Source organism: Acinetobacter sp. TGL-Y2, assembly GCF_001612555.1.
GTDB lineage: Bacteria > Pseudomonadota > Gammaproteobacteria > Pseudomonadales > Moraxellaceae > Acinetobacter.
This window is the reverse complement of record NZ_CP015111.1, coordinates 57672-115342: the sequence shown is the minus strand read 5'-3', so window position 1 is coordinate 115342 and position 57671 is coordinate 57672. Positions and strand designations below refer to the sequence as shown.

Genomic DNA, 57671 nt, shown 5'->3' with positions numbered 1-57671 from the left:
CGTTTAGGACTGCAGCGAAGCATAGAAAAATCATCATTATCTTGAATTTCATGAATTATTTCATGAGGAATAGGTTTATCAAAATCAAGTGTGTCTAGTGAAGTCATAATTATCCAAGCATAAATTGTTTTAGAAAAAATATACTAAAAATAACTAAAATAAAAGTGGTATATGATTATAATATAATGTAAACTAATTGTATTCAATTGATTCATGTTTATCAATTGGTTAGCTGTTCTTATCTATGAATAATTACAGTGTTAATTGGGTTCCTTAATCTTTATCTAATTAGCTAAAGGTACGTTTTTATAATGTTTTTAATATTTATTAAAATATTGAAAATATTAATTTAATATTTTATAATAATTGAATAGGTTTTATTTTTAATGAAAAACGAATTATTTATTGAGAAATCAAATAGTTGTTCATCTTGTGTTAAGTTATCTAGTGAAAGACTAGAATTAATTCAAGGCATTAAAGATTTATACCACAAAGATTTGGATGCTTTTTTAAGTATCAAAAAGAAATGCTAATCGGACTCTCACTCAGCTCCGATTTTCATAAGCTTTAACACTGAATTCATTCATGCTGCTAAAGCTCAACCTGCTAGGCGCACTGTCCTCACAGTGCGCCTTTTTAATGTCTGCAGAAAAGACTTTAATAAGTTGTAAAAATAATTCACATAGAATGGGATTATTATTGATACCAGTAATGAATTTTGAGTAAGTAAAAATAACACAATGATTTCAAAAATATTTGATTTTATATTCATTGGTAAATTCAAAAAGAGTTAACCTTACTTAAAGTTACATTTAAAAATAGGGATTATTTCTGATAATCAATGACGCTGTAAATTATTTTTCATTTACTCGACTGGTCAATTATTGAAATTTGTATTCAATCTATTATTAATTGAATATTATATTAAATAATAAATCATTAGACAAATAATTATTATATTAAATAATAAATCATTAGATAAATAATTATTATATTAAATAATAAATCATTAGATAAATAATTATTATATTAATAATAAATGAATTTTTTATAGTATCAAAAATAGGGTTATTTCTGATAGAATTTTTATTCTGAAATTTTTAAAATCGGAATTGGTTTTTCTAATACAACATATTTGAATTTAAAAGCATAGGGAGTCATGTAACTAATTGGTTTTAATCACTAATCACTATCCATTTCACACATCAAAACAATCATTTCACACTGGAATGTATCCATTTCACACATCAAAACTATCATTTCACACATCAAAACTATCATTTCACACATCAAAACTTGCTTCACACATAAAAACTATAATTACCCACAACCTTATCCACAATCAGATTGTTTATTGTATATTTTAAATTAATATTGCCGTTTATAGATGGAACAGATAAAAATTTGATTAAAAAATGTTTAAAAAATTAGGCCAAATTATTTAAAATTATTTTTTGGTTCTTAATCATACATTATTTTATTAAAAATGATTTCAGAATATGGTGAAAGTTTAAAATCTGCTGCTTATCTATTAACTTTTATAATTGCACTTATTTTTCAGAGTATTTAAAAGCGATTTTCAGCTTAAAAAGTATATTTTATATAAATTATAATTATATTGGGTGATCAAAATCACAAGATTTGGTTATATAGGCAGCATTTCACACATGAAAACTATATATATAGTTGATTGAAAGGCGCTTCACACATCAAAACTAAAAAACTCAACTTCCAGACGGTCATTTCACACATCAAAACTAAAAAAACGAGCTTTTAGGGGGACATTTCACACATCAAAACTAAAAAACTGAGCTTCAAGAGGATCATTTCACACATCAAAACTAAAAAACTGAGCTTCTGGAGGGTCATTTCACACATCAAAACTAAAAAACTCAACTTCCAGACGGTCATTTCACACATCAAAACTAAAAAACTCAACTTCCAGACGGTCATTTCACACATCAAAACTAAAAAAACGAGCTTTTAGGGGGGCATTTCACACATCAAAACTAAAAAACTGAGCTTTTATAAAATCATTTCACACATCAAAACTAAAAAACTGAGCTTCTGGAGGGTCATTTCACACATCAAAACTAAAAAAACGAGCTTTTAGGGGGGCATTTCACACATCAAAACTAAAAAAAAACTTTTGTGATGAATATCTTAATTATAAGTCATTGATTATATTATTTATTTTTAATGATGAGTTGATTTCTGCATTAAATCTAATAGAAAACTCAATAAAAACAATTAAATACCTATTTTTTGATCAATTCATCAATAATTACGAATATTATTTGTAATATTTATATTAAAGGTATATTTTAATACCACACATTTGAAACTTAGTTTAAATCATGGCTCAAAAATCAACAGACTCAGGAAGTAAAAAAATATTAAAAAAAGTTGTTCACGCACATGATGAAGTTGCAACTTTAAACACAATGACTTACTCAAGCTATAACTTAGAATTAAGCCTTGAAAAGTTAATGTTCTGCGCAATGACGGTTATACATAAATTTGAAATGGATAAAAATACCGCGTTCAGTCCGACTGACAAAATTGAAATCACTGCAGATAACTTTTTTAATTTAGTGTACGGCGGTGAGTTTGAAGGTGCTCTTACAAAGGAGCAGTTGAAAGATAAAGCTTCAAAAATGTTATCACTTAGAAGAACTATGCTGAATGCCTATAATCGCTTTGAGGCCAGCCCTATTATGTTGGTGCATAAAGCAGATAGTGACTTTCCTGTAAAAGTTCCAATGATTAATAGTCTTCACTATGACAATGGGAAAAAAATATTTAGTATTGAATTTCATGCAGCGTTTTATGATTTTTTTTACAAGTTAAATGAACAGGATAAGAAAGCATCCTTTAATAAGCATGAGTTAAAACAGATTCTTAGAATGAATAGTTATTACTCACTTCGATTGTATCGTATCTTTAATAGTGAATGTTGGAGAACAAACGAATTAACAATGACTTATGATTCCTTGAGGAAGATTTTTCAGAAGGAGAATCAATATAAGCAACATGCTCATTTAAAAGATCGTTTGATTATTCCTGCTATAGAAGAAATTAATACTTTGACAGACCTTCACGTTGAATATGAATTTGTGAAAACTAATGGTCTTATTTATGACGCTGTTACTTTTAAACTTAAACGTAATAGAAAGTATATAAGTCATAAAATGGTGAAAGCATTAGAGAAGATGAAGATATCTTATTTGAGTGAGGGTAAAAGTTGGTCTGATGATCTCTCACACTTTAAAGTTGAGGATAGAGAGAAGCATTTTACGGCCCCAACGAAATTATCCACTAAGCAAATTGGATTTCTTATATCATCACCTGTTTTTATGAATGATTACGGTCATTTTTTAGGGAACTTCGACCTTGCGACTGGTAAGGTTATTATGAAAGCGCTATTAGAAAATAGCCTTGATAAAATAAATGAATTTAGAAAGTTGGATTTGGATTGGTATTTTGCATTGTCACACGCAAATCAGAATGGAAATGAAGAAGATTTGGAGGAAGATGACAATCTTGAAAACACTGATTGAGGACGATTCGGATAATTTCGCTATAAAATTAAAAGGCCCATAAATAATTTATGGGCCTTTTAACTTGAAGACTTAAAATTTTAAATCTGGGGTAACATCTTGCTTAATAACTTCGCCTGTAACAAGGTTCTCAATCTTTTTACTTCTGCAGCCAACAGCTTTTAGAAAAGGCCAGTATTCAATTACTGTTAGCTTATCCATTAACTTCTTTTCAACCCTGATCATAAAGTCTTTATTTAATTCATTCTCTTTTATGTAAATAGAGCGAAAACCAACATGATCAGTCAATAACTTTGAAAATTTCTTTCTTTGTTGCGCTGTCAATAATGGTCGTTCACTTTTTTTCTTTGAAACAGCATAGGCAAAGTCTAAATCACGTTCAGGGAATTCACATATAAAACGATACTTTGTGATCTCCTTCCCTTCCTTAATTCCTTGTAGCGTAACTTTAAGCTGAGTATGCTTTTCAATTAACTTAAGAGACGGTAATAAAACTTTATTTTTAAAATCTATGTTTCGTTCATAGCCGTTGATTATACCAAATAATTTTCGAAGTTTAGAATTACCAAAGATGATGATCTTTTTCCCATCTTCAATCGGGGCAAAGTTTTTTTCTTTTTGTAGATTCTCGTAAAGTGTCACAGCATAAGAGCTGATGGCATACTGCTTAGAGTCACTACCAAGCTTAATAATATTTTCCAGATAGTACCAAGTGAACTTATCCATTTTTTTTAGGTACTGAATGAAAGGTTTTGGAAATCCAAATTTTATTGTTTTATTACCATATTCGATATAAGCGAAGTAACTTGATTGAACTGGTGCATTTGATTCTAGATCAAGGTAACGGAAGATTCTGCTTTGGAGCCGGCTAAGAGAATTTTTTATGTTGTGATAGATTAGTCCTAACTTTTTATCATCATCACTAATTTCGATTTTCCAGAGTTTGCAAAACTTATCAAGATCAATTTTAAAGACTGTCTCTGCATCATAATGGACTCTACTTTCATTGAGTTCATGAGCCATTAAGAAAGTAGTTGTCAAAATCTGAGTATCAGTAGAGCTTAAAGGCCCAATTATATTTTTTTCATCTTCCCTGAATTCTTCAATGGATACGAATAGATTGTTTTTAATCATGAAATCGGTGCTTTGATCACCCAATAAGTATTCTGTTATAGCTGGTTCGACAATTCGTGTTTCGTCCTTCACTTGAGCCTGTCCTTTTTACTGAATGAGTTTTCCACTGTTAAGCACTTTACTGGTTACTGAATTAGTTTTCCACTTATTAACATTGTATTATCGAATTTTGATTAAAATATTTACAAAAAAGATTATAAAAATTGGTTTTACTGAATCAGTTTTCCACTCATTAGACATTTTCATTTTTTTACTGAATTAGTTTTCCACTTATTAACTCAAAATATATGAAAAAATTCCTATTGATTTCAAGATTGGAGCGAAAAGTCTACTATTTAGCACATTTTCTGTGGATAAGTGTGTGTATAACCATTAGGAAATCAATGTTTTTACTGAAATAGATTCCACTCGAAGATGTTTTCTACTGAAATAGATTCCACTCGTTACTGAAATAGATTCCACTCGTACTGAAATAGATTCCACTCGAAAGTGCTCTGTACTGAAATAGATTCCACTCGTACAAATCCAATCACCGCTTGTATCCCTTTATTTTCAAAGGTTTCAAGATTTCTATAAGTTCGTCTAACTAACTTATTTAATCCGTTAACTGAGTAAACTTGTTATTAGTAATGTTTTTTTTGTGTATAAATCTTATTGATTCTTCTTTTGAATTTAAAAACATTCTTTGTTTTTCATTGGCAGTGCTTTGTGTAACTCTTTAACAAGTCATATTTTAAAAAATTTTATCTTATTCGTTAATTTAAAATGATTTATATAAGTAAATTTATTAATAATTTATATTTATCAATTCAGAATGATATTTGTACATATTTATTATTTGAATAAATACAAACCAGACAAATAAGATAATAAGTTAGTGAAAAATTTATTCTAAACTTGCCACGTATTTCAAGACAATTGTGAGAATTATCTTTCCATTGTGGCGCGGTTAACACCGCTAATCTCTGCGGCAATTTACCCGTTAATGACTCCAAACTCCCAAAGCAAGCCCTAGCCTACGGCTACACTCGTTTAAAAATAAAAGTATGCAAAATTTGATATATATTGTTCTTAATACATAACTTTACGCACTTTTTGCGGTATATGGTTATAATAAAAATATGAGATAAATTTTATCAGGTGATTCATGAACGATATAAGTAAGGATGTAATCCAAATTGCTGGTGGTAAGCGAAATAAAGCAGCTACTTAATTACTTGTCCTAAATGTCTAAAAATGGTCAATTTAATCTAACTTTTAAAAATAAAGGTGCATTCAATATGTCAGAACTTAAAGAAATAACTCAAACTTCAAACCTTGCGGAACCATTATGGCTTGGTCATTCTTACATGTGCGAACTTGATAATGGCAATGGCCTAAAAGAGTTCGGTGTGATCGCTGTACAGGGCAATACAGGATTGACGGACGATTTAGTATTCACAAATAATCACGGCGTTAAACTGGAATCTATTGAAGGCTTAAAAATTAAGTCTTGCATTGATTTAACCGAACTAATGGCATCATCACCGGAACTTAATGGAATTGGTTGGATTGACTTGCCAGCTGTAAAAAATCAGGCAGAGAACATTGGTATTTGCTGGATTAAAATCGAAATCCAAGAATTGAGTGATACAGATGCACTTACTGAAAGTTTTTATACCGGTGATACCAAACAGCATGTAGTGTTAGGCCAATTAGCATATATAGACGTCCAAGGTGAGTATAAGGCGCAGGCACACTATTATGAAGAAGGTGCGCATGGGTTAAGCAGTCGTATCAGACCGACTGATTTTGATGCAGTGGTTTTGGCAATGATGCCTTACAACGAAGTAGAATAAGGAACTTTTATGAAAAATAAGATATCAAGTTGTTTATTGGGTTTTGGGGCATTATTGGTCTTTGGTGGATTGGTCATTGCTGCATTGGTCATTAGTTTATGTTCAAATAATAATGGAATGGCAAGTACGAAACCTAAAGTAAGTACGGAACCTAAAGCTGGTGTGGTGGTTAAAGATGAGTTTAATACCGCTAATTTAGATAAAACTGAGTACATTGCAGATACCAAAATTTCATATATTGGACGTTACGTTGATTGCAAAGCAGGAATGACAATTTATACACATAGCAATAGTATTGCTGTAGTGTCTAATAGCCAGATCAATCAGGATTTGATTAAAGAAAAGTGTAAGTAATATTCAAAGGGACTCCCCTGCTCAGGATAGCCTGAGTAAATTTGCCAAAAAGCCCCATTGAATCGGGCTTTTTTTACGGCGTTACAAAAAGATCATAATTATTTTTTCAGTTTAGAAACGTATTTTTGAGATTATTTTTAAATAAAAATCGCCGTATCTAAGTTTTGTTTTACTCAAAATGATCATTTTTGTTCTCAAGATATTAAAAAGTGCATTTATTTGGAATATTTGAATTTCTTATGTAATTTTAGCCTGTTTGACTGTTAATTTATTATATGTTTTCATTGGCTTATCAACTACAGAGTGTTTTGAAATGACTGATTTGCTTACTGAAATTAAAGAGAATTTTGAAGAAAAATTGGCTACTTTGGTTGATGCCTTTGATGAATATGATTATGAATCTGCAGAAGGCGTTACCCAAGATGATTTTAATGATATAGAAAAATTCATCTTATTTATTGTGATTAATGGAAAGGATATTAGTTATAGTAAATTTGAGAAGAAAATTCGTAATGGTTTATTTAGTAATGATGGAGCCGATCTTAAAGACTTTGATTGGGATATTCTAGAAAACTGTTATTCTGATTGTATAGATGCCTATACTGAATACAGTAGTATTTGTGAGCAAGTTACAGACAATCTAACTGGTGATCAAACATTAACAACAGTACAAATTCTTAGTGAAGATGAAATTAAACAAAAATTATTAGACTATTTTATAGAAAACGACAGGTTATACGAAATTAATACTGGAAGTGGTACAGGCTACTTGCTGAATGATTCATACAAGAATATTTTACAAGAATAATAATGGATAGGGCCTAAACAGCCCTTTTTCGTTCCAATCTAAAATCGCATGTGCGATAGATCACTTTGGCACTAATGCTTTCTATTGCAGGGTATTGCCTATAAACCGCGTGTGCGATGTGCTACTTCGAAAGTGTTGCTAAAACACTGGCTTTATGTCTACAAACCGCGTGTGCGGTGTACCACGGAGACTGCTTTTGGACAGCAGATACTTAAAATCTATAAATCGCGTGTGCGATGTAACTCAACTCAATTCGCTTAATTTTTTATTTAGTGTCCTACAAACCGCGTGTGCGATGTATCACTAAAGACGAATTAGATCAATTGCTTGATTATTCCTAAAAACCGCGTGTGCGATGTAAGACGAAATACTTGGATTAGGTGTAAAAGATATCGACCTAAAAACCGCGTGTGCGATGTACCACAGTTAAATCTGAAGGTAAATTGTCAGATGTATCTACAAATCGCGTGTGCGATGTACCACATGATTTTTGGGCTTAACGTACTTTTTCTACTATCTACAAATCGCGTGTGCGATGTACCACAGTTGCTATTTTAGCATAAAGTACTAAATAACTAGAATTTTTTGACTAAGATTGATATATACCCAATAATATTATTAATTTTTAAGTTTATGTATTTTATTGTTATTTTTAATGGTTGGTGAAATTTGGTGTTTTTTAACATCAAATGCTTATTAAAACTTTTGAGAGATTATTTAGGCCAGAAAGCCCTTTTTTAATGTAAGTTATTTTTTGTAATAAGTGTTTTAGTACACTCAAAGGTGTACTAAAATAACCTCAGATGAATTAAGGCATTATGGAAATGAACAGCAATAATAATATGATGGTCAGTGCTGCAGTTGAGGAACCAAAAGTTGAAAGACTTGGAAATGAAGTCTTTATTCAATCTGGTAATTTTTGCCGTGCGCTTGAGCAAATTGATGCCGGTAAAATTGGCGACCATGGGATTATACCTAAAGGCGAACTGCTTCTAATTTCAAAATTAAAATATGCACATGACTTGATTCACTCAGTCGTGATTCGTCCACACCCGCGTTGGTACTTGGACTATGGAAAAATTACCCAGTACAATTTTTTAGTTGAAGATTTTCTTGATAAATTTGAACTGATATCACGAGAAGAAGGCAATAAAATCCGTGCGCAAGAAATGGCACAGATTCAGGCACAAATCCAAGAGAACCAATCTGAATTTTTTAACATACAAGCCAATCCAGAAAAATTAATGAATATAGCGCTTGAAATTTATTCGCGCCGTATTGAGTCCAAAGACAATAAGATCGATATTCCGCGTAATGGTGAGTTAGATGCGATTGCTGTGATCGAAGCTGGCCTCACACCTGAAATGGTTGAGAACTTAAAAGATTCTTTAAAGAAACCACAAGACTTGATTCTTATTCAGGCAAATTGGCTCAAAGAAGAAAGCCAAAAAATTCAAAAAATGTATGGTCGTATCCTCCCCTTCATGACTGAACAAGCTCAAGCACAGAATTCATCCTTGGATGATGTGACAAGTGATATTAAGCAGCGCTTATCCGGACTAGAAACATTAGAACTGTATTTGGGTAAAGATATTGTTGTGCATACGATTAAAGAAGGAGACGGCGCTGCAGATGATGTAAAACTGTCGTTGGTACAAGAAGTACTTTATGCCGATGTTGAATTGTCGCTCTACAAAGATTCAGCTGTTCATTTTGATGCTGGTCGTAAAGACGAACTATGGGATGAGTTTAAAGAAAATCAAAAATTTGTAGATCAGATATTCCCGACTGAGCGTTGTATCGTTTTAATGCGCTGTAATTATGAGGAAAAGGAATATCACGATGCATGGGAAAATGCAAAACAAAATCAGAAGAACATGAAGGTCTTTGTATTGGTGCGTAATGGCCAAAATATATATGCCCTATTCTCACCAATATCATCACATTTGAGTGCTTCACGTTTATTCCCTGCCAAAGATGAAGTAGAACGCTATCTATTTCGCGGAAATGAGAAGATTCAGATCAATGTGGACGATTTAGCCTATTCAGACAAACTAAGCCATGTAGAGCGCGAAATACTGCATTACAAGCGCTTTATGTTGATGATCGCTGGACTTGATCATCGTGATAATTTATTTGGAGACTTTTACCCGAAGCAAGAATTCATGTCGATGTTCTATCCGGAGTTTCAGAATAAGTACTTTAACTTTATTCATGATGGGGATGGCGAAGGTATGCTCCCTACATTGGAAGAACACCGTCCATCACTTTACCAGTACTTTAGAAATGCAAATAAGCGTTTAACTGTAGGTAGTCGTGTAATCGTTGATTTAAACAGGGTAATAACATCAGATTCAGCACCGTCATGTTATGTGGGGCGTAACAACGATAGACCTGAACAAAAATATAGGTCTCTAAGCCGTTTTATGGTCTTACGTGTTAAATCTGATAAACATGGTTTTCACATCAAAGTGCCTGTTGAAAGTCGATGGGGTATGGATACACGAAGTTTTGAGGCAAGAGTGGACTTATCATGTGATCTAAGCATAAACGATCTCATCTGTCTTGATCTGGTAACGCCACAGGATTTAGAGTTCTATATCACATCTCGTTTACACCGCAGAAGTTTTGTTGGCTATATCGAGATGTTCAAGTATGCAAAATCGTTTATAGACAAACAGTATGAATGCTATGAACCAGCTATTACCTATTTGAATAAAGCCCTATCTGGAATTCCTGATTGCCAACTAAGTGACTTTGATAAAAACAGCGCCGTGCTGCAGTCTATCAATGCATGGTTTGTACAGAATGACGGCCTTAAATTATTGGATACTGAATCTGAAAAACATCGTGTGGCCATTGAGGGTGTTCTAAAGCAGTTATACTTCCGAGCTTCCCCCGCCGTGATCAATCAACATAAAGCATTTGTTGAAGAATACGCGCTTAAAAACTCAATTACACCGTTAAAACTAACAGTGGATGTAAACGGAACGCTTTGGCTTTACAGTGAATTACCAATTAATGAGCAATTCGAACAACTTGAACCAAATCGTTTTGTGAATCGCAGCAATTTTAATGTGACCAAAACAGGTAAAACATCAGTTAAATCTACTTCACCTGTATTGATCAATCAATATGAGCCAGATGAACATAATATCGTGATGTGGGAAGGTGCAGACCATTATGAGAAAGTCTGCCAACAGTATAGCTTTGAAAGAAATGGGAAAAAGTCTTACTTTAAGTTTATCAACTATCAAAGCAAAAAAGAGCTAATCCAATATTTAGATCAGGGTAAAGATTTAATTACAGCTTTATTTAACCAATTGGAGTTTGGTCTAGATGTTGCTGAGCAGCTGGTGGATGCTTATCTTGAGCAAAAAGAAGTCTACAGAAAAAAGAAGTATTTCAGAGAAAAAGTTCGCTATCACTTCCCTATCGCATTAATAGATAGTGACTTGTACTCAGTACAGATTGAGAATTCAAACGAGTTATTTGAAGCTCTAAAATGTAAGTACTCGATTGGTGAATACGAGGATATCAATACAAATAATATGGAATCATTTAACCCTGTTTTTACAGTGACAAAAATTGGGTTAAGTGGTGATTCTGTATCGAACATCATTAGGAGTTACAAACAGAACTTTACAACACACAAATTATTGACAGGATTTGGTGTGTATCAGAGTGAAGTCAGTCAAATGAGTAATTCTTGTGGTGGGAAATTATATAGCCGTCTATTGCTCAGCCTATATGTTAAATCGATAATTAAAGATACACGATATAGCTACCAATACGGTAAAGAGCCAACGGCTAAAGGTTTTGAGTCTTCTGTTGATTTCTATTCATGTTTCAGTATTGATGACTTTTTTGATATTGAGAATATGGCATTAGATAAAATTGTAAATAATCCTAACTGTACTCCAGAATGTAAAGTACGCAAGACTTCTGTTCTTATATGGGGCCGTAAACATAAAAACAGAGACACCGTTGTAAATGCCAAAATGGTTGTTAGCGTAGGTACAGCTTCTCAAATCACAGATTATGAAAAGACCATTCCAGAATGGGAACATAAAGAAGATATGGATTTTGATATCATTAAACGTAGTTTCTCCCATTCAGGTTTAGCTGTATTTACTGATGTGGAAACATGGTTTACTAATTTTATAGAAAAAAGTCTAGAAGGTTTCTTCTCCTATGAGGCTCAGACAAAAAATTGCTTACTCTCAATGAATGTACGCGAACTCAACCAACTTGAGCTTATTCGAGAGCAAGAGGACTTACTTGTTTTTCAGGTGGAGTCTTAAATGAAAAATATGGATAGATTTGAGTTTATTGTTTCTGGACAGTTGCTATTTGGCCAATCTTGGAAAAATGATATTGCTCGAATGCTTGGGTTTAGTGTGACAGGTAAAATGGTCGCAAAAATCAGTACTGGTGAACGCGCCGTGACTGAATATGTGAAATCAGAAATTGCTATGTCACTACGCATACAGGCGGAAAGAATAGAACAGGCAGCAGAGTTTATTGAACGTCCGTATAAAATTGATTTACACAACACTGCAGGCATGTATCTCTATATAGACAAACATGGTATTTCTGGTGAAATAGGCTTGGTTCAAGACTTAGTTGATCAAGGTGCAATTGTTCTAAGTAATGTATCAATAAAGCCGGCCATTTTTTTTGAATCTGGCAATCCAGAAATGACAAGAACAATTGTCGATGCAGAATACAAATTTCAAGATATGGTCTTAAGGGAATGTTTTAAATCATGCGTAACCGAGAATGATTTCAAACCAATGATAGATGTTATAAAGACTTATTTTGAGTTATCCGAGTGCTCAGTTATAGAACTTGAACACCAGTTGAGTTGACAAAAATCAAGTAAATAGAGCTAATAAGACCAAACATTGCTTTTAGTGTTTTAGCATATTTGGTCAGATTAATATTTCACTCTTAAATGTGTAAGAAAATTATATGTATACTTTCATTATAAACTCTCCCCTTGTTTCAGGATTAATAATTGGATTATCAATCCTTTTACTTCGTATATTCATTTTGCCTCTATTTTTAAAGCATAATGATTTTTTAAGTGAGCGTTTATACTTTAAAAATTTGATTGATATCTTGAATTTGGGCCATAGTCTTGTACTGTATGATGTTTCTTCGGATGGAAAGAATCTACAAGAAAGAGACAGTACAGCGATTAAAAATCCGCTGCGTATTGAAGATGATATCATCGCAAAAAAAACAATTCCCTTCATATTTTTTGACCCAAAAACATTGAAGGTCAAGGGCCATTTTCATGCGTTAAGTCCTGATTCTTTTAAAAATAAATATGCAGAGACGATATATGAAGGTCATCTTGTTCTAGTGGCAAGTGGTGAGGATGAAAAAAAATGATTGAGATATTCTTAAATATTTTGGCTTTCACATTGGTTGTCTACATCATTAATTTTCCAGTTTACGCACTTATAAAAAGAAAAATTATGAATAAGCAGGCCTCTGATTCTATGGGCATGTTGAAACCTTTTAGAGAACATGTAGAAAAATATAAGTTAAATGCGGCATTCGTTAAAAATGGTATTCCTGAATCTTATGGAAGTAATCCAAAACTTTTAAAGGCTTTAAATCTAACGGATGACTTACATTTTTATTTAAAGATGCATAGTTTTTACTTATCAAATGAAAACTGCAATTTAGTATTTGGAAACTGTATTATAGTGATGAAGAATGATACTGGTGATGCAGTTCAGATTTATAAAATCGAACTTAGACCGGTTAAGAAATAAATCCCTTTTATAACTTTGGGATTTAATGAATTATTTTAATCCTTAGCAGAAACGATAGGCCTGATTGATATAATTAGGCTTTTTTATGTCCTGTAGCTCCACATCCTGCCCTCGCTTACGCTACGGCATACAGCTTACGCCGTATGCTTTTTTGTAGTGCGCTTATGCTTAAGCATCCTGCTGACGCAAGAATGCTCTTGTTATTCAAATAAGGGGGTTATGAATTTTTTATTCTAGGTTTGAATTGTAGGTGTGTATTTATGTAAGATTTTGAAAAGCATTTTTTATTATAAAATTAATGGTTATTTATTTAATGTTTTGTTATTATTTTTTAAATTATTTATCTAATGTTTGGTATTGCCTATGAACTTCTTTAAAATGGCATTTTGTACAGTGATTATCATTCCTGTGCTAAATGGCTGCGTAAAGAAAGAACCGCCAGTACAAGAAAATAGCCAAGGTAGTGAAGCGCCTGTACAAATGAGCAATGAAGTTGCATCATTAAATGCAAATATTAAACAAGGGTTAGGTAAATTATCGGAGCTAAAAGACCCGAATATTAACCAGATTTATGAAGCTATTAATGGTTTAAATGCGGATTCCTCAATAGAAGAATTAAGTAAAATAAATGCTATGATTTACCAACACATTGAAATTCTTCAAAATCAGATTGTTGCGCCGTCAGATCAAGAACCAGCTTCTGATACAAACAAAATGTTAATCGTCAATTCTATTTCAAATGGGATGAAACGACTACAAGAACTGCAGGACCCACAGTTAGCAGAAATTCAAAAAACATTTAGTGGATTGGATGAACAAAAAGCAACATCAGCGCAACTAGCCCAAATAAACAATATCATCAATAACCGCATTGCTGAAATAGAAGGCATTAATAAACAGCATTAAAAAATTAAAGAAATATTTTAATAATCCCATTTTAAACTGGGATTTTTTATATTTAAAGATACATAAAGCGACAAATATTGTCGCAAAGAGTTTTAATTTAAGTGCTTTATTTGCGGTATATGGTTATAATATCATTATCAGCAACGGAGCTTTAAAAATGAATCTTAATATTGATTTTAATAGAGAAAATGAAAATAGATTTAGTCAAGTATCAAAGTTTGAATCAAACATTTTAGCAATTAAATTATTAAAAGAAATTGAAGTATCGAATGAATTGCCTAGCATTGAACAAATTGAAATTTTAAAAAGTTATGTTGGTTGGGGTGGCATCTCAAGTGCTTTCCCTAACTCAAAAAAAGAGTTTATTAACCCTGCATGGCAAGAGCGAAATAAAGAATTAAAAAGTATTTTGACAGAAGAAGAATACAAGACGGCCAATGAATCTATTTTAGATGCTTTTTTTACACCTAAGACCATCATTAACGCAATGTGGAAAGCTGTTGATCGTTTAGGCGTTAAGGGCGGTATTGCGATTGAACCCAGTTGTGGTACTGGGCGTTTTATCTATGAAAATGATAATGCAGATAATTTTAAATTTGTGGCAATTGAAAAAGATTCAATCACAGCCCGACTTGCTAAGTATTTAACCAAAGATAAGGCTTATGTTTTTGCAACAGGCTTTGAAAAATTATCTATCCCTTATGGTTTCGATTTAGCAATTGGGAACCCTCCATACGGTGATATTAGCATTGATTTTAAAGAATCAGGCTATGCCGAAAATTGCTCTATTCATAATCAATTTATTTTACACACGCTGAATAAGCTCAAAAATGATGGCGTTGCTATTTTTGTTGTATCTCGTTATGTGATGGATGCAGAAAACAGTTACACACGCTATGAAGCTTCAAAATTAGCATCATTAGTAAGTGCTATCCGCTTGCCATCATCGGCTTTTAAGTCAGAAGCTGGAACAGACGTTATTACTGATATTCTTGTATTTAAGCGCCATAGCTCATCTACTGAATATAGCATCAACCAAAGTTTAGGAAACCTAACCTATGAAGCACCCTACTGGGTAAAAGATTTATCTAATATTGCTGATGAAAATGGTAATAGCGTTAAATTCAATTCATATTTTTTAGATCATAAAAATATTGCTGGTCGCTTAAAAGTAAAAAGCAGTCAATTTGGGTTTACTTTAGATGTAGCAGAAACGGCCCCACTTATTGAACACTTGAATCGTTGGACGTTGACTATTCCAGAGTTTGCGGAAGTTGAATATAACCCACAGGAAACGAATGCAAATTTTGAAGCAATTGTTGCACATCTATATATTGAAATGTCAGGAAAGCAAATAGGTGTAGTTGATCGTAACGAAAAAGGCGAATTATATAGAATTATTGAACAAGATTATAATGACCGCATCTTATATAAAAGCCAAATATTAAGCACTTTAACAGTTTGGTCTCCACGTTATGCTTTTGATAGTATTCATGGTTATTATGAAAATTTACCTATGTTGGACAAACTAGGAAACAAAGTTTACTGTTTAGACGAATCAGGTTTACCTACAAGCCGTTTAGAATATACAAAAAACTTTGTTGATGAATCAGAAATCAGCTCTCGTTCTAAATTAGGTCTAGTCCGACTTAAAAAGCTTGATTTATTAATAGATATTCGTGATTTGCTATTGCTGCAAATTGAAGCTGAATCTAACGATTATCCAGATTCAAAAATTGAAGAAAATCGGGTAAATCTTAAAAAAGCATACGATAAATTTGTTAAAAGAAATGGTTATATAAACAACCCGTCTACTGTTTCATTGATTAATGAATTACCAGATGCAGGCCTGTTACTTTCGCTTGAATACGAATATCGTAAGCCAGTCAAAGAGTTTGTAAGAACAACAGATGACGGCAAGAAAGTATATAAAACGATTAGCCCTGAACATGCAGAGCAATCCGCTATTTTAAATCAGCGCGTTATTTATAAGTCTAAAATGCCTGATTCTGCTGAATCTTGCGAACATGGCCTTTTATTATCGTTAACTCACCGTGGTTTTGTTGATTTAGAATTTATTGCTAGTTTATGCGATTGTTCTGTCGAAAGTGTAGTTGAGGCTTTGTATTCAGAGACAGCTAAACCGCAAATTTTTTATGATCATGATGTTGGTGCATGGGTGCATCATTCACAATTTTTATCTGGAAATGTTGTAAAAAAATATCGTTTAGCATCATTAAGTAGTGATGATATTGCGGTTAAGGCATTAGATGAGGTAATGCCAGAACGTATTAGTATTGAAAACATTGGTATTTCATTTGGTATGAAATGGATTCCAGATACTATTTATCAATCGTTCGTACAGTATTTAACGGACGATGAGAAGGCCAGCGTTAAGTATCATTTAATTGCCAATACTTATGACATTGTGCTTAATCCATCAATCGGAAAAGAAAGTATTTATGGTACTGAGCAATATAGCCTATTTAAAATTCTAGACAAATTAATTAACTCAATCACAATTCGCGTAAATAAGACGGTTTTAGATCATTTAGGCCATGAAAAAAGAGTCTTGGATGAAACAGCAACCGAAGCCGCTATTGAACAATCTGAAATAATTAAAGCTGAATTTTTAGAATGGATTTATGCGCAACAGGAAAGCTTAGAAGATTTAGAAAATATCTATAACGAAAAATTTAATGCTTTTGTGGTTCCTAAATTTGATGGAACTCATCTAGTTATTCCTGATAAAGTGCCTGATGCTGTTTTTAAACTTCGTCAACATCAACTAGACGGGATTTATCGAGGTATTGTAAGCCCCTTTATGTGCGCTGCACATTCAGTAGGTGCTGGCAAAACTGCGTTAATGATTTGTATTGCAATGATGCGAAAAAAATTAGGTTTGTCTCAAAAACCGGCAATGGTTGTACCCAATCACTTAATACATCAAATGGCATCTGACATTTATAGACTATTCCCTTCTGCAAATGTTTTAGCGGCAACAGCTAAAGATTTCGAAAAGAAAAGTCGTAGACGTTTAATTAGTCGTATTGCTACGGGTGACTATGATCTAATTTTAATTCCTCATACTTCATTTGAATTTATGAAGTTGAGCGATGGTGTAAGAAATTCATTTTTAGAAGAAGAAATTAAAATTGTTCAAGATGCTTTAGCAGAAAGCGAAGATCGAAACGGCAATAGCCGTAGTGCTAAATCAATGATGAACTCGCTACAACGTTTAGAAAAGAACCTGATTAAACGTATCAATGAAAAGAGAAATGATAATTTAATTGCCTTTGAAGATTTAGGTATTACTTACATAGCCGTGGACGAATCGGACATTTTTAAGAATCTTCCTTATGTAACTCAAATGCGCGATATTGTAGGCCTTGGGAACCCTGCAGGTTCTAACCGTGCGCTTGATCTATTTTTAAAAGTAAAGTGGTTACACCGTTCTGGTGGTGGAGCCAGCTATTATACAGGTACGCCAATTTCAAACTCAGGCAGTGAAATGTATAGCATTTTGCGTAGCCTTTGTCCTGATGTGCTCGATGACTTGAACATTTTATCTTTTGATAACTGGGCCAGTACTTACGCCGAAAATATTACCAAGTTTGAAGCGACTGAAAGCGGAAAATTAAAACAAGTGACTCGTTTTGCGCGTGAGTGGCGAAATTTAAGGTCTTTAATGGGAATTTGGGCGCAAGTTGTAGATACCATTACGAATGATGATATTAAGCGCGTCTATTTGGAGCAAACAGGCAAAGAGTATCCACTGCCACGTATTAAGGGCGGTGTACGCCAACCTTTCGTTACAGAGCCTACCAAAGAGCAAGAAACTGTATTAGATAGCATATTAGCGCGTTATGCAGAATTAGAAAGCATTCAGGACTTAAAAGATCGTAACGCTGAGCGTTTGCGTTTGATGGACTTAGCAAAAAAAGTATCATTATCTGCCCGTTGTGTGGACCCTATCATTTATGCCAATGAAAAAGGGGGGAAATTAGAGTTAATGGCAGATGAAATTTTTAAAACACATCAAGAATGGGATTATTTAAAAGGTACGCAATTAGTTTTTCTTGATCGGTCAGTACCTAAGACTAAATCAGATTTAGCCGTGATCAAGGTTTATGACTCATTAACAGCTCGATTAGATCAAGCGATTATTGAAGAAAATGAAGGATTGATACAGTCATTAGAAAATCGTTTAGAGCATTTTAATACGGACGAAATAGAAAACTTGCGATTGGCTCAAAGTACGAATTGGAGTGCATACCAAGAAATAAAAGACCTTCTTGTATTACGAGGGGTGGCTCCTGATCAAGTGAGGTTTATTCAAGAAGCCAACACGGATATCAAAAAAAAAGAACTTTTTGATTTGGTCAATGCTGGTGAGGTTCGTGTATTGATTGGCTCAACTCAACGTATGGGCGCTGGCAGTAATATTCAAAAACGCCTTGTTAGATTGCATCATGGGGATGTAACGTGGAGACCACGCGATTTAGAGCAACGAGAGGGGCGCATTATTAGACAAGGAAATATGATATATGAACTTTTAGGGCATGAAAATTTTGAAGTAGAAATAAGCTGTTACTTAACGGAGCGCTCTTGTGACGCTAAGTATTGGGAAGTAAATAGCGCTAAGTTAAAAATGATTTTGGCTATCCGAAATTATCAAGGTGAGCATTCGATAGATTTTGGTGAGGACGTAGACGCGGTAAGCATGGCTGAAATTGCAGCTTTAGCAACTGGCAACCCTCTTATGCTAGAACGTTGTGAGTTAGATGTAGAAATTCAGCAGCTTATGCGCTTGAATGGCACACATTCAAGAAAGCAATCAAGTATTACAATGCAGTACAAACGGGCAGAAGCTAAAGTAATTAGCTTGCCTGAAAAAATGCAAAGCTATCAAAATTCATTTGAAAAAGTGTTTAAAAATTCTTATATGGTTGCTTTGGAGAAAGCAAATAACCTAGAAATTATGGTTAATGGCATCAAGTTTAAAGATGAAAAATTCACTATCGAATATTTGGAAAAAATGAAGTCTGAGAAGAAGCCTATTAAGTTGGCTGGTGCTGTACTCTCATTCACAAAAGCGAAAGATTTAGTAAAAAATTATTTTAAAAAATCTGTACCTTATTCATTTACAGATAATGAAGGAAATCATAGCGATTCATGCTTGGATATGGGCGTTGATGTTTACAAAAAAGCGCTAAAAGTAAGTAATGATTGTATTCAAATCGGTTCATTGTTTGGTTTGCCAGTATTTACTGAAAAAGGACTTTATGACTCTGTATATACCCTATTTGTTACTGGTTTAGATGAAGCAACAGTTCTTGCAAGTCGCCAAACTCGGAGTATTTCTTTTAATCAAACAGAACTCTCAGGCCTGTTGTTAAGACTTTCTCAAGATTTGGAATTAGAGTTAAGAACTGGGCCAAAATATTTACAGTTAGAGCTTGATAGAGCGATCAGTACAGCAAAGCAGTTAAAGCCATTACTAAACTTAGAGTTTAATAAGGCTGCAGAACTCAAATATAAGCGGTTAAGGTTAAAGCTGGTACAAGAAGCGCTTACAAGTGATGATTCAGAAACTCATTTTCATTCATTAATTGAAGAAAATAAGGCTGTAATTGATGATTTGATGCTGTGTATGTCTAAAGCTCAGACTAAAAATTCTGTTGATGCGGTGCTTGGCTGTAATGAAGTGAAAAGTGAAATTCAGGAAATTGCGATTCAATGTACGACTGCGCCAGAAGTGTCAGAGCCAGAAAGAATTACTATAGATGCTATTACGCTTGAAAAAAGCATAGAGGACTATGTGAAGCAAAGTAAAACAGAGGTAATTAAGATTAAGAAAAATAAACAAATAGTTTGTAATGTTGTTGTTGATGGAAAGATGGTAAAAGCTGTTCAGATGGATTTATTCTAATAAAAAAAGGGAGGAGAATTCCTCCCTTTTTTTATTATTGGAAGAAAATTTTTAAGATTGCATAGACTAAATATAGGAATAAGAGAAAAGCCCCTACCCCATTGAAACTACGATGCATTTTTGAGTAAGAGTCACTATTTACAGGATTGAATATTTTATTTATACGGCCCTTAATAGTAAAAATAGACAAAGCACATGCTAGAGTTAGCATCATCCCACCAATTCCGTACAAGTAGTAAATAAAAGGCCAGTATGAATTTAGTTGTACTGATGCAAATACAATAAATACAGTGCATAAGCATACGGTACTTAACCATGGCTTAGAAAGTTTCTGCTGATCATATTTTTGATAGCTTAACTGTTGAATGTTGGTAAGAGCACTATAAAAGAAAAATGGAATTGCAAGGCCATAAAAAAAAGCTGGATTCTTAATTCCTAAATTTTTTAAAAAACCTCCCGTTAAAATTATGATAAAGATAACAAAGGCTGTAAGGATGGGGTAAGTAAATTTTGTTCTATAATCTGTCCAGTTAGTCATTTTTAAATCAGCATATATATTTATTGTTATTGTATCATTTATTAATATTCATTAAATATTAATTCAATTTGTTTGTGTATCGTTATATAATAATTTAGTTTTTAAGTCTCGCATATCTAATGCAAAAATCCGCTTCGCTTGCGCTACGAACATTTGCTCACGCCAATGTTTTAAAATGAGCTGGCGCAACTAAAAACTCTGCTTACGCAGAGATTTATGTTTTTCAGATTAGTGATGCACGAATAATTTCTTATAAGTTAGGCCTTAAATACAGTCATTATTATCAATCATTATTTCTTAAAAGCAAATTCTATGGAGCTATCAAGATGCACTCAATTTGGGATTACATAGCCTATGGAGCATTAATTCTAGTCAATATAGGGGTTGCTGTAGCTGCTATCGTAGGTCTCTTAATTTACCTCAAAAACTGCATTGTTAAGTTTTTAACAAAAAAGGCAAAAGCATCGAAAACGGTAGTAGACGGAAGCAAGTGAATTAATATGAAAAATTAGCTCACCGAATGTCTGGGATAAATTTTTTATTAATTACAATTTTAAATGTTAATGAAACATTTATAATGATGTTTATTATAATTATAAAATGTATATTTAATTAATTGGTTGTTGTTTGAGACATCTTTGATGGCTGTGTATGCAGGATTGTCATTACCATTCTTTTTTGCACTCTATATCCTCTATAAAGTAGCTAAGAATTCTGATTCAAAATTTGAAATATATTTTGTTTTTTTTAATTGTTTAGGAATTATAAGCAGCCTAATATTTATTTCTAGATTTTAATATTAAATCGAATAATAATCTTTGCATAATAAATATATTATATATAAAATAATGTATTATTAACAAAAGTGAGATTTAAGCTTGCTTGCTTATTATATGTTTTGGGTCTATGTCTTCGCTATTATCTGTATTGCTATCATAGCTTTATTGATTGGGTTCTCTGAATCCCGAACCAGAAAAAACCTGTGTGTGGGGATGTTTGGTTTGGCTGGCGTGTGCTCTATTGTTCTAGCATTTAATTCAAATAATTTTCACCTCTCCAATACCGAATTCAATGAAATTGTTACTTTCACTGAGAATCATCCAGAATCTGAAATTAGTGCCTATGTTAAAACGCTAACAAATAAGGGCTTTATCACTAAAGCCGATGTTTCGCTTATTAGAGATCAGATTGAAATGCGGAAAGGTGCTGCTTATCGAAATGAAATCGAAAAGGTAAAAACGAATATTAAGTTTTTAATTGAGGCAAAAAAGTGAAAAAATTATTTATATCATTTTTTATGGTTGCAACATTGAGTAGTCAGGCATCAGCAAGTGCTGTGTTTATGATAATGATGGGTGATGTAAATGGAGCCGATGAGATTTCACTTAAAAAATATAAGTTAGTTGAAAATACTATTAAAATTCATAAAAATAAGCCTAAAGTTATTGAGGCAATTCGTGCGGCTATGGCTAATGACGTTATTACTAATGATGAATTTCAGTATTTGCAGAAATTCCTAAAATCTGTAAATGAGAAATAGGCTTACAAGAGTTTTTTTGAGGTCATATTTGTGCATACATTTTATGTTTTTGTTTTTTGGTTTTGTTTAATTAGTCTAGTTTTATGGACGGTGATCGGTGTTTTATACTTCAATGGAAAACTAGATTTACAGAGGCTCACAAGTAAAAAATGGTTTAAAGAACATGGTGAGTGATTTAGTAATCAATTAAACTAAGCAAATCTGATTGAAATTAAAGAAAAACTTTATAAGGGTTACACATGTTAAATATGTTTTTAACACTAATATACAGTAATACAATTGTCTTGATTTTATTGGCCGTATTTACGTCTTATTTAATAACATTGTTAATAAATTCTCGTTTTAAACTAAAATCGCCATATAGTCCTATTTTTCCACTTAGCATTTTTATTTACTTCGCGGTTCAGTTCGCCCCACTCCCCCCACCATTACAAGCAAATATAATTCAAATGATGAATAGTCTTGCAGTAAATAAGACGCAATCATACGGGACCATAAATTCAGTTCTTTTCTCTTGTATGGATAAAAATAAAGGCTCAGTACGTGGATATCAGTATGAAGATGTATTAGATGCTTACTGGCGTGATGTAGATAACCATTTCAATAAAAACAGTAGTGGTTTTGATTTGCAAAAAAGAGATACAGGGCTTCTGGTAAAAGAGAAAGACCTTTGTGAAGCTGCATATAAATACAATGAATTGAATGCATCAGATCATTTAGATCAGACAGTAGAAAGTAAAGAGCTTTAATGAAACTAATTTATATTTTACTGATTGGAGCCGTGGCTATCCATACAATGAAGTTTTTTGCAAATCGTGCAGACTATGCAGAGGTTTATTTAAAGGATTGTACGGAGATTAGTGACTATTGCACGGTGCTTAAGGGGAAGTTGAGAACTGATTATTTTACAAGGGAATACATCATTAGTTCTCCAAATGGTACAGCATATCTTGTAAATGAAAGAGCAATTGCTAGAATCAAATATCCAGATCATGAATTAATTCTAGATATTAAGGCTATTTCGGGTATTGATAATGAAAAAAAAGTACCACACTATGTTGAAAAAGAAACCGAGAAAACAGTTATTGCTGACAGCGATTTGTAAATTCAAGTGAGATAAGCCATTAATGTAAAAAGCCCATCTTTTTGATGGGCTTTTTACATTAATGGATATTTAGCCTCTATTGAAATTTCTAAGCAATGTTACTTTTTTTGTTGATAGGTATCCAAGGGGCAAAGAAATTTAGACTCTAAAATTGATATCTGAAATAGCTTTTTTAATTGTTAATTAATATATTGTATTGCACAATACAATATATTAAAAATTAGAGAAATCTGCAGTTATGGAAATCGATAACCTAAAAATTTCAAGTACTGGGAAAAGCCCCTCTTTAGAAACCTATAAAGAATTAGAGCTGGCATACGCATTTTTTAATGAGCGTTTATTTGATGGAAAACTTCCATCTTGTTTGATTACGTTGCAAAGAGAAAAAAGAACACTTGGCTATCTGTCGCATGGAAGATTTGTTAACTCCAGCGGAGAGCAAATTGATGAACTGGCGATGAATCCAAGTTATTTTGGTGTACGGAGTATTAAGCAAACATTAAGCACCCTTGTACATGAACAATCTCACAAATATCAAAGGTTTATAGGTAAAAGGCATCGCGCTGGCTATCATGATAAAGTTTTCTCTGAAATTATGGAGGAAAGAGGTTTATTTACATCAAATACAGGTAAATTTGGTGGAAAGCGTACTGGTCAACAGATGACGCATTACATTATTAAGGATGGGCCTTTTGATAAAGCATGTGATGAACTTATTGATAGTGAGTTTTCGCTATCTTGGTTTGATCGCTTCCCTCCTTGTTCACCGATGGACTTAGATGCACCACTTCCAAGTAATTTTCTTGTCACTACTGTAGCAATTCAGAAAAAAGAGCCAATTAAACCAATTATTTTTGTTAATGATGATGAAGACGATTTTGTGGATGAATTGGGGGCAAGTCGTGTTGATTTGATTTTTGGAGGCGCATTAGGCAGTCAGGTATCTACTAATTCCGCAAATGATGACGATGATCTTGTTGCTGTATGTGCTGCAGATGCGAGTATTCGTTTTCCTACACTTACATCTGGTGTAGCAACTCCTAACGATACAGGCGGCCTTACAGCAGCAGTTAAAGGTACTGTAGTAGAAGATAATGATGATGTGACAATTATTGAAATAGATGAAGGTCCAATATGTACAAATCCGATTGATGCGGGGCTTTTGTCTAAACCGCCTATCGACAATCATTCAAACCGTGTGAAGTACCGTTGCCCTACGTGTCTTGCACAAGTTTGGGGTAGCCCCAAGCGAAAACTTAAGTGCGGTGAAGATAAGTGCAATTTGGCTGATCTTACAGTAGTTGATTAACTAGAAATTGAGTCATTACGTTAATACCAAATTAACTTGGTATTTCCATTATCTAGCATAGTTTTAAAATACACAGCACAGTTGAGCGCTAATTCAAAATCAAATTTCACTCCTATCTTTTCCAGAAGCTTAAGTTCAGATTTGAAGGTACGGATGTTAACTGAGTCCATAGAGGTTGATGAGTAATATGCATATTGGCCACATAAGTATGTTGTTGTCAGTAAAGGATGTCGATCTATTGCACCCTTGTTAAGAAACTCTTTCAAGTCATCAAACTTGTGGAATCCTACATATATTTTTGAGCTTAAAATATATTCTGTTTTCAAAGTGTAAACTGCCTGTAAAGCACTAAGCTTAAAAGGACTTTACCCTTAATTTTAATTTCATTCAAACCTGTTAATAATGGGCGCATTCAAAAAAAATAATGAAATATAGATTTAGAAAAGATTAGAGCTAATGGCATTATTTAATTTGCTTAATTTTAAAAAAGTGTATTGCGTATTTGTGGTATATGGATTATCATAACAACTATAGCGAGAACGAAAGTTCGCACGATTTTTAAAGCAAGACTATACAGTTTGCTAAAGTCATGCTTCCAATACTGTTGATATGCAAAAAACATTGGAAGCTCTTTATAAGGTAGTTTACTACCAAGTGTTATCCCCCTCTTTATCCGTTGCTGATAATTCGAGACCTAAGAGGGGTTTTTTTCCAACTCCACTGAGCTTATAGCTGGTGGAGTTTTTTTTGATTAGAATTTTATAGCGGTAGTTACAATTCAAAAACAAGTTATAAGGCGGTATATGGTTATAATGAATCATCAACAATAGAGTTACCATCATGATGATTTTTATAGAGGTTGCTGCAGAAGTATCAATAAAGATAGAAGACAGCAATTGTGATTTGGATGTATTATACTTGCCCAAAGATGCTATCAGTGACAAAGCATTCATAGATAAAAAGATTATTAGTGTGAAGATAAACAACATTCCAATTAATCAAAATTTAATAGGAAATGAGTTTGGTAATTTGATTGAGATCATTAAATTTCTTAACTTTCATGCAAATGATGTGATTAATGCAATACATCTATTGAATACTGCCAACGATATCAGTGAAATTTCTGATCAAAATGGTAAAAGAGAACATTAGTTAATGAAAAAGTTGGGTGAGATTAATTTCGCAAAGGAAGTAGATTACTGTAGTGAGGGGGTCTACTTCATTCCAAAGACAAAAAAAACTACTGTTTTTTATTTATTAATGGGGTTTTCTGTTTATGCAGTAATTTGCTGGCTTTCATTCTTTGGAGATTACCCAGACTATGTTTTAAGCATATTAAGCTTAATTCGCACAGTTGTATTCTTTGGGATAATTTTTTTTGTATTTAATAAAATTAGAACGTTATCAGTAGAATACAGTGGAATACCAAATTATGATTTACTAAGTGTAGACGAACTTGAAAAAGTTTTGTTTCATACAGCTAAAGATAAAAATTTAGTTTATATAAAAAAAACATTAGCGCTCATTGTGCTAAATGATGAAACGCTAGAAGATGTCTATGTGGATTATCCTGTTAATTTGCAGAAATCAATCTATACCCCTACCCCGATTGGTCTTCTAAAAAAAGAATTAATTAATGTTAAAATAAGCAAGGAAGAAAAAAACAGGATTGTTTGTACACTAGCTCATTTTGCAGTAAATGAATATTCAAATAAAAATATGAAGCTAATATATTCAATAATTAAACATTAATAAAACATTTATAATATGTTATATTTTTTCCATTATATTTTTGTGGTTATTTGAGATGCAAACACATAATCTAGTTCAAGTTCAAGGACGTTTAGGAGCAGACATTCAAATTATTAAATTTGATAATGGGATGAAGGGAGTTCTTTCTGTTGCGACACAGAAAGGGTTCGGAGAGAAGCAAAAAACACATTGGCATACTGTTATTTTATATAACAAAGCAGCACATATAGCGTCTAAGCTTGTTAAGGGTAATACTGTTTTTTGTCAAGGTGAGCTTGAGTATAGACAGTGGAGGGATTCAAATGATAATCAGCGTATGACCGCTGAAATTATTAGTGATAAATTGATTATTATTGTTGGTGAAGTTTGTTCACTCGCAGACTATCCATTTGAAAATTCTAAAAAAAGTATAAATTCAGGTCCTGAGTTAGGTGGGTCTTATGCAAAAAAACCACCTGAGCAACCAAAGGCTGAAATATTAAATCCTGACGATTCATCCGTAATTGTTCCACCTTACTAACGGACCACTATCAGTACATAGTAGTCAATTTTATTTTGAGAACATAACACCTTTGTAATTGTGTCTTAACTTTTTTCATGAGTTGAGGCGCAATTTTTTTTCATATAAATTTGAGTATTTTTTATATTTAGTTTCAGCTTTAGTTATAGAAAAATTTATAAATAATTGTTAAATATTATTTTTAGTTAAATAAACAATGTGTTGAAAAACATATTATTTTTATTATTCAACACCATTTATAAAATTACAATTTTACACATTGCACTATTGCGGTATATGGTTATAATTAAGACCTATCAACAGTAGAGACATAACTCATGATTAAATCAGAATCTTTTTCAAAACCAATTGTCGATTTCAAAGTAACAACATGGGGGGCGACCAATTTTTTAACTGGCGTTTTGCTGGCCAAAGTTGTGTCTTATTCAGTATTTCATGACAGCAAATCAGCTACTATTAGTAAGCTTGGTGGTGATATTTTTTCTTTTCTAATCCCTGTATTTTTATTTATAGGGTTGATCGCTTTTTTTAGTTATTTACGTCTAAATAAGCTGGAGAAAGATTTCGATGGTAAGTTGATATCAAAAAAAGAATTCGATATTTTTTCATTAATTTTAAACACTATAAAAAATGGTATTTTTTTCATCCTATATGGCGGCATTAGCTATTCAGTCCTTTTAATGTTTTTGACTTACTATGTGGTTTCTCCGATTCAATTTGGAATATTCCTAAATGCTGTCCTTCCCTTCCAATGGTCCATTTCTATATTTATGTGTTTAGTCTGGGGGAATATTGTAAAGCTAGATACTCATTATAATCTTCGATAGATTTTTTCTATTTTTCTATTTTTGTACTAGAGCTTTACAAAAACCCATTAATAAATCGTATTGTGTATTTGTGGTATATGGTTTATATTCTTATTCATACCGGATATCAGCAACGGAGTTAGTTCATGAATTCTCAAGTTATTTTAAATAATGATTCTCATAATAAAATCAATTACAAGTATATTGGTAATGTTGCTAATGCCCTTTATATTTTATCGCAAAACGCGCTTTCACAAAAAATGAAAGCCATTGAAATGACGAATGATCTTGAAATTGGTGATATTCCTGATAGTGAAATTGATGTGCATCAACAAAGAATAAAATCGATTTTAAAGGAGCAACAATTTTTTCATGCTGAACGTCAGGTAATCATTCGTCATTTGATTAACTCAAAACAGGCTAAATTATTGGGATACGTGGAAGTAAAAAATATAAATTATGGTTTGGTTAAAATTGATTGCCATAAATTTTATTGCATTATTACTAAAAAATTAATTCATAAATTCAAATTAAAAAAGTTAAGTGACAAGTTTGAAAAGTTTGATGTTAAGAGTGACGATGAACTCAAAACCATTATGACGTTGAGTGAGGCTAAACGTGTTTTTAACCTTTTCCACAATTTAATTTTGCAGAAAAACCAACAGAAGTTAACGGGGTCACAAGCTAAAGTAAAACAATCAATTGCTACGATTGTGTTGAGTAATACAGTTTCAGAAAAAGGTAGCATTATTGTAGTGAAGAAAAAACCTAAGAAAATTTAACAATTTTGTTTAAGAACCACCTTTAAAGTTAAGGGTGGTTTTTTTATATCTAATTAAAAGTTTAATGCCCTCCAGTTTCTAATTATTGCGACTTTAAAAGCTTGATGCGCATCAAGGTTAGATCAGCAAGTATAATTTAAATCAATTGAATGTAACGACTGGTGCAGCTTCATATCTGCAGTAAAAAATGTGTCAGGTACATTCAGGCTTGATGCACATCAAGACAGGGCTGAGATCAGTGAAGGATGCCTATATTTAAAAGAGTATCTAGGTTCCAGAGATCAGTCCAAATGCCAATTATTGCGACTTTAAAAGCTTGATGCGCATCAAGGTTAGATCAGCAAGTATAATTTAAATCAATTGAATGTAACGACTGGTGCAGTTTCATATCTGCAGTAAAAAATATGTCAGGTACATTTAGACTTGATGCACATCAAGACATGGCTGAGATCAGTGAAGGATGCCTATATTTAAAAGAGTATCTAGGTTCTAGAGATCAGTCCAAATGCCAATTATTACGACTTTAAAAGCTTGATGCGCATCAAGGTTAGATCAGCAAGTATAATTTAAATCAATTGAATGTAACGACTGGTGCAGCTTCATATCTGCAGTAAAAAATGTGTCAGGTACATTCAGGCTTGATGCACATCAAGACATGGCTGAGATCAGTGAAGGATGCCTATATTTAAAAGAGTATCTAGGTTCTAGAGATCAGTCCAAATGCCAATTATTACGACTTTAAAAGCTTGATGCGCATCAAGGTTAGATCAGCAAGTATAATTTAAATCAATTGAATGTAACGACTGGTGCAGCTTCATATCTGCAGTAAAAAATGTGTCAGGTACATTCAGGCTTGATGCACATCAAGACAGGGCTGAGATCAGTGAAGGATGCCTATATTTAAAAGAGTATCTAGGTTCTAGAGATCAGTCCAAATGCCAATTATTGCGACTTTAAAAGCTTGATGCGCATCAAGGTTAGATCAGCAAGTATAATTTAAATCAATTGAATGTAACGACTGGTGCAGCTTCATATCTGCAGTAAAAAATGTGTCAGGTACATTCAGGCTTGATGCACATCAAGACATGGCTGAGATCAGTGAAGGATGCCTATATTTAAAAGAGTATCTAGGTTCTAGAGATCAGTCCAAATGCCAATTATTGCGACTTTAAAAGCTTGATGCGCATCAAGGTTAGATCAGCAAGTATAATTTAAATCAATTGAATGTAACGACTGGTGCAGCTTCATATCTGCAGTAAAAAATATGTCAGGTACATTTAGACTTGATGCACATCAAGACATGGCTGAGATCAGTGAAGGATGCCTATATTTAAAAGAGTATCTAGGTTCTAGAGATCAGTCCAAATGCCAATTATTGCGACTTTAAAAGCTTGATGCGCATCAAGGTTAGATCAGCAAGTATAATTTAAATCAATTGAATGTGACGACTGGTGCAGCTTCATATCTGCAGTAAAAAATGTGTCAGGTACATTCAGGCTTGATGCACATCAAGACATGGCTGAGATCAGTGAAGGATGCCTATATTTAAAAGAGTATCTAGGTTCTAGAGATCAGTCCAAATGCCAATTATTGCGACTTTAAAAGCTTGATGCGCATCAAGGTTGGATCAGCAAGTATAATTTAAATCAATTGAATGTAACGACTGGTGCAGCTTCATATCTGCAGTAAAAAATGTGACAGGTACATTCAGGCTTGATGCACATCAAGACAGGGCTGAGATCAGTGAAGGATGCCTATATTTAAAAGAGTATCTAGATTCCAGAGATCAGTCCAAATGCCAATTATTGCGACTTTAAAAGCTTGATGCGCATCAAGGTTAGATCAGCAAGTATAATTTAAATCAATTGAATGTAACGACTGGTGCAGTTTCATATCTGCAGTAAAAAATATGTCAGGTACATTTAGACTTGATGCACATCAAGACATGGCTGAGATCAGTGAAGGATGCCTATATTTAAAAGAGTATCTAGGTTCTAGAGATCAGTCCAAATGCCAATTATTACGACTTTAAAAGCTTGATGCGCATCAAGGTTAGATCAGCAAGTATAATTTAAATCAATTGAATGTGACGACTGGTGCAGCTTCATATCTGCAGTAAAAACTTTATCAGGTACATTTAGGCATGATGAGCACAAGATAATTATTTCTTGGTTGGTAAATCAAATTTTGTAACGAATATGGGCAGTAGTGATAATGGCTATTCATAAGTGTTCTAGAACTAAAAAAGTAAGAACGATGCTTAATTATAGGTAGGTTAAACAGATTTCTAGATAAGCTGTAAATTAATTATTTTTGCTCAATTCAGCATGTAATTGGGAAATTTCTGAATGCCTAATTTTAGTGATTTCCTTTATTCTAGGGTAAACCCACTGAGGAATTCTATCATCGCGGTCCCAACAAGCAACAGTGTTTCGAGTCACTCTTATGCCTGATATTTTGGATATATGACGGGCAAGTTGAGACATCCAAGACTCACCAAATAAAGCTATGCCGATCAGTCTGATTTTTGATTTTTTGCTTTCTGTATCCATAATATAGTGCATTTTGAGATTTAATGGGATAATTATAATAAATTAAAAAACTAAATGTAATATATTTGGAAATTATTAATTAATGCTGATATTGTTAATATATACATAAGGTTTTAAAGTTTAAATAATTGATATTTATATTTTTTTTGTTTTTATTTAAGCATTTTTGTTATGTTACAATCTGTTTTTTATTATAGGTGTTTAAATGATTAAATTTTTAAGATTATCTATTTTATTTGGAATGTATTTCAATTGTTCTGTATCGAGTGCAGAAACATTCGATAAATGTTTGGTTAATTTTTATAAAAGTAAAGCACCTGTAGTAGTGAGTGAAAAAGTACGCAGATTAAATTTTAATTTATGTTTTTCAAATAGTGCGGTTTTATACTCAGGTCTTTCTAAAACAGGGTTGTATGCTGCAGAGTTTGTAAGTCCTGAATCATTACAATTAGCGAAAAAAATAAAAAGAGTGGATAATTTTCATGAAGAACCAAGAGTTCCAATGGTTTATAGATCAATGTTAAGTGATTTTAGGTCATCAGGATATGATCGAGGGCATTTAAATGCATCAGCAAATAGAATTAGTATTCAAGATCAATATGATAGCTTTTCATTAGTAAATATAGCACCACAATCGAATTACGCAAATGCGGAAGATTGGAGGTTGGTTGAAACGGCAGTAAGAGGTTTTATTAAAAACACAAATCAACCGGCTTACATTATAACCGGCACTTTATTTCTGGGTAAAAAGTTAAGAGTTATTGGTTCGGGCGTGATGGTTCCCAGTCATTTCTATAAAGTAGTAGTTTTTCCAAATTCTAATGTTATTGGTGCTTATGTTCAGGTTAATGACAACTCAGGGAAAATTGATACAGTTTCTGTAAGTCAACTGGAGAGTTATAGTGGGATTAAATATTTCCCAAGCTTAACGGGTAGTGATGTACTTAATACTAGGTTTAAGCTGCCAATGAATCCGAATGAAGCATCAAAGAAAAGACACATCCAAGTTGATCAGCAGAATTACAGTAATGTATTTAATATGCTACCTAATCCCGCTTTGAGTACGAATAGGCCTCTGAAAAATCCCAAAAGTACTCAATATAAAGAGAACTTGAATGAAGCTAAATACTTAGGGGGTGGGGTAGTTAGTGAGGTCGTTGAAAAAGGAGGGATTTTGCTTAAGTGGGCTTTTGAGTAGATAGGTGAATAAAATGAAGTTTCAAAAATATTGGAAGTTAAAGTGTCAATATTGCAGCAAAGAGACGGCTGTTGTTAGTGGTAATATACTATACCAAAGTGGACATCGGTTAAGTTTGAAAGAATTTTATTATTGTTCTGATTGTGATGCATGGGTAGGAATGCACTTAGAAAACAAAAAACCATTTGGGAGTGTGGCTAAAAAAGATTTAAGATTTAAGAGAAAAATGGCCCATGATGTATTTGATGAGATTTGGAAAAATAATGTTTTTAATATGAGTAGAAAGGATGCTTATAATTGGTTGTCAAAAAAAATGAATATAAATAATAATAAATGCCATATTGGTGATTTTAATATAGAGCAGTGTAACAGTGTTATTATATTTTGCGTTGATTATAAAAAAAGTCTTTATAATAATAAATAAAGACTTTAATGGATATATTTTCTCGGTTACTAAATATTAAATTGTTTTATTTCATTAGCTATTTCATGAGTGTCAACTTTTTCTACAGCGATTAATATATTTGATTTCCATAATATTTTTGCTTCTTGTTCGGTTACAGATAAAACATCATAACCCATTGATACAGCACGAATTCTATACTCAATATTATTGGGGAAGCAGGCTTTGGCAATTCCGTTCTCTATTCCGATAATATAATGCTTATTATCATCAAGAGCAGTAGATCGCCAAAGCTTCATTAGGTTGTTTTTAATAATTTCCTTGCAAGTATTATTATCACACTGAGTTCCAACAATAGCATTATATATAATATCATTTAGGCGCATCTTTAATATATCCATTAACTTTATATTATCTATTTTAATACCTACAGATATTATGTCAACATTATAACAAAATATAGTTATTATATTTTATTAACCTATTGTTTCGTTAATTATAATATTTTACAGAGCACCGACTGATTATCTTTTAATAATGTTCAATCATTTTCTATGATTATCTTTATCGTAAGGATATTGCTGTTGATGTGTCGGTTCTTCTTTCAGCTTTGACAATCCTTGAGTAAATCTTGTCTTAATAGACGGGACAGACATTTCCTCTTTAAACCGTTTGAGTCCAAAGGTATCTGATTCTGTTTGAATTAATGGGGTGTCTTTAGCATGTTTTGAATATTTTACTTGGCTTTCTTCTTCAACAATAAACTCACCTGTTATTGCATTTGGTTGATTGATGGTTTTGATCTCCGTAATTTCTGCAGCATGGGATGTGGTTACAGCAAGAAAAAAAGCAATTGGAGTTAAATAAAGATAGATAGTTTTCATAAGATGAGCATCAAATTGAGTTAATATTTTTTATAATATACAAAACATAATAGTTTTATAATGTTTTATTTTAATTAATAATAAAACATTACATTATTGTATGTTAACTTATTAATTTTTTTTGCATTTTGTGGTATATTTACATAATATTTTATTTCGGATTTATGCTATGAATCAGCAACTTGCCTTGAGTATCATGAAGACTGGTGTGAATGTTATGCTTACAGGGCAGGCAGGGGCTGGTAAAACTTACACCTTAAATTCATATATCGAATATCTAAAAAAACGTAAAATAAAGTATGCAGTCACAGCATCTACAGGTATTGCTGCGAGTCATTTAAATGGTTCTACAATTCACTCATGGAGTGGGATGGGTGTAAGAGATGAACTAAGCGCTTCTGAACTAGATAAAATAAAAGAAAAGAAGATTGGAATAAAAGACACTGGTGTTCTTTTTGTCGATGAAATTTCAATGCTTCATTCTGAGCAATTAGGGTTATTAGATGAAATTTTAAGACATTGTAGAGAGGATGATCGCGCTTTTGGTGGAATCCAAATTATTGTTTGTGGGGATTTTTTCCAGTTACCGCCTGTAGAGTCAGCTGCGAATGATACTGGAAGTGCCAAATATTGTTTCATGTCTCCGGTATGGCTTAATGCTGATTTTAAAATATGTTATTTGACCAAACAATATCGACAAAATGATGATCAACTTTCCACTGTCTTAAATCAAATTAGAGATAATTCTGTCACGAAGGAAAGTATTGAACTTTTAAAAAGCACCAAAGATAATTTTTTGGGTAGTGATGTAACAAAGCTATACACTCATAATGAAAATGTTGATTCGATTAACAGTAATGAATTAAGTAAAATAAAAGGGAAGTCTTATGGTTATCAAGCTAGTTTTGAAGGGGTAAACTTTCTTTGTGAAATGATAATGAAACAAAGTCGTATTCCATCTGATTTTGAATACAAAATTGGTGCTCTAGTGATGTTCACTAAAAACAATGAAGAATTTGGCTACAATAATGGAACTTGTGGGAAAGTTGTTCAGGTAATAGAAGATGATGAACTTGGTACTTTACCAGTCGTATTAACGGTAAAGGGGGAGAAGATCATTCCTCAACTTGAAAAGTGGTCTTTTGGTGAAGATGGTGAGGATGTAGCAAGTGTAATGCAGTTACCATTAAGGCTTGCATGGGCTATCACAGTTCATAAGAGTCAAGGTATGACTCTCGAAGGGGCTGAAATTGATCTTGGTAAAGCATTTACATCTGGTCAAGGTTATGTGGCCTTATCAAGATTAAAAAGCCTTAGTGGTATGCGCTTAATCGGTCTAAATGATAAGGCATTGCAGATTTACTCTTTAGTTCGTAAAGCAGATACTCGTTTTAGGGAGTTATCCTGTTCTCTAGAAGATTTCTATAAGCTTCATGATTTTAGTGATGCCCATAAAAAGTATCTCAAATATTTACGAGAAAAGGGGTATGTCGTCACTGAACCACGTTATAAGAGTGGTTTTAGGAGAGGAAAAGGTAAAAATATTGATTCGACAACAAGACATAAAGTTTCTATTAAAGAGTCGATTGATTCTTCCTTAAAATTTGATATTACTGAATTGGCTAAAACTAATAATATTTCCGTTTATACAGTAGTTAGGAATATTGAGCAGAATAAAATATCAAATAAAAGTTTAGATATTCTCTATTTAAAACCAAAGGAAAATGTAATTAAAGCTGTCTCTAAGGCTATTAAAGCTTATGTGGATTTAGGAAAGGAAATCCCTTTTAGAAAAAACAATGTCCTTTTTTTGAAAAACTTTATAAGGATGAACACTGGTGAATCTTTAAGTGAAGTAGAGATTTATTCGTCTTTTTTATTCTTGAATAATTTGGGTGAAAATCGTCTTTGGTAGGAAGCTTAAGGCTTATTTAGAGAATTGGAATAGATTATGAGTGACTACAATCATATTGCATTTATAGCTGAATTTGAAAATTTGCTTTCAAGTATGGGTTTTCAGCTAAAAAAGATATTTGATGATTCAAATAAAGGGGGGCGGTTTTTTTTTAAAGGACAGAAAAACAAAGCAGCTGGTAGATATAAATATGTAGAAGCAAGTTTAACAAAGTCAGGTAATCCAATGATTATGTGGACTTTATTTGAGATAAAAGGGAAAGATGGTAAGGTGACATCAGGCTCAGTCACTGATTATTTCTGGTATGTTCCAGCAGACGGTATTGCGCTTACAAAAAGAAATGATGAAAATATTAAGGAATATGAAAAAAATCAAAACTTAAAGCGGGAAGCTGAGAAAAATCTACAAAAAATGTTGAGTAAAAAAGCTCAAAGTGAATATTTAGATTTGATTGATAAGTCGAGAAACCCCGATACAAATAGATATTTAAAAAGGAAAAATGTAAAGGCATCAAGAGGTGTATATTTAGTTCGAAAAGATTTTAAAGTGGGTTCTCATTATAACCAATTTAAAAAATCAGAAAGTGATTATGATTTTTATTATATAAAAAAAGACGACTTAATAGCGCCAGCTATGAATTTAGATTTAGAATTTGTGACCTACCAAAGAACGACACCTGATGGTGGGAAGTATCAAAGAATTGATATATCGACAGTAGGGGCTTTCCATTGTATAGGTGTTTGGAGAAAAAATACTGTAAGGATATATCTGGTAGAGGGTTATGCTACTGGTTATACGTTATATAGGGTTACTGATGGAGTTGTATTTGTTTGTTTTGATGTGAATAACATAGGTGTATTGGCAAAGCAATTAAGTGAAAGATTTCCTTTTATTGAATTCATTATTTGCACAGATAATGATCGAAAAAAGACAACCAAAGTAGGGTTGTTTAAGGGTTTTGAATACTCTTATAGATACAATAAGCCATTTATTTTTCCTAAGTTTCCAAGTGGGGCTGAATACGATGATCTTAGTGACTGGAATGATTTAGCAACAGTTGAACTTGACTCGGATATCTTAATAATGCTTGAAAAGCAAATATCATATTTCCATTTGAAAGGGAAAAATCATTGCATAAGGATTGCTGCTAAAGAGTATGGAATATCTGATAAAGATTTAATATTGCATAAAAGAAATGATGAAGAATTGTTTAAAACTCTAGAATTAATAGATGATTAAATTTATTATTGTTGGCAATATTGATTTTAATAATTTTTGGAAATAAATATGAAACGTAATGGATTATTAGCATTATTGATTTCTGGCAGTATTTTAAGTGGTTGTCAGCAAATTGACTCAATTTCAAATTCAACAGCAAACACCCTCAATAAAGGGAAATATGCTTTTGGTGACTGGATTGAAAAGTCTAGTTTTAATGAATTTCAACAAATGACTAACACAAACATTCGGGATAAGTTTCTTTTTTATGTAAACGATGATAGAGATCGGAAAGTTGTTTACTTGGCAAAACCATTGGTTGCTTCTGGATTTAACATAGAGAAAAGAACTACTGGAACAATTCACTTGGTGAAATTGGTTAATCATGAGGGTACATTTGCGGAAGCTAATAGAAGGATAAATAATGGTATTTATAATTCTGAAAAAGACCTTCCTGCAAAGTATTTTGTTGATCAAGCAAGAGCACAGGGTCATGAGGTTAGAGTTTATAAGTCATTTTTAAGCAGCCAAGTTAACGGTGGTTTAGTGCAAGTGATAAAGGATTTTGACGGCGCTAACAATCGCTATGATGTTGACCCTGTTTATGTTGAGTTTAATAAAGAAAATCGTCCTGTAGCGATTATGACTCGATCTTGGCAGACCCTAGCAGGAATTGGTGTTGATAGCAGAATTTATACAAACATTTATTTCGCACAAGATGGTTTGAGATGGTTTGAGAATCGATTCACTAACAGCACTTTAGACAATGCTCTTTTACGCGTATATCGCTGATAGTTAAGGTTGTTTTTATATCTGGCATCTAATAGATGCCTTTTTTTTGCTTAAAATATTTAAAGTTAATGGAACGTTTTATCTAAAATAATGTAATGATTGATAAACGTTAGGATTATAAACGTGGAATTTAAAATATTATTATATTATTATGGTTCAATTGAATTATTCTTTAATGTTTTATTTAAATGATAATAAAACATTTGGTATTGTTTTGGAGTTTTAAAATTGGTTAAAACAGCGAATCCTCTTGATGTTGTCGTAGGTCTGGATGTCGGGCGTAGTGGTGTAAAGCTTGCCTTTAGATTTAATAATGAAGTGAAAACACAATTTATTCCATCTGTGGTTATGCCGGCTAAAAAAATCACTTATGACACGAATGTAAAACAGACTGCTGAAAACACTGTTGAACTTGAAGGTAAGAGCTACTTTGTTGGAGAAACTGCAATTGAACAGGGTGCTCAACAAACTGTTGGTCTTTCTAATGATTGGCTAAAAGGTTTTGAGCATAAAGCACTATTAATTAGATCAAAAAGGCTTTTGAATAGTTATGGAATTGTTCCTCGTTTAATTGTTGTTGGACTACCTGTTAGTACGTTCGAATCAAATGCTGAAACTCTTTTTGATCAAGTGGATGAAATATTTGAGTGTTCTGTTCAACCGGTTCCGCAGCCATGGGGTGTATATCAGGACTTCTTACTCAACGATGATGGGCGATTAAAAAATTCGAGTGTTTCAGCTTCGCGGGAGAAATTTGCTGTTATTGATATAGGTCATTACACAACAGATATCTTATTGATGAGTAACCAAAATTGGATACAAGAATCTTCTGGTAGCACAGTTGGGATGTCTAAAGCTGTAGCAGAATTACAAAATAAGCTTGGTGCTTCTGGAATAAGTGCAACAACGATTGAATGCCAATCCATTATTAAAACTAGAAAAATTAAGGAATTTGGTAAGTACCGCGATGTTGGTGAAATAGTTGATGACTCTATACCAGCTACAGTAGAAGTAGTAGTTCAGCAAACACGTAACTTATTGGAATCACAAGCTCGAACTATTGATCATATCCTTGTTGCAGGTGGTGGTTCGGACTGTGTTTTTAAACATTTAAACGCTATGTGGCCTCAAACAACTTTAGTGGATGACCCACGATATTCAGTAGTTAAGGGAATGCGGAAATTTGGTATTTCTACAGCTTTAAGTCAACCATCTTTATTAGATTGAAGATAGCAAATGGCTAGTGATGGCAAAAAGGAATTTAAGTTAACAATTCATGATGATCGTGACCCTGAGCTTTATAAATGGGCTGCATCATTAAGATATGGCACGTTTCCTAAACTTGTGATTGAAATGCTTCGCTGGTATGAGGTTAAGGGTCTATTGGTCAAAGGTGGAGTTGCATCCCCTGATTTGGTTATAAACCCTATTGATGTTTCTAAGATTCAAGATTCGAATAATGAGAATCAGATTCTTGAAAAACTGGAAGCAATTGAATCCATGCTTAGAAATGGTCTTATTGTTAATAAGAAACAAGATGAATTAAGTGATTCTCAAGAGCCTCAAACACCTACCCAAACTATTAATGAAGTAAAAAGCGAAGTTCCTGATGTAGAGACGGTAGTAAATCATGCAAGTGATTTATCTAATAACGAATCTGAATCTAATGAAATGAACGCTGTTCAAGCAAATCCAGCATTTAGAGTCTTCAAGCGAGAGCGTAATAAGGAAAATATATGAAAATCTTCAAAAAACTAAGTATCGTAGCACTCCTAGCATCATCAGTTGTTACTTTTGCTGATGTGCCTACTTTGCAAAAAAACTTAGCTAAAGAATATCCAGCGACAAAAGTAACCTCTGTCAAGGAATCGCCAATTAAAGATATTTATGAAGTGGTTCTTGGGAAAAACTTAGCATATACAGATGTATCTGGTAAATTCTTTCTATTCGGTGACATTATTCGAATGTCAGATCAAACAAATCTAAGTTCTTCAAAAAGAGATGAATTGAAGAAAATTGATTTTTCAACATTACCTTTTAAAGATGCGATTAAATACGTTAAAGGCAACGGTACTCGTAAACTTGCAATTTTTTCAGACCCACAATGCCCATATTGCAAAAGACTGGAAATGGAAGTTGCGAAACTAGACAACGTAACAGTTTATATTTTCACTAATCCTTTAGTTGGTATACATCCAGAAGCAAAGAATATTTCTAAAAAGATTTGGTGTTCTAAAGATAAATCAAAAGCATGGCGCGAATATTTGATTTCAGGGATTGAACCAAACTCTGATGGTCTATGTGAAAATCCTGTAGATCGTAATGTGAAATTATCAACGCAGTTAGGTTTTGATGGAACACCCATGACACTTTTAGAAGATGGAACTGTTGTAGCTGGTGCGGTTTCACTAGGCGAGTTGGACTATAAATTGGACAAGGTTCTTGCAGACAAGAAAAATAAAAAATGAACTAATTCGTAGGTGATTTTAGATGTTTAAGTCAAAAATTAAATCTTTGGTCATATCTATTGGTTTGATATTTTTATCAGCCAATAGTGGTTCCTTAATGGCAAAAGATTTTGGAGTTTATGGCCAGACCTACCCAGTTGTTGAAGTTAGTTTCATTGATGCTATTCAGGCAAAAATGAAACAAATGGTAGACAATGGTGAGTGGGAAGCTCATAAAAAAAAATATGTTAAAGAAACAGTAGATGGTCTTAGGCGTCCTAAAGGACATGTTCTTCCACATGCTGTTTCAACAAAATCGAGACTAATTGACCCGTCAATTATTTTAGAAATGGATATTCAGTTACCAGATGGTAGTTTTGTTGCTCGAAAAGGTGATTACATTAATCCACTTAAGCAAGACAGCATGGATTTTCCTTTGATATTTATTGATGGGGATGATGAAAAGCAAGTTGCTTGGGCATTGAACAAAAGAAAAGAAAAGCCACGTTCATACATAATTTTAGTAAATGGTAGTTGGTATGAACTAAGTGTTAAGCATAAAGCAAAATTTTGGTTTGATCAGACTGGCGAATTTATAAATCGTTTCGAAATTAAAGCGACTCCAAGTTTTGTGGAGCAAGAAGGTTTGAGGATGAGAATTGATGAAATCGGCCTATAGATATATTAAAGATACAACTAATTCTTTTTTCAAGCTTATATTGGCCATCTTGTTTGGCGCCATTTTAATGGTATCAACTATAACTTATGCAGAAGATAGTGGCAGTGATACGCCTGTCAAAGATCAGGTTTGTACAGGTGAATTTATTAACCCTATTGATGGGATGTGCTGGTCCTGTGTAATGCCTATTGGTATTTCAAGTATTTTTTATAAAGGAAAGCAGGATGGAACTAAAGACCTAACTGGCTGGGAACAATATCTATGCACTTGTGATTTATATATTGGTGTTCCAATTAGTTTCTATGAACCAGCAAGGATGATTGATGTTACTGCTAAGCCTTATTGTATGGTTGGACTTGGTGGGGTATCGATTGCTGATACTGGTAGTTTCGATGGTGACACCATGGGCTTTGCTGGCGATGAATTCGAGACTAAACGATATGAATTCTACCAAGCTCATTATTATATAAACCCTGTCATGTACATTATTGGTCAGGCTCTTGATAATTCAAAATGTTTCGAGCAACAGGGATTTGATATTGGGTATATTACGGAAGTTGACCCGTCATGGCAAAATCATAAATTAGCAAACTATTTGTCTCCAGATGGCGCTTTGTATGGGAATTTGCCAGCAGTACTCGCTTGTGTGGGTGATTGTGCTGCATCTACAGCTCATTTTGGCGTTGCTATGCTTCATTGGTGTGCTGGTTGTAATGGATTGATGTATCCATTAACAGGGCATGTTGATGATTCATCATCAACAATGGAGACATCAGGCGTAATCCAAGCACGATTAATGAGTAAGCTGCATCGCACGGGCATAGCGCTTAGTTACTATGGTAATGATGGATTGTGTGGTGGATACAGACAAATTCTAATGAATAAGCGTCAGTATAAATCAAGCATGGTATTCCCAGTTAGCCAGACAAAATCAACAGTTAAAGCAATGAATGAAGCTATTGCAGGCTCAGCAGGTGCGACAGATGGAGGGGAGGCAATTACCGATGGTGCTGGTATTGCGAGTGTAGACTTGAAGAAACAAAAGCAATGTTGTCAACCATTTGGGCGTACAGCTGCTTTATGGGGTATTGGTAGATATTATCCAGTGAAAGGTGAGGATATGTCTTTCCAGATATATAGAAAGCGCGATTGTTGCCAGAAAGTCTATGGATATGGTGATTAATATGAAAAATATACTTCTGAGTGCTTTAATTATAAGTGCTGGTTGGGTTTCAACAACATCTGCTGCCGTGAATAAAGAAACTGCTTATATCGATATTGCAAAAGTCCAAAAGGAAAATCCATTTCCTGAAAATATTGATGTAAGTAGGGTCCAGAAAGAAGCACAAGCAATCATTGCTAAAACGAATGCAGTAGAAGCATCAGAGCTACCTTCTGAAATTCAAAAGGGTAAGGCTATAGGTAAAATTGAGCTACCACCTCAAAAAGTTCCTGATTACTTGGATGACAAGCGATTGGAAAAGCAAAGAGGGATGATTGATTTAGAAAAAATTGCTCAAAAGTACAATGAAACACTTGTGAATTCTAAGAATAAAAAGAATTCAGATGGTTCAACTGGAGATAATGATTTTGAAGCTGGCAGAGCTTATCTGTTTATTTCAAGCTCAATTCCGAAAGAAACTTTGCAAAATTTACTCAATGAAGCCGGACGTTTAAATATCTCAGTTTTCCTTAAGGGGAATATTGGAGATGACCCATTGAAATTCATGGGGACACAAAAATTTATGGACACAATGACCATAAAAACACCACCTCAGTTATATATTCATCCTGATGCTTTTAAGATGTTTAAAATTGAGCGTGTTCCGGCATTGGTTGTTGCTGCATCGGATGTAAAGGAACGTTTGGATGAACAAGGATGTGCTGATCTAAGAGATTTTGACATTATTTCTGGTGATCTAAATCTTAAAGAAAATATTAGTCAAATTTTCGAAAAGGCATCAAGTCCTGACATTAAAGATATTGCGCGGTTTTACATGAAAAATATCAATGCTACAGATGCTTTTCAAAATAAGTGATTTCGTGTTAGTTGTTAAAAAAAGCAAGCATTTAAAGCTTGCTTTTTTTTGTAATAGAAAAATTAGAGCGATTTAGTTGCAAACAATATTGAATATGTTTTTTAATATGATGTCGTCTTCACTAAACTGGCCAGAATCCTCAGTACCTATTTTTGGTATAGATTTGCGTTTTTGACCAGTTATTTTATTAATCTCCAAGTATTCAATTGGTTTTAATTCTTTAGTTTTACAATCCATTTGAGAAGTAATAATTACTTGAGAATTGTCCATGCTTTCAAATTCGGAAGATTTGTCACCGATTTCTGGATTTTCATAAGTGATAGATTCATCTAAACTTAAGCCATCACTAATAAGATTAAATAAAACTATTTTATTACTAATTTTTTTTATAGAAAGCTTATCTATAAGTATTTGGTATTCTTCATAACCATCTTCAATTCCTTGACTTACAAGAACAATATTTTTATTAGGTTCCTTGGCATACGGTAGGGTTGAGAATGAAACAAATAAACAGCTTGCAAGTATTTTCAATAAGGTATTCATGCTAATTTCTAAATATCTATTTGTGGTATATTATTATAATTGATTTAACGTCTTAAGTAACCATGACTCTGACCTTTGATGATGCTTTTGAGATTGAAATTGTAAGCTGCTTTTATAGGGTGGGCAGGAAGTCTTATGTTTCGGAAAAATATGGGATTACGATTGCATATCTGAATTCGCTTATAAGAAAACCTGAATACAGTGAAGTAAATATTAAGAAAAAAACTAGGTCACTCAAGAAAATTTCAAGGTACAGAGAGATAATTCAGTATTTTGAAATCTCAAATGATAGGTTAGCCACAGCCAAAAAATTTGGTTTGAAGCTAGATGAATTTGACCATACCTTGTCTAAAATGCGAAAAAGTATTTTTTATAATTCTGAGAATTATAATGATGTTATAAGCTATTTAAATGGATTTCGGCAGATGGTAGTAGATAATTATACCAAGGAGCCTACTAGGAAAAACAATGAGCTACTAATGAAGCTGGAAATTGCTTTAGGTAAATCAGTAAAAGATATAAAGTTTGAATATGAAATTGATTAATGTTTTATATAAGGAAGCTTGACAGTACAAAGGGTCTAGCTATAATAAAATAAGAGTATAAGTTGATGGTTTTGAAAAATGTATATTTTTTGGGGCTACGTCTTTTATCTCTGTTGTTGATAGGTTTTGTAAATTCAAAATCAATGCTCGTTTAAATTTATTTAAGCGAGCTTTTTAATTCCTACACCTTAATCAGTATCCCCAGAAAAATCTTCTTCGCTAATAATATTGAATCGAACAATGAATGGAACAATACTTTTAATTGCTTGACCATCTTTTAAATAGGGTGAAAACTCTGCATTTTTCATTGAGGTTCTAATTTCATTTTTCACATAATCCTTTGTATCTTTTGGAAATTTTATATCCTCAACTTTACCGTCTTTGTTTATCAATAATTGAATAGGTAACGTATTAGGGAAGTTAAACATACTTTTTGATGGTGAAATATTTATTGCAGGCGCATAAATGGTAGTTACTAAAGTGTCTGCCGAGTGACTATTAACTGACAAAATAAGTATTGATGAAAGAAATAAATTTTTATTTATTTTCATTGTATTCTCATAAAAATAGATAATAAAACTGTATAAATTATAGTTAATATTAATAAATAAACAATAAATAATTGATATATTATATGTATAATATTAATAATAATGTTTATCTGTTTTGGATGTTAAATGAAAATTAAAATATCTCTATTGGCATGTATGGTTTCAATTGCACTAAGCAGTGGTTGTGTCAGCAATCAAATAGGAGCCAAGCATGAAACCAACTTAGATAAAGCAACAATTTTGTACAAAGAAGGCGCTACTCTTGAGGAGGGTGGGGCAGATAATTTCTTGGAAGTAGAAAGTAAATATGTTGAAGCGGCAAAGCTTGGTTCAATTGATGCATTGAATGCTCTTGGTGTTCTGTACATGAAGACTGAAAATTATAGTAAAGCCCAAAAATATTTTGGAGAAGCAGTAAAAAAGGGGGATGAGATTGCAAGTTTTAATTTAGCTAATATGGAGCTTACTAATGCGTATTCGGAACCGAATATAAATAAAGCGATTGAATTATATTCTTATTCTGCTGATAAGAAATATGCTCCAGCACTTGTTGCGCTAGGGGATATTTATGCAACAGGTAAAGGTGTTAGTGTTAATTTTGATAAAGCTGAAACGTATTATTTAAAAGGTGCTGACCTTGATAGTGATGATGCATTAAACCGTCTAGCATTATTATACTTAATGCAAGATGGATTTGATGGTGATGATAAAACTGAAAATGCTAAAAAAACTGTAAAACTGATTGAAAAGGCCGCAGATCGGGGCAATGCCCAAGCTATTTACACATTGAGTATGATGTATGAAAACGGTTTTTTTTATGAACAAGATCATATTCGCTCAATGGGTCTTTTGGAAAAATCTGCAGAATTGGGATACCCAGAAGCACTATTTTCAATGGGGTATCTTTATTTAATAGGAACCAATATAAATAAAGATACCAAAAAAGGAATTGAGCTTATGACTCAAGCTGCAAACCATGGGTATAGCAACGCTTCAAACAATCTAGGAATGTTGGCTTTAAAAGGAGAGGTATTACCTAAAGATTATAGTGTTGCGAGAGTATGGTTTGAGAAAGGTGTATCAGAAGGAAATATACTTTCAGCATACAATTTAGCGATGATGAATGAAGGTGGTTTAGGTGGGGAAGTTAATTTTGAGGTAGCAAGAAAATTGTACGCAATATCTGCTGATCAAGGGTATACAGCTAGTATGCTCAAAATGGCAGATTTCTACGGGAATGGCAAAGGTGTTAAGGAGGATAAAGAAAATGCTAGAAATTGGCTAAACAAAGCTATTGAAACTGACGAACCTATTGCATTGATGGCTCAAGCAAATGCATATTTTTATGGAATGTATGGTTATGCAGTTGATAAACAAAGGGCGGGTGAGTGGTTAAATAAAGCTAAAAACACAGGTAGTAAAGAGGCTTTAGAGCTAGAGAAAAAATGGAATGCAGTTAACCGGTATGAAATTACCAAGAAAAAAATGGAATTTAAAAAGAATGTAGTGAATCATTAATGAAGAAAAAATTACATATAAGCCAATACGAGTTACCAAGAAATATATTGCATAATTTAAAAGGTTATGCATTCGATATTAGCAATACATTAATTAGCGTAGGGTTAAGGCAGCAAGATACTGCTCAAATCATGGATGCTGAATTTGTCAGCAATATGGGGGTATTATGTACTGGTTTGTGTCATTTATTTGTTTGTGATAATGAAAATGATATCAACTGGATTTTTAGTCAACATGGATTACTGTATGTTCAAAGTCATGATGATTTTAGAATTCGGGGTAGAGATGGAGTCTTATTTAATCTTAACTACATGGAGTTTTCATTTGTAATAGTGATGGTTGCTTCTCAAGAAAATATGCTTTGGGCTATAAAGGAAGGTTATAAGAATCCTTTTAGAATTTCATATTTTTATTTTAATTTTTTAGAGGCGTGTTTAAATAATTTTCCAGAATCTTATATAGATGTAGGTAAGATTTTAAATGCAATTAAGTCACTCCAAAACCCTTTATTTTTAGAATATTCTGATCATTTAGATGATCTTCTTAATATTCCTGTAACAGACAATTGATTTTTTATAGTGGAGTTATATATGTACATTCCATTAATAGACTTTAATGACGCTGGTAGCGATGTAGGTAAGCGTAGAGCGAAGGTAAGTAGTGCAAATAAGGCGATATTTGCAAAATTAGTACTTGATATCTCAGGTGAAAATCCCTTTATGAAGGCTGGCCAAGTAAAAGCTAAAGCTATTGAAATATTCCTTAGCGCTGCTTCTATTGATATTAATTGCGTTGAAACTATGGTTAATGATGAGTATGGATATGGGGTCTATGAGAAGATTAATAATAAGAGAATAGCTTTTATTCCTAAAAATAAAAGAATTATTAATTTTTTATATGATTCATATATTAATGGAGTCTTTAGTGATGTTGAAAATAATATATAGATTGGAACTTACTATATTCAATAGTAAGTAGCTCCAATCTTAATATTTCATGACTTTAATATTAACCCAATAAAAACATCTTTTTATTAATATATTTCTAGAATAGTTTTGATGCTTGGAAGGGGAACTTCCAGTCAACTATTTGAGTTACAGTCGAATTAGCACCTAGTGGAATATTAAATAATGGGGATACAAATGCTTGTGGTTTGCTTAAGGTCATAACTTGTATTTGATAGTTACCAGAAGGCATATTAAATAAATACAGTGTTTCTTTAGGGGGTATATAAAAATATCGCAATACAATTGGTGTCGATTCTTGCGAAAACTTGACGATCACTTTGCCAAAAATTGCAGAATCTTTTGTATTTTGGACTAGGAATGTAGATTGTCCATCACCAGTTATAGGCATTGAAGGTAGGACTGTTGCATTCAATGGAAAAACAGTTCCGTCAGGTGCATATAACAGACTGTCTGAATTAAGATAATTAGCGTCAGGATAAAGAATATTGTCTTTAATATGATTGATGTTATTACTAATCAATAGAGGTTGGGTTGGTTGTGGCTCAGGGGCCGTTTCCTGTTTTGTATTTGTAGTGGGCGTAGGCTCTGTTTGATTAATCTTGCTATAGAGTATAGAGCCACCGATAAGAGCAGCAACAATAAAGACAAAAGTGGGAAGAAACCCTTTTTTACTTTTTCTATCTAGGGTAATAGTTTTTTCAGTATTAAATTCGCGTTCTATTGAATCGTCTATATCGTCTTTTTCTTGAGCAATTTGGTTGGAGTCAATCTCAGTGCGATAACCGTGATTATTAGAGCTGTTTACTTTTAATTGGCTGTCTATAGCTGTTTTTTTGAATTCATCTGTTAGCGTCTCATGAGCATCCCGAACATCTTCTAGAAATTTCATTTGCTTTTTATTCAACTTAGTCAGCTGTTCGTATTGTTCAAGTATCTCAAGAAATTTTGCATCAACAATATCTGTATTCGAAAACTCAGGGATTCCCAATGTTTCATAGGGATTCATACGATTCATAATAACCAATCTTTAAATAAATTATCTATTGATTAATTTTAGATTATTAAATGACTTTATTAAACATTTATTTTTTAATAAAAAAGGCCTATCATTTTGTGATAGACCCTCATTGTTCCACCTTAAAAAAGGGGGTGTAGTTAGGAACTTACACCAATCGGAACTTTTTGCAATTTACGAAAAATCGCATAAAGCAATCATAAAGGAAATCACAAGCAAAAACAATTTTGTTTTGTTGAGATATTATAATATATTAACGTTAATCAATCATTTTATTTTAAAATATGAAAAACGTTCTTGAATTGTTTATTAAACATAAAATAATTACGGCATTTTTATCAATTGGAATTGGTGCTTCGCTTGGAGTTTGTCTTGAAGTTGCAAGCTTAACGAATATACGTGGTTTGTTGGGCTGGTCATTCTTTTTTGGTGTATTTATAGTGCTTTGGCTACACGCAAAATCCTTTTTTAGTACTGATAATTTGGGGATTTTTTACTCCCGAATGTATGGTTTTGGTTTTGGTTTAATTTACGCAAGTGCTGTATTTTATTTGTTCACATTCTATGCGGGGCAGCAAAATCATTTTTTTAATAAAATCGGATTATCTACAATATTATCTATATGCATTTATAATTTTTTCTCCAACAATTATTCTGGCATTGAAAAGCAACATTTGATTGCTAAACACATGATTGAAAAAGAACAGAAGAAAATTGATAAAAATTTAGAAAAGTAAAACCTCACTTGAAGTTCTACTTAAACTTGTTTCTTGATTTTTTTTTATTTTCACCGTTGAGTTCATTGAGCTGTGATTGTTCTGCTAAAAGTATTTTAAGCATTTCTTCACTATCAATGGCCTCAACATCATTAGATTGATTTTCTACTAATTGATCATATTCATTAGTTTCAACCGCTTCGATGTTATCTATATCTGCAGAAGATACAGACATGCTAAGCAACAGTTCATTATCCTGCACAAACTCAGCATTTGTATTGTTTGGTTCTTCATGATGTAGTCCATCAGAAGATGGTATAGCTGAATTTAATAGTAATTCATCATCTTGAGTTGTATCAGTTTCCACAATATTGGTTCCAATTTCCTCATCAATAATTGCATTTGTAACAGGTGAAGGGCTGCCAAAGAGTAGTTCATCATCTGCTGTATCTGTTGTACCAAATTCACCTTCAATGAAGTCACTGAATACGCTGTTATCAGAACCAGCATCTGAAACAGTTGAAGAAAAATCAAAAGTTACAGGTTCTTCAATTTCTATCACGGTACTTTCAATATCTTCAATTACTGGACTTTCCTCTATATCAGCATTAGTCGGAGTGAAAGAACTATTTAAGTGATCATCTGCTTTGTCTGCAGGCGTAGAATCGTTTTGATCTACTGCAGTAGTAGTACTGTTATTTACGTTGGTTTCAATTTCTTCAATTATCGAACTTTCATTTACATCTGTATGAGTTGGAGTAATAGGGCAATTTAAGTGATCATCAGTTTCATCTGAAAGCGTTGAATCCTTTTGATCTGCTGCAGTAGTGGCGGTATTGGTATTTACTTTGGTTTCAATTTCTTCAATTATCGAACTTTCATTTACATCTGTATGAGTTGGAGTAATAGGGCAATTTAAGTGATCATCAGTTTCATTTGTAAGCGTTGAATCCTTTTGATCATTCACTGTAGAGATTGCGTTGTTATCTGTATTAGTTGTGGGTAAAAATGCAGTTGTAATAACATTCCCAATAGAGTTTTCTTTTTGGTATTTAATGTTCGGAATTAGTTTTGACTTTATTAAAATTAGTAAATTTTGAATTGAATCTATAATTTTAATTAAAAATTGAGTTATAAAACTGCTGGGAATATTGTTTGCTGGTTCTATCGCATACACAAGTTGATTAATCTTATTAGAATCAATAAGGTTGAATTTGATTCCATAGCTAACTATAAGATTTTCAGTTGATTTTTTTGATTCAGAATTTGAAAAAAGAATTCGATTTTCTATTTGAGTAGTGCTGTCACGAAATTTATTTGAAACCTCATTAATGGTGCGTTCGTTAAGTTCTTTTCCATTAGCTATGGTTCTGATTTCATAAAAAAGTCCGTCTCTTTGAGCAACAAGATATGTATCGTTAATAGTGTCATTAGCATCTTTTACATCAAATTTGTGAATTGAATTGAATTGATATTTTTGAAGTAAATTTATAATAAATTTTTCTAATTCTTTTTGGTTGTAATTCTTTAACTTACTTAAATGATGTCTTAACTTTTTTCGAGAACTTTTATCTCTTTTTGAGCCGAAAAAAAACGATGCGATTAAGATTAGTATTGCAAAAAGGTCTACAAAGTAAGCAACTTCAATTACGGAGTATGAATTTAATAACTTAAGCAACATTACTGAAAATACAAGAATTGAAAAATATTCCCAAAAAGAGAAAAAAGTATATCGGTCTTCTGGTTTTTTCAAAAAAAGGTAAAAAGATACAGTCATGAGTAAAACACATAAGTAGTTAAAAATCATAAACTTAATGGTAATCATGGTTTGTACTCATTTAGGTTAATTGCAATTCAAATAAAAACAATAACTTAATCAATAATCGATTGATTTAATGTTTTTATTTATATGTTGAGAATAATATTATAATATAAAGTTAATCAATCAATATGATTATATTTAAAAATGTCTATATTCAATAGTTTCACTAAGGTTTTGTTATCAAGAGATCAGTTTAGTAATTTGAAGGTCGCTATAGTGTTCTTTGTTTTATGCGGCTGTATTTTATTGTATCTGTCAGAAAATTCTTTCTTTCAAATTGGATTAAACTCAGTTTTTCATGATGTTAGTAGTTTCACGAATGGGTTCTTTTTCAACTATTTTTTAAATTTTTCGTCTGTTTTTAGCAATATAACAACGGTTTGTGGGTTTATTTTTTTCATTTTTATTCTTGTAATAATGATTAATCATTATGCCAATACTTTTAGCAAAAAGTATCTTTTTGGAATCATTGTTTCTATCTTTGGGTTTTATTTCATATTGGTGTCGGTAGTGCCTGTAGTTGAGCGATATGAACAAGAATACTTGTCGGGTAATCAGATTTCAGAGTTGGTGTATCAGCGTGACTATTTAGGTGCTTATGGAGCTATTTCGAGCGCTGCAGTGACACAAGAAGCAAAAAATTATATGACTGCTCAAGTGAGTCTTGAGCAATATAGACTAAATCCAAGTGCTGAAAATCGTGAAATGCTCATTTCCGATGCTAATGCAGTAAACCTCGACCTGAGCCATAGTAAAAATGGCATTCCAAGTTTAGATGTAAATGTTTTAAATGACATATATAAGGGGACAGGGTACGCTGAACAGCTAAGTGCTTTTAAGAAAATTAATAATCGTTTGAAATATGAGGTTTATTTTTTTGCATTCTGTTTTTTTGTTTCATTCATTGTTGGTGTTTACAATCTAATAAGGTATAGAAAAGAGATTGGATTGTAATTGAATAGGGCGTTTTAATCGCCCTTTTTTATATCTAAAAATTTAGTAGAAGTTATTATTACATTTATTGCGGTATATGGTTATAATATAGATATCAGCAATGGAGATGAATTAATGACAAGTAAATTTCAAGTCACAGAATGGGTCACAACAACATTAGAAAATTTTGGCTGCTCAACTGCTAAAATAAGAATTCGCCCAAATGAGTTATTGGCGATACCAGTGCAAGGCCAAGAAAAGAAAGTAAGTGAGTTTTGGACAGGTCTTTATCATTTAATGGATTTTGAAGGGGAAATTTGTCTGTATGTGTGTGATGCTTTGCGCAGTACAGGTAAGTTCTATAAATCAGAGTTTTCAGCGGAATTATTAGAAACATTCGCTATTCATAATGTTGATGAAGTGTCGGTAGAAGAAATAATTATTAAATCAAAAAAAGAAGCTTTAAGTGATGAAAAGTTCATTAATGAACAGCTGCGTGTCCAAGCATTCATTGAAAAAGGTAAAATCAAAAAATTATCTACTGTTAGTCAACTTGGTGTTTCTGTAGATCAGCAAAAGGAAGTGAATAATAAGCAGATAGAAACAGCCTCACTTAAAATTGAAAAATTCAACGATCTAGAGGATTTATATGAGTCCTTGCCAATAGCGACTAGGGATTCATGTGTCGGTTTGCAGAAGTATTTTTCACCAGAAATTCGGGGATTTAAAGAGTTAAGAACTGTCGATAGACCGGTCAGTGTAAACAACCTAGAGGGGCTTAAATTTGAATTAGAGAAAGGTCAATACATAGCATCTTACAAAGACAGTAACTATAGTAATTTACCAACTTTTGCACTTATCACTCAAAATCAATTGGGTGGTTTTAATGAACAAAGTATTTCAAATAAAAATGCTGTAAATTTCAAAGTTTTTAATGAACTATCAAAAGATAGTGAAAAGTGGATATTCATTGCAGCAGACTTTTTTTCAGCTTTAGAAATTAATAAATCGACTGGATTCAAGGCTATAGCTGTTACGAATTTGAATGGGATAGAAGTTATACTTGATGAGATTATTCGGGGAAATCCAGACACCAATATAGTTATTTGCCGAAATGAAAACATTACCCACCGAATGAAATATAGAGAATTAATAATGCAAGACCTTAAGTACTCAGTTTTTCATGCCTTTCTAGAACAGGAAAATAGTAACTGGGGAGGATACTCATTAACAGTACAGCAAGACATTTTTAAACAATCTCTGAGAGAGGCGATTAAAAAGGCTAGAGCTGTACACAGTTAAGTTAAAGACAATATTTTTTTATTTAATTGGCATATATCTTCGAAAGCGGGATAGAAATAATGTTAGTTTTTTTGTCTTTATTATTAAAATTGAAGACACGATCATAAGCAAATTTATTATCTTGATATATTGGAAATGGTTTATTTGAAAATGCTTTTTTATTAGACAAATCAACCCATTCTAATTCGTAATATCCAGAATTTAATCCTTGTATTAAGAATTCAGAGCCAGCTTGCACATACATTGCTCTAGATATACGTTTCTGAGAGGTTCTTAAGTCTTTATCAAGTGGAGCAACATAGTAAAGCAACACAAGAAGATTTGTTTTGCCATGGTGGTTGTTAATTGTGATATTTAAGGACCCACTATTATCTAGCACAGGATAACCGTAAAGGTATTCTGAACTAGCCGGAAGATCAAAACCCTTCGGGCTAACTCTAATTAGGTTTGGAGACTGAACCAATCCGTTGATTTGAGCTACATCAAGGTTGCGCCGATTGTTAGCTTGGAGCTGACTTGGTTTATTATTTGGTATTTGATTTTTAGTTAACTCTCTAGCTGAGATATCATCAAATGGATTTAGAATCTCATCTTTATAGAGTACGCTTTGATTGAAGTATTGATTGTCAATCGGTGGAAGGGTGCTTAAGGTGTTTAGGTCTGTATACGATTGAGTGCTATTCGTTGTTTCTTGTTTATTTGGCAACAAGGGTGTACTAACGGTTTTTTTATCTTGATTAGATGAGATTGCGGAGTTCATTTTTAATTTCAAGGTGGCAAGAAAATAAAAAGTCGCTCCTAATATACAAATTAAAAGCAGAATAACAATATTTCCTTTTTGACTATTAATCATAATGCTCAGATTTTTTAATGATTCATAAACATTTTATTTTTTTACATTAATTAAGGCAATATATAAAAAGTTATTTTCTAAAATCCAAGTAAGAACAAAAAATTACTTGATATAATTGCGGTATATGTTTATATTTAATGAATCATGTCAAGCTGTGAATAAAAAGATGCGTAAGAGAAGCATTAATGGAAGTTATGAAAACTGGAGTAATTTCTTAACAAAAGGCCACACTGCTGAGTTAACTCAGCGCTGGCAGACTTTTGATGAATTGCAAAAAGTTTTGAACAGCTCCAATAGATCAATGTGGCGTGAATTCGCTGGTGATGTGTTTGTTGAGCTAATGAAGCTAACAACACCTGAAGAATTGTCGGGATTATTGGTAAAAAAAGGATATCTGGATTTAAAGGGATATCTCAAAGTATCTGAATCTTTGGGTCTTAGTAATGAGGAGAGCCTTGCGAAGTATCAAGCATTATCTATGGAGTCAAAGAAATGAGTTTAAATCTAGATGGCGTGTTGACAGGAACGGAAGAAAAGAAAGTTAATGGCTCAAGACATTTAGCTGATCGGAGACCAATTGGGCTTAATTTTTCAGATGCAAAAAAACCTTATGCCACAGCATTACGTTTCTGGAAGTCTTATAAGCTTGCAACACCTTTAGTTTGGTTTATTTTGGACTCACTTGGAAACGAAAAGAGTGGTGCAGGAGAAACCGTGAAAAATATGAGTGGTGAGGAATATGCTAAGGTACTGCTTGAACGTTTACGCTCTTAGTTGATAGTTACTTGAGATATAATCTCAGGTGTAAATTAATAAAAAAGGCAACTTCGGTTGCTTTTTTTATTACGAAACATTAATAATATATAAAATAAATATTCAAGAAACAATTATTATAAACTATAATAAATTGAATAATTATGATTTTTTTGATGGCTAAATCATGGAAATAAAGTCTGCGTTGTTTTTAACAATGTTGTTCACATCTGGAATTTCACATGCAAATTTTACAGGAACAGTTGTGGATGTATTGGATGGTGGCCGTGTCGTTGTAAATACGGGTGAGGAAAATAAAGTAGTGAAGTTAAAAGCATTAACCACACCATTTCCTAACCAAAATATGTATTTACAGAGCAGAACAGTGCTTGATAGAATTTTTTTAAATAGAAATGTAACTGTTGTAACTGAAAATAAGATGGATGATCGCTGCATTCGTGGTGAATTGATGAGTAATGGCATAAATTTGAATGAAGCTTTACTTTTGACAGGTTATGCTTGGATTTTTGATTCAGCTGAATCAACAGAAAATTACAATCAAATTGAAAGTATTAATAAAAGTTCTGGTGTAGGTTTATGGAACCCAAATTTTCATTTTATTTTTAATGATATATCACTTCCTCCATCTACCATGCTTAATATCTGTTTAACCAATGGTTTTTCTGATACCCCAGAAGAAGACCAATATGCATTCTTTGCCGAAAAAAACAAATTTAATTACGCATTAGCATTAAAGGGAATATTGATCGGCTCTGTGATTGGTATTTTATGTTGGTTTGGTTTGATGCGTTTTGATCGATCTGGATTCGATTTCTTTAGATTTTTTAGAAAAAAGAAAAATAAGAAAGAGGGTGGTATTTGATGGAAACTATTGAATTAAATGGAAGTGTTAAGTCTGATAAAATGGGCAAATTCTTTTTAATAAGCTTAATTGTTATATTTTTTGAATCTGTAGCTTACTATTTTCTTATGAAAACACCTGTTTCTGAATTTTCTCAAAATATTTTAAAGACTTATATTTTTACGGTCTTAGCAGCTACTCCTTTTTATTCATATTTATTCTTATTTAGGATGGTAAAGAAAAAAGATCGTATCCGGTCTATTAAGCAGATAATGGCTTTTTTTGTTTTTTCTTTAGCATTTGTTAATTTCGCATTTTTTGTAGACTCTATTCTGATAGCTACAAGTCGTGACATAGAAAAAATACCAGCAAATATATTTTGTTTTTTAGTGATTATAGTGTTTATTATAATTCAAAATATTTTTATAAAATCAATAGATAACAATAATTAACATTAATAAATGTTATTGCGTATTTGTGGTATATGGTTTATATTCACTATCTTAATTGAGGGTTTATAATGCTGAAAATTATTGCTGATGCAAAGGAATACATATTTTCATTTAATGGTAAGTTAAGTGCTTCAAGTGTGAAGGATATTCTAAAACTTACTGTTAATGGTGTTGAATATCCTCTAACTAAAGACGATCTGATTTTTAAAAGCACTGATATAGTTTCTGAATTTCCAACTATTTTTTTAGGGAACTTTAGTTTGGTGGATGGTACTTTTTTTTCAGTTGAAGATTCAGTAGAAATCCAGCATTTATATTCCGACTGGGAAAGTAAGACGCTAAGTAGAAACACGGTTAGTTATAAAGTGCCTCAAGATCGTTTTGATCAAGGTGCTGGGATTCCTGCTTACAATCCACTATTTCTTGCAATGGTGAATAAAGTATGTCGTGATAAAGGCTTTGATTTAAATAGTTTTGGTTCATTTACAACGAAGCGTGAAAACTTATTTATTCAGCAGTACACGGCGTTTCACCCCTCAATTCAGGGTTTTGTTGCTAAAAAATATCTAGATAACAATAAGGGATTTAGGGCGCAGATTACATGCAAGATGTTTGAGCAGCTAGTTGCAAATGCCTGTTCTCATATTGAAGGTTATAGAGATAATTTAAGACATCAAAAATTTGCAGAAATTAATGGAATTAAGCCAGATTTCGAAGAAATTAAATTCTTAATTGAATATGATCATGTGCTTGATGCTGATATTTCTGATGAATCAATTAACTTTCAAGATGGTTCAAGCGATGGCGGGATGCTTGAACTTTTTAATTTGCCGGTCTACTGAGGTTTGATTTGAAAAATATTGATAATTTATGTGTGTTTATAATTAATACACTTAATCGTGATGAACAATTGTACCTAGCGGCACAAATTCATCTTAACGCATATTCAATTAAAGATATTACGCTACCTTTAGTGAATTTAGAGGAACCTCCAGCGCCTGCAGTAGTTGAACAAAACTCCGCAAATAATGAACCGGTAAATTCGATTGAAGCAATTAGCACACAAGTAGCAGTTAATGAGCATGTAGGTGAGTTTCAAAGTTTAAACAACACCCCAATTCAATATAATTTTATTAAAAGGAATGTGCTGCAGCATAAGCCAAAAAGCATTCAAAAATTAATGAATTGTATTGGAAACATAGGTAAAACCTATGGGGGAATCAAACAATCTGATATTGAAATTACAGTAGCTCAACTTAAATCAGATGGAATATTCCAAATAATTGAAGGTGATGATTTAATGTGGATTAAGTAATTTGATTAGGCCTTCTTATGAATCTTTATAGCTATTTCTTTGATATTACACCCGTCATTAAGGACATTGACTATAAATTTAAAAAAAAGGGGGCCGTGATAGAAGTTTATAGAAGATATATATCAATGTACTTATATAGGCTACACGGAATTTATAAAAACACAAAAATTAATCCCCCAGCCGTATCGATTATCGAAAATGAGATCGATCTAGGGGAAGTGTTTAGAGTTCAAAATAAAGTTAGATTGTTTGCGAAAAATCGAAAACATTTATCTTTATTGTTAACAGAAATGGGGCGCCAAAAGGTTTTTAAGCAAAACTGTGATTTGACTGAGATTCAGGAAGTACCAGCTAATATTAGTGCTTATGAGATAATAAAGAGGGTTCGAATTCCTTCCGTTATTAATGGTGATGAGGTTGCCTTTGCTTTAGCACAAGAGATAAAAAATAATCCTGATAATAATTATCTAAATTTTATGGTAAGTTCAAGTTTTAATTCAAATAAAAAGTTTATTCGATATTATTATACTAAAATTCCGGTGAGCCGAGATAACTTCACCGGAAAGCTAGATGGATATGGATTCTCTAGAAAGAAAAATACAGTTTGTGTGCCATCCTTTTAGAAAAAAGAATCTTCTTGGGGGAAGCCGGTAGTTATTTTTACTTTACTCAAATGTTTTTGAATATGAACACTTTCTAAACGGTGAAAAACCATTGCTTGTT

At 32.6% G+C, this 57671-nt stretch carries 57 protein-coding genes and 1 CRISPR repeat array (2 of these 58 cut by a window edge); of the genes, 45 read left to right on the top strand and 12 right to left on the bottom strand.

Going from position 1 to position 57671, the window contains the following annotated elements; genetic code table 11:
* Positions 1-52: the 5' portion of a hypothetical protein gene (locus AMD27_RS16815; protein ID WP_067663489.1), read on the bottom strand. It extends 200 nt beyond the left edge of the window; only the first 52 of its 252 coding nucleotides appear in the window; its start codon is at positions 50-52; its stop codon lies off the left edge, out of view.
* A gap of 1604 nt (positions 53-1656) precedes the next feature.
* Positions 1657-2143: direct repeats of the CRISPR family, unit length 25 nt; unit sequence CATTTCACACATCAAAACTAAAAAA.
* 214 nt (positions 2144-2357) lie between these two features.
* On the opposite strand from AMD27_RS16815, the gene AMD27_RS16810 reads away from it, so the two are divergent.
* A complete protein-coding gene (locus AMD27_RS16810) occupies positions 2358-3560 on the top strand; it encodes a replication initiation protein (RefSeq protein ID WP_067663486.1) in 1203 nt (400 codons plus the stop codon).
* Positions 3561-3632: 72 nt separating this feature from the next.
* Here AMD27_RS16810 and AMD27_RS16805 read toward each other — a convergent pair whose 3' ends face one another.
* On the bottom strand, positions 3633-4766 hold the full coding sequence (locus tag AMD27_RS16805) for a replication initiation protein (RefSeq protein ID WP_067663483.1): 1134 nt from the start codon (positions 4764-4766) through the stop codon (positions 3633-3635).
* A 1154-nt stretch (positions 4767-5920) separates the two neighbouring features.
* Between AMD27_RS16805 and AMD27_RS16800 the strand changes: the two genes are divergently transcribed.
* The 9 genes from AMD27_RS16800 to AMD27_RS16760 all read left to right on the top strand — a co-directional run bounded on the left by AMD27_RS16800 (position 5921) and on the right by AMD27_RS16760 (position 20321).
* Positions 5921-6532 (top strand): hypothetical protein, encoded by a 612-nt coding sequence (locus AMD27_RS16800; RefSeq protein ID WP_067663480.1) that lies wholly within the window; start codon positions 5921-5923, stop codon positions 6530-6532.
* A gap of 9 nt (positions 6533-6541) precedes the next feature.
* Positions 6542-6886 carry a hypothetical protein gene (locus tag AMD27_RS16795; protein ID WP_067663478.1) on the top strand — a complete coding sequence of 115 codons (345 nt, stop codon included), beginning with the start codon at positions 6542-6544 and terminating at the stop codon, positions 6884-6886.
* Between the two features lie 313 nt (positions 6887-7199).
* Positions 7200-7694 (top strand): hypothetical protein, encoded by a 495-nt coding sequence (locus AMD27_RS16790; RefSeq protein ID WP_150115842.1) that lies wholly within the window; start codon positions 7200-7202, stop codon positions 7692-7694.
* 824 nt (positions 7695-8518) lie between these two features.
* Positions 8519-11998, top strand: a complete 3480-nt coding sequence (locus tag AMD27_RS16785) for a hypothetical protein (protein ID WP_150115841.1) — start codon at positions 8519-8521, stop codon at positions 11996-11998.
* On the top strand, positions 11999-12565 hold the full coding sequence (locus tag AMD27_RS16780) for a hypothetical protein (protein WP_067663470.1): 567 nt from the start codon (positions 11999-12001) through the stop codon (positions 12563-12565).
* A 103-nt stretch (positions 12566-12668) separates the two neighbouring features.
* Positions 12669-13094 (top strand): hypothetical protein, encoded by a 426-nt coding sequence (locus AMD27_RS19255; RefSeq protein ID WP_228140765.1) that lies wholly within the window; start codon positions 12669-12671, stop codon positions 13092-13094.
* Positions 13091-13483 carry a hypothetical protein gene (locus tag AMD27_RS16770; protein WP_067663466.1) on the top strand — a complete coding sequence of 131 codons (393 nt, stop codon included), beginning with the start codon at positions 13091-13093 and terminating at the stop codon, positions 13481-13483. Before AMD27_RS19255 ends, AMD27_RS16770 begins: the two co-directional genes overlap by 4 nt.
* Before the next feature lie 363 nt (positions 13484-13846).
* Entirely contained in the window at positions 13847-14389 is a 543-nt protein-coding gene (locus AMD27_RS16765; RefSeq protein WP_150115840.1) for a hypothetical protein, read from the top strand.
* A gap of 157 nt (positions 14390-14546) precedes the next feature.
* Positions 14547-20321: an Eco57I restriction-modification methylase domain-containing protein gene (locus tag AMD27_RS16760; RefSeq protein ID WP_067663460.1), complete on the top strand. Its 5775-nt coding sequence runs from the start codon at positions 14547-14549 to the stop codon at positions 20319-20321.
* A gap of 34 nt (positions 20322-20355) precedes the next feature.
* Here AMD27_RS16760 and AMD27_RS16755 read toward each other — a convergent pair whose 3' ends face one another.
* Entirely contained in the window at positions 20356-20859 is a 504-nt protein-coding gene (locus AMD27_RS16755; protein WP_067663457.1) for a hypothetical protein, read from the bottom strand.
* Between the two features lie 878 nt (positions 20860-21737).
* On the opposite strand from AMD27_RS16755, the gene AMD27_RS16750 reads away from it, so the two are divergent.
* The 10 genes from AMD27_RS16750 to AMD27_RS16695 all read left to right on the top strand — a co-directional run bounded on the left by AMD27_RS16750 (position 21738) and on the right by AMD27_RS16695 (position 28673).
* Entirely contained in the window at positions 21738-22133 is a 396-nt protein-coding gene (locus AMD27_RS16750; protein ID WP_150115839.1) for a hypothetical protein, read from the top strand.
* Positions 22130-22399, top strand: coding sequence for a hypothetical protein (locus AMD27_RS16745; protein WP_067663451.1), 270 nt, complete (start codon positions 22130-22132; stop codon positions 22397-22399). The genes AMD27_RS16750 and AMD27_RS16745 overlap by 4 nt, the downstream gene beginning before the upstream one ends.
* A 449-nt stretch (positions 22400-22848) precedes the next feature.
* Positions 22849-23148: a hypothetical protein gene (locus AMD27_RS18820; protein WP_171254881.1), complete on the top strand. Its 300-nt coding sequence runs from the start codon at positions 22849-22851 to the stop codon at positions 23146-23148.
* Positions 23148-23504, top strand: coding sequence for a hypothetical protein (locus AMD27_RS16735; protein ID WP_067663445.1), 357 nt, complete (start codon positions 23148-23150; stop codon positions 23502-23504). The genes AMD27_RS18820 and AMD27_RS16735 overlap by 1 nt, the downstream gene beginning before the upstream one ends.
* Positions 23505-23742: 238 nt before the next feature.
* The gene (locus tag AMD27_RS16730; RefSeq protein ID WP_067663442.1) at positions 23743-24813 is read left to right on the top strand and encodes a SprT-like domain-containing protein; all 1071 of its coding nucleotides are present in this window, start codon (positions 23743-23745) and stop codon (positions 24811-24813) included.
* A gap of 840 nt (positions 24814-25653) precedes the next feature.
* Entirely contained in the window at positions 25654-25965 is a 312-nt protein-coding gene (locus AMD27_RS16715) for a hypothetical protein (protein ID WP_067663433.1), read from the top strand.
* A gap of 3 nt (positions 25966-25968) precedes the next feature.
* Entirely contained in the window at positions 25969-26565 is a 597-nt protein-coding gene (locus AMD27_RS16710) for a hypothetical protein (RefSeq protein ID WP_067663430.1), read from the top strand.
* 55 nt (positions 26566-26620) lie between these two features.
* Positions 26621-27085 carry a single-stranded DNA-binding protein gene (locus AMD27_RS16705; protein ID WP_067663427.1) on the top strand — a complete coding sequence of 155 codons (465 nt, stop codon included), beginning with the start codon at positions 26621-26623 and terminating at the stop codon, positions 27083-27085.
* Between the two features lie 317 nt (positions 27086-27402).
* Positions 27403-27912, top strand: coding sequence for a hypothetical protein (locus AMD27_RS16700; protein WP_067663424.1), 510 nt, complete (start codon positions 27403-27405; stop codon positions 27910-27912).
* Between the two features lie 125 nt (positions 27913-28037).
* Positions 28038-28673: a hypothetical protein gene (locus AMD27_RS16695; RefSeq protein WP_067663420.1), complete on the top strand. Its 636-nt coding sequence runs from the start codon at positions 28038-28040 to the stop codon at positions 28671-28673.
* A gap of 2303 nt (positions 28674-30976) precedes the next feature.
* Here AMD27_RS16695 and AMD27_RS16690 read toward each other — a convergent pair.
* Positions 30977-31225, bottom strand: a complete 249-nt coding sequence (locus tag AMD27_RS16690; RefSeq protein ID WP_067663416.1) for a hypothetical protein — start codon at positions 31223-31225, stop codon at positions 30977-30979.
* A 205-nt stretch (positions 31226-31430) separates the two neighbouring features.
* Here AMD27_RS16690 and AMD27_RS16685 point away from each other — a divergent pair, with 205 nt between their 5' ends.
* Together AMD27_RS16685 and AMD27_RS16680 are read left to right on the top strand one after the other, a co-directional pair.
* Positions 31431-32423: a DNA/RNA non-specific endonuclease gene (locus AMD27_RS16685; protein ID WP_067663413.1), complete on the top strand. Its 993-nt coding sequence runs from the start codon at positions 31431-31433 to the stop codon at positions 32421-32423.
* 13 nt (positions 32424-32436) lie between these two features.
* Complete coding sequence (locus AMD27_RS16680) at positions 32437-32847, top strand: zinc-finger-containing protein (RefSeq protein ID WP_067663410.1); 411 nt, start codon at positions 32437-32439, stop codon at positions 32845-32847.
* Positions 32848-32876: 29 nt separating this feature from the next.
* On the opposite strand, the gene AMD27_RS16675 is transcribed toward AMD27_RS16680, so the two are convergent.
* Both AMD27_RS16675 and AMD27_RS16670 read right to left on the bottom strand, forming a co-directional pair.
* Positions 32877-33212: a hypothetical protein gene (locus AMD27_RS16675; RefSeq protein ID WP_067663407.1), complete on the bottom strand. Its 336-nt coding sequence runs from the start codon at positions 33210-33212 to the stop codon at positions 32877-32879.
* Positions 33213-33371: 159 nt separating this feature from the next.
* Complete coding sequence (locus AMD27_RS16670; protein WP_067663404.1) at positions 33372-33710, bottom strand: hypothetical protein; 339 nt, start codon at positions 33708-33710, stop codon at positions 33372-33374.
* 169 nt (positions 33711-33879) lie between these two features.
* Here AMD27_RS16670 and AMD27_RS16665 point away from each other — a divergent pair, with 169 nt between their 5' ends.
* The 9 genes from AMD27_RS16665 to trbC all read left to right on the top strand — a co-directional run bounded on the left by AMD27_RS16665 (position 33880) and on the right by trbC (position 42800).
* On the top strand, positions 33880-35625 hold the full coding sequence (locus AMD27_RS16665; RefSeq protein ID WP_067663401.1) for a PIF1 family DEAD/DEAH box helicase: 1746 nt from the start codon (positions 33880-33882) through the stop codon (positions 35623-35625).
* 36 nt (positions 35626-35661) lie between these two features.
* Positions 35662-36864 (top strand): hypothetical protein, encoded by a 1203-nt coding sequence (locus AMD27_RS16660; protein WP_067663398.1) that lies wholly within the window; start codon positions 35662-35664, stop codon positions 36862-36864.
* A 48-nt stretch (positions 36865-36912) separates the two neighbouring features.
* Positions 36913-37635, top strand: coding sequence for a hypothetical protein (locus AMD27_RS16655; protein WP_067663395.1), 723 nt, complete (start codon positions 36913-36915; stop codon positions 37633-37635).
* A gap of 228 nt (positions 37636-37863) precedes the next feature.
* Entirely contained in the window at positions 37864-38862 is a 999-nt protein-coding gene (locus tag AMD27_RS16650) for a ParM/StbA family protein (protein ID WP_067663392.1), read from the top strand.
* A 9-nt stretch (positions 38863-38871) separates the two neighbouring features.
* Positions 38872-39375, top strand: a complete 504-nt coding sequence (locus AMD27_RS16645) for a hypothetical protein (protein WP_067663389.1) — start codon at positions 38872-38874, stop codon at positions 39373-39375.
* Positions 39372-40103 carry a DsbC family protein gene (locus AMD27_RS16640; RefSeq protein ID WP_067663386.1) on the top strand — a complete coding sequence of 244 codons (732 nt, stop codon included), beginning with the start codon at positions 39372-39374 and terminating at the stop codon, positions 40101-40103. The genes AMD27_RS16645 and AMD27_RS16640 overlap by 4 nt, the downstream gene beginning before the upstream one ends.
* A 22-nt stretch (positions 40104-40125) precedes the next feature.
* Positions 40126-40761 carry a type-F conjugative transfer system protein TraW gene (gene traW, locus AMD27_RS16635; RefSeq protein WP_067663383.1) on the top strand — a complete coding sequence of 212 codons (636 nt, stop codon included), beginning with the start codon at positions 40126-40128 and terminating at the stop codon, positions 40759-40761.
* A complete protein-coding gene (locus AMD27_RS19250) occupies positions 40745-41944 on the top strand; it encodes a TraU family protein (RefSeq protein WP_067663380.1) in 1200 nt (399 codons plus the stop codon). The genes traW and AMD27_RS19250 overlap by 17 nt, the downstream gene beginning before the upstream one ends.
* Position 41945: 1 nt before the next feature.
* A complete protein-coding gene (trbC, locus tag AMD27_RS16625) occupies positions 41946-42800 on the top strand; it encodes a type-F conjugative transfer system pilin assembly protein TrbC (RefSeq protein WP_171254880.1) in 855 nt (284 codons plus the stop codon).
* Between the two features lie 72 nt (positions 42801-42872).
* Here the strand turns inward: trbC and AMD27_RS16620 are convergent, their stop codons facing one another.
* The gene (locus AMD27_RS16620) at positions 42873-43343 is read right to left on the bottom strand and encodes a hypothetical protein (RefSeq protein ID WP_067663373.1); all 471 of its coding nucleotides are present in this window, start codon (positions 43341-43343) and stop codon (positions 42873-42875) included.
* Between the two features lie 62 nt (positions 43344-43405).
* On the opposite strand from AMD27_RS16620, the gene AMD27_RS16615 reads away from it, so the two are divergent.
* Positions 43406-43888: a hypothetical protein gene (locus AMD27_RS16615; RefSeq protein ID WP_067663370.1), complete on the top strand. Its 483-nt coding sequence runs from the start codon at positions 43406-43408 to the stop codon at positions 43886-43888.
* Positions 43889-44076: 188 nt separating this feature from the next.
* Here the strand turns inward: AMD27_RS16615 and AMD27_RS16610 are convergent, their stop codons facing one another.
* Positions 44077-44439, bottom strand: a complete 363-nt coding sequence (locus tag AMD27_RS16610; RefSeq protein ID WP_067663367.1) for a hypothetical protein — start codon at positions 44437-44439, stop codon at positions 44077-44079.
* 126 nt (positions 44440-44565) lie between these two features.
* On the opposite strand from AMD27_RS16610, the gene AMD27_RS16605 reads away from it, so the two are divergent.
* The 3 genes from AMD27_RS16605 to AMD27_RS16595 are packed head-to-tail and all read left to right on the top strand — an operon-like array spanning position 44566 to position 46904.
* Positions 44566-45957, top strand: a complete 1392-nt coding sequence (locus AMD27_RS16605) for a tetratricopeptide repeat protein (RefSeq protein ID WP_067663365.1) — start codon at positions 44566-44568, stop codon at positions 45955-45957.
* Positions 45957-46526: a hypothetical protein gene (locus AMD27_RS16600; RefSeq protein ID WP_067663362.1), complete on the top strand. Its 570-nt coding sequence runs from the start codon at positions 45957-45959 to the stop codon at positions 46524-46526. The genes AMD27_RS16605 and AMD27_RS16600 overlap by 1 nt, the downstream gene beginning before the upstream one ends.
* Positions 46527-46547: 21 nt before the next feature.
* The gene (locus AMD27_RS16595; protein WP_067663359.1) at positions 46548-46904 is read left to right on the top strand and encodes a hypothetical protein; all 357 of its coding nucleotides are present in this window, start codon (positions 46548-46550) and stop codon (positions 46902-46904) included.
* Positions 46905-47001: 97 nt separating this feature from the next.
* Here the strand turns inward: AMD27_RS16595 and AMD27_RS16590 are convergent, their stop codons facing one another.
* A complete protein-coding gene (locus AMD27_RS16590; RefSeq protein WP_067663357.1) occupies positions 47002-47940 on the bottom strand; it encodes a hypothetical protein in 939 nt (312 codons plus the stop codon).
* A 284-nt stretch (positions 47941-48224) separates the two neighbouring features.
* Here AMD27_RS16590 and AMD27_RS16585 point away from each other — a divergent pair, with 284 nt between their 5' ends.
* The gene (locus tag AMD27_RS16585; RefSeq protein WP_067663355.1) at positions 48225-48677 is read left to right on the top strand and encodes a hypothetical protein; all 453 of its coding nucleotides are present in this window, start codon (positions 48225-48227) and stop codon (positions 48675-48677) included.
* Between the two features lie 16 nt (positions 48678-48693).
* On the opposite strand, the gene AMD27_RS16580 is transcribed toward AMD27_RS16585, so the two are convergent.
* Positions 48694-50433 carry a hypothetical protein gene (locus tag AMD27_RS16580; RefSeq protein ID WP_150115837.1) on the bottom strand — a complete coding sequence of 580 codons (1740 nt, stop codon included), beginning with the start codon at positions 50431-50433 and terminating at the stop codon, positions 48694-48696.
* Between the two features lie 555 nt (positions 50434-50988).
* Here AMD27_RS16580 and AMD27_RS18660 point away from each other — a divergent pair.
* Both AMD27_RS18660 and AMD27_RS16570 read left to right on the top strand, forming a co-directional pair.
* Positions 50989-51432, top strand: a complete 444-nt coding sequence (locus AMD27_RS18660; RefSeq protein WP_150115836.1) for a hypothetical protein — start codon at positions 50989-50991, stop codon at positions 51430-51432.
* 114 nt (positions 51433-51546) lie between these two features.
* The gene (locus tag AMD27_RS16570; RefSeq protein ID WP_067663346.1) at positions 51547-52713 is read left to right on the top strand and encodes a hypothetical protein; all 1167 of its coding nucleotides are present in this window, start codon (positions 51547-51549) and stop codon (positions 52711-52713) included.
* Between the two features lie 22 nt (positions 52714-52735).
* On the opposite strand, the gene AMD27_RS16565 is transcribed toward AMD27_RS16570, so the two are convergent.
* Positions 52736-53566, bottom strand: coding sequence for a hypothetical protein (locus AMD27_RS16565; protein ID WP_067663343.1), 831 nt, complete (start codon positions 53564-53566; stop codon positions 52736-52738).
* A gap of 166 nt (positions 53567-53732) precedes the next feature.
* Between AMD27_RS16565 and AMD27_RS16560 the strand changes: the two genes are divergently transcribed.
* The 7 genes from AMD27_RS16560 to AMD27_RS16530 all read left to right on the top strand — a co-directional run bounded on the left by AMD27_RS16560 (position 53733) and on the right by AMD27_RS16530 (position 57571).
* Positions 53733-54062: a hypothetical protein gene (locus tag AMD27_RS16560; RefSeq protein WP_150115835.1), complete on the top strand. Its 330-nt coding sequence runs from the start codon at positions 53733-53735 to the stop codon at positions 54060-54062.
* Positions 54059-54340 (top strand): hypothetical protein, encoded by a 282-nt coding sequence (locus AMD27_RS16555; RefSeq protein ID WP_067663337.1) that lies wholly within the window; start codon positions 54059-54061, stop codon positions 54338-54340. The genes AMD27_RS16560 and AMD27_RS16555 overlap by 4 nt, the downstream gene beginning before the upstream one ends.
* 166 nt (positions 54341-54506) lie before the next feature.
* Positions 54507-55202, top strand: a complete 696-nt coding sequence (locus AMD27_RS16550; protein ID WP_081406029.1) for a thermonuclease family protein — start codon at positions 54507-54509, stop codon at positions 55200-55202.
* Positions 55202-55633: a hypothetical protein gene (locus AMD27_RS16545; RefSeq protein ID WP_067663331.1), complete on the top strand. Its 432-nt coding sequence runs from the start codon at positions 55202-55204 to the stop codon at positions 55631-55633. Before AMD27_RS16550 ends, AMD27_RS16545 begins: the two co-directional genes overlap by 1 nt.
* Positions 55634-55701: 68 nt before the next feature.
* Entirely contained in the window at positions 55702-56475 is a 774-nt protein-coding gene (locus AMD27_RS16540) for a hypothetical protein (RefSeq protein WP_067663328.1), read from the top strand.
* A gap of 8 nt (positions 56476-56483) precedes the next feature.
* Positions 56484-56948: a hypothetical protein gene (locus AMD27_RS16535; protein WP_067663325.1), complete on the top strand. Its 465-nt coding sequence runs from the start codon at positions 56484-56486 to the stop codon at positions 56946-56948.
* A gap of 17 nt (positions 56949-56965) precedes the next feature.
* Positions 56966-57571: a type I-F CRISPR-associated endoribonuclease Cas6/Csy4 gene (locus tag AMD27_RS16530; protein ID WP_067663322.1), complete on the top strand. Its 606-nt coding sequence runs from the start codon at positions 56966-56968 to the stop codon at positions 57569-57571.
* On the opposite strand, the gene AMD27_RS16525 is transcribed toward AMD27_RS16530, so the two are convergent.
* Positions 57568-57671 carry the end of a hypothetical protein gene (locus AMD27_RS16525; protein ID WP_067663318.1) on the bottom strand. Its footprint extends 1066 nt past the window's final position, so only the last 104 of its 1170 coding nucleotides appear in the window; its start codon lies off the right edge, out of view; it ends in the stop codon at positions 57568-57570. The two genes, AMD27_RS16530 and AMD27_RS16525, sit on opposite strands and share 4 nt — an antisense overlap.

Coding starts and splice junctions, on each gene's coding strand:
- AMD27_RS16540 (WP_067663328.1), top strand. CDS start 55,702: ATGCTGAAAATTATTGCTGATGCAAAGGAATACATATTTTCATTTAAT.
- AMD27_RS16615 (WP_067663370.1), top strand. CDS start 43,406: ATGACTCTGACCTTTGATGATGCTTTTGAGATTGAAATTGTAAGCTGC.
- AMD27_RS16705 (WP_067663427.1), top strand. CDS start 26,621: ATGCAAACACATAATCTAGTTCAAGTTCAAGGACGTTTAGGAGCAGAC.
- AMD27_RS16800 (WP_067663480.1), top strand. CDS start 5,921: ATGTCTAAAAATGGTCAATTTAATCTAACTTTTAAAAATAAAGGTGCA.
- AMD27_RS16690 (WP_067663416.1), bottom strand. CDS start 31,225: ATGGATACAGAAAGCAAAAAATCAAAAATCAGACTGATCGGCATAGCT.
- AMD27_RS16780 (WP_067663470.1), top strand. CDS start 11,999: ATGAAAAATATGGATAGATTTGAGTTTATTGTTTCTGGACAGTTGCTA.
- AMD27_RS16530 (WP_067663322.1), top strand. CDS start 56,966: ATGAATCTTTATAGCTATTTCTTTGATATTACACCCGTCATTAAGGAC.
- AMD27_RS16665 (WP_067663401.1), top strand. CDS start 33,880: ATGAATCAGCAACTTGCCTTGAGTATCATGAAGACTGGTGTGAATGTT.
- AMD27_RS16795 (WP_067663478.1), top strand. CDS start 6,542: ATGAAAAATAAGATATCAAGTTGTTTATTGGGTTTTGGGGCATTATTG.
- AMD27_RS16770 (WP_067663466.1), top strand. CDS start 13,091: ATGATTGAGATATTCTTAAATATTTTGGCTTTCACATTGGTTGTCTAC.
- AMD27_RS16790 (WP_150115842.1), top strand. CDS start 7,200: ATGACTGATTTGCTTACTGAAATTAAAGAGAATTTTGAAGAAAAATTG.
- AMD27_RS16585 (WP_067663355.1), top strand. CDS start 48,225: ATGAAAAACGTTCTTGAATTGTTTATTAAACATAAAATAATTACGGCA.
- AMD27_RS16565 (WP_067663343.1), bottom strand. CDS start 53,566: ATGATTAATAGTCAAAAAGGAAATATTGTTATTCTGCTTTTAATTTGT.
- AMD27_RS16695 (WP_067663420.1), top strand. CDS start 28,038: ATGAATTCTCAAGTTATTTTAAATAATGATTCTCATAATAAAATCAAT.
- AMD27_RS16550 (WP_081406029.1), top strand. CDS start 54,507: ATGGAAATAAAGTCTGCGTTGTTTTTAACAATGTTGTTCACATCTGGA.
- AMD27_RS16680 (WP_067663410.1), top strand. CDS start 32,437: ATGAAGTTTCAAAAATATTGGAAGTTAAAGTGTCAATATTGCAGCAAA.
- AMD27_RS16675 (WP_067663407.1), bottom strand. CDS start 33,212: ATGCGCCTAAATGATATTATATATAATGCTATTGTTGGAACTCAGTGT.
- AMD27_RS16735 (WP_067663445.1), top strand. CDS start 23,148: ATGAAACTAATTTATATTTTACTGATTGGAGCCGTGGCTATCCATACA.
- AMD27_RS16605 (WP_067663365.1), top strand. CDS start 44,566: ATGAAAATTAAAATATCTCTATTGGCATGTATGGTTTCAATTGCACTA.
- AMD27_RS16660 (WP_067663398.1), top strand. CDS start 35,662: ATGAGTGACTACAATCATATTGCATTTATAGCTGAATTTGAAAATTTG.
- trbC (WP_171254880.1), top strand. CDS start 41,946: ATGAAAAATATACTTCTGAGTGCTTTAATTATAAGTGCTGGTTGGGTT.
- AMD27_RS16710 (WP_067663430.1), top strand. CDS start 25,969: ATGAAAAAGTTGGGTGAGATTAATTTCGCAAAGGAAGTAGATTACTGT.
- AMD27_RS16700 (WP_067663424.1), top strand. CDS start 27,403: ATGATTAAATCAGAATCTTTTTCAAAACCAATTGTCGATTTCAAAGTA.
- traW (WP_067663383.1), top strand. CDS start 40,126: ATGTTTAAGTCAAAAATTAAATCTTTGGTCATATCTATTGGTTTGATA.
- AMD27_RS16640 (WP_067663386.1), top strand. CDS start 39,372: ATGAAAATCTTCAAAAAACTAAGTATCGTAGCACTCCTAGCATCATCA.
- AMD27_RS16715 (WP_067663433.1), top strand. CDS start 25,654: ATGATGATTTTTATAGAGGTTGCTGCAGAAGTATCAATAAAGATAGAA.
- AMD27_RS16545 (WP_067663331.1), top strand. CDS start 55,202: ATGGAAACTATTGAATTAAATGGAAGTGTTAAGTCTGATAAAATGGGC.
- AMD27_RS16730 (WP_067663442.1), top strand. CDS start 23,743: ATGGAAATCGATAACCTAAAAATTTCAAGTACTGGGAAAAGCCCCTCT.
- AMD27_RS16580 (WP_150115837.1), bottom strand. CDS start 50,433: ATGACTGTATCTTTTTACCTTTTTTTGAAAAAACCAGAAGACCGATAT.
- AMD27_RS16655 (WP_067663395.1), top strand. CDS start 36,913: ATGAAACGTAATGGATTATTAGCATTATTGATTTCTGGCAGTATTTTA.
- AMD27_RS16570 (WP_067663346.1), top strand. CDS start 51,547: ATGACAAGTAAATTTCAAGTCACAGAATGGGTCACAACAACATTAGAA.
- AMD27_RS16645 (WP_067663389.1), top strand. CDS start 38,872: ATGGCTAGTGATGGCAAAAAGGAATTTAAGTTAACAATTCATGATGAT.
- AMD27_RS19250 (WP_067663380.1), top strand. CDS start 40,745: ATGAAATCGGCCTATAGATATATTAAAGATACAACTAATTCTTTTTTC.
- AMD27_RS16755 (WP_067663457.1), bottom strand. CDS start 20,859: ATGACTAACTGGACAGATTATAGAACAAAATTTACTTACCCCATCCTT.
- AMD27_RS16810 (WP_067663486.1), top strand. CDS start 2,358: ATGGCTCAAAAATCAACAGACTCAGGAAGTAAAAAAATATTAAAAAAA.
- AMD27_RS19255 (WP_228140765.1), top strand. CDS start 12,669: ATGTATACTTTCATTATAAACTCTCCCCTTGTTTCAGGATTAATAATT.
- AMD27_RS16600 (WP_067663362.1), top strand. CDS start 45,957: ATGAAGAAAAAATTACATATAAGCCAATACGAGTTACCAAGAAATATA.
- AMD27_RS16590 (WP_067663357.1), bottom strand. CDS start 47,940: ATGAATCGTATGAATCCCTATGAAACATTGGGAATCCCTGAGTTTTCG.
- AMD27_RS16555 (WP_067663337.1), top strand. CDS start 54,059: ATGAGTTTAAATCTAGATGGCGTGTTGACAGGAACGGAAGAAAAGAAA.
- AMD27_RS18820 (WP_171254881.1), top strand. CDS start 22,849: ATGATGAATAGTCTTGCAGTAAATAAGACGCAATCATACGGGACCATA.
- AMD27_RS16610 (WP_067663367.1), bottom strand. CDS start 44,439: ATGAAAATAAATAAAAATTTATTTCTTTCATCAATACTTATTTTGTCA.
- AMD27_RS16595 (WP_067663359.1), top strand. CDS start 46,548: ATGTACATTCCATTAATAGACTTTAATGACGCTGGTAGCGATGTAGGT.
- AMD27_RS16620 (WP_067663373.1), bottom strand. CDS start 43,343: ATGAATACCTTATTGAAAATACTTGCAAGCTGTTTATTTGTTTCATTC.
- AMD27_RS16560 (WP_150115835.1), top strand. CDS start 53,733: ATGCGTAAGAGAAGCATTAATGGAAGTTATGAAAACTGGAGTAATTTC.
- AMD27_RS16785 (WP_150115841.1), top strand. CDS start 8,519: ATGAACAGCAATAATAATATGATGGTCAGTGCTGCAGTTGAGGAACCA.
- AMD27_RS16760 (WP_067663460.1), top strand. CDS start 14,547: ATGAATCTTAATATTGATTTTAATAGAGAAAATGAAAATAGATTTAGT.
- AMD27_RS16765 (WP_150115840.1), top strand. CDS start 13,847: ATGAACTTCTTTAAAATGGCATTTTGTACAGTGATTATCATTCCTGTG.
- AMD27_RS16685 (WP_067663413.1), top strand. CDS start 31,431: ATGATTAAATTTTTAAGATTATCTATTTTATTTGGAATGTATTTCAAT.
- AMD27_RS16670 (WP_067663404.1), bottom strand. CDS start 33,710: ATGAAAACTATCTATCTTTATTTAACTCCAATTGCTTTTTTTCTTGCT.